General features: G+C 44.4%; 59 protein-coding genes and 2 pseudogenes (2 of these 61 cut by a window edge). 23 read left to right on the plus strand and 38 right to left on the minus strand.

Annotation, left to right across the window (positions count from 1 at the left end; all coding sequences use genetic code 11):
* Together ACM67B_RS06010 and ACM67B_RS06015 are read right to left on the minus strand one after the other, a co-directional pair.
* Positions 1 to 1,020 carry the 5' portion of an adenine-specific methyltransferase EcoRI family protein gene (locus ACM67B_RS06010; protein ID WP_416188887.1) on the minus strand. Its footprint begins 72 nt before the window's first position, so only the first 1,020 of its 1,092 coding nucleotides appear in the window; the start codon lies at positions 1,018 to 1,020; its stop codon lies beyond the left edge, outside the window.
* A 330-nt stretch (positions 1,021 to 1,350) separates the two neighbouring features.
* Positions 1,351 to 1,722: an Mth938-like domain-containing protein gene (locus ACM67B_RS06015; RefSeq protein ID WP_416188888.1), complete on the minus strand. Its 372-nt coding sequence runs from the start codon at positions 1,720 to 1,722 to the stop codon at positions 1,351 to 1,353.
* A 283-nt stretch (positions 1,723 to 2,005) separates the two neighbouring features.
* Here ACM67B_RS06015 and ACM67B_RS06020 point away from each other — a divergent pair, with 283 nt between their 5' ends.
* Positions 2,006 to 3,313 (plus strand): homoserine dehydrogenase, encoded by a 1,308-nt coding sequence (locus tag ACM67B_RS06020; RefSeq protein ID WP_416188889.1) that lies wholly within the window; start codon positions 2,006 to 2,008, stop codon positions 3,311 to 3,313.
* The gene (locus ACM67B_RS06025; RefSeq protein WP_416188890.1) at positions 3,306 to 3,734 is read left to right on the plus strand and encodes a hypothetical protein; all 429 of its coding nucleotides are present in this window, start codon (positions 3,306 to 3,308) and stop codon (positions 3,732 to 3,734) included. The genes ACM67B_RS06020 and ACM67B_RS06025 overlap by 8 nt, the downstream gene beginning before the upstream one ends.
* A gap of 224 nt (positions 3,735 to 3,958) precedes the next feature.
* Here ACM67B_RS06025 and ACM67B_RS06030 read toward each other — a convergent pair whose 3' ends face one another.
* The 3 genes from ACM67B_RS06030 to ACM67B_RS06040 all read right to left on the minus strand — a co-directional run bounded on the left by ACM67B_RS06030 (position 3,959) and on the right by ACM67B_RS06040 (position 6,381).
* A complete protein-coding gene (locus tag ACM67B_RS06030; protein WP_416188878.1) occupies positions 3,959 to 4,732 on the minus strand; it encodes an IS3 family transposase in 774 nt (257 codons plus the stop codon).
* Positions 4,733 to 4,755: 23 nt separating this feature from the next.
* Complete coding sequence (locus ACM67B_RS06035; protein ID WP_416188879.1) at positions 4,756 to 5,112, minus strand: helix-turn-helix domain-containing protein; 357 nt, start codon at positions 5,110 to 5,112, stop codon at positions 4,756 to 4,758.
* Positions 5,113 to 5,202: 90 nt separating this feature from the next.
* Positions 5,203 to 6,381, minus strand: coding sequence for a sugar transporter (locus ACM67B_RS06040; RefSeq protein WP_416188891.1), 1,179 nt, complete (start codon positions 6,379 to 6,381; stop codon positions 5,203 to 5,205).
* 418 nt (positions 6,382 to 6,799) lie between these two features.
* Here ACM67B_RS06040 and ACM67B_RS06045 point away from each other — a divergent pair, with 418 nt between their 5' ends.
* From ACM67B_RS06045 to ACM67B_RS06060, 4 genes are all read left to right on the plus strand, one after another.
* Positions 6,800 to 7,009 (plus strand): heavy-metal-associated domain-containing protein, encoded by a 210-nt coding sequence (locus ACM67B_RS06045; protein ID WP_416188892.1) that lies wholly within the window; start codon positions 6,800 to 6,802, stop codon positions 7,007 to 7,009.
* Between the two features lie 272 nt (positions 7,010 to 7,281).
* Positions 7,282 to 9,450, plus strand: a complete 2,169-nt coding sequence (locus ACM67B_RS06050; protein WP_416188893.1) for a heavy metal translocating P-type ATPase — start codon at positions 7,282 to 7,284, stop codon at positions 9,448 to 9,450.
* A 187-nt stretch (positions 9,451 to 9,637) separates the two neighbouring features.
* Positions 9,638 to 9,883 carry a hypothetical protein gene (locus ACM67B_RS06055; RefSeq protein ID WP_369832022.1) on the plus strand — a complete coding sequence of 82 codons (246 nt, stop codon included), beginning with the start codon at positions 9,638 to 9,640 and terminating at the stop codon, positions 9,881 to 9,883.
* A gap of 105 nt (positions 9,884 to 9,988) precedes the next feature.
* A complete protein-coding gene (locus ACM67B_RS06060; RefSeq protein ID WP_416188894.1) occupies positions 9,989 to 10,555 on the plus strand; it encodes an SGNH/GDSL hydrolase family protein in 567 nt (188 codons plus the stop codon).
* A gap of 48 nt (positions 10,556 to 10,603) precedes the next feature.
* Here ACM67B_RS06060 and pepP read toward each other — a convergent pair whose 3' ends face one another.
* The 8 genes from pepP to ACM67B_RS06100 form a co-directional block, all read right to left on the minus strand.
* Positions 10,604 to 11,917 (minus strand): Xaa-Pro aminopeptidase, encoded by a 1,314-nt coding sequence (gene pepP / locus ACM67B_RS06065; RefSeq protein WP_416188895.1) that lies wholly within the window; start codon positions 11,915 to 11,917, stop codon positions 10,604 to 10,606.
* Positions 11,918 to 11,993: 76 nt separating this feature from the next.
* Positions 11,994 to 12,374 carry a VanZ family protein gene (locus ACM67B_RS06070; protein WP_416188896.1) on the minus strand — a complete coding sequence of 127 codons (381 nt, stop codon included), beginning with the start codon at positions 12,372 to 12,374 and terminating at the stop codon, positions 11,994 to 11,996.
* Positions 12,355 to 12,579: a dioxygenase gene (locus ACM67B_RS06075; protein ID WP_416188897.1), complete on the minus strand. Its 225-nt coding sequence runs from the start codon at positions 12,577 to 12,579 to the stop codon at positions 12,355 to 12,357. The genes ACM67B_RS06070 and ACM67B_RS06075 overlap by 20 nt, the downstream gene beginning before the upstream one ends.
* Before the next feature lie 26 nt (positions 12,580 to 12,605).
* Positions 12,606 to 13,184, minus strand: coding sequence for an aminoacyl-tRNA hydrolase (pth, locus tag ACM67B_RS06080; protein ID WP_416188898.1), 579 nt, complete (start codon positions 13,182 to 13,184; stop codon positions 12,606 to 12,608).
* Between the two features lie 69 nt (positions 13,185 to 13,253).
* The gene (locus tag ACM67B_RS06085) at positions 13,254 to 13,532 is read right to left on the minus strand and encodes an RnfH family protein (protein ID WP_416188899.1); all 279 of its coding nucleotides are present in this window, start codon (positions 13,530 to 13,532) and stop codon (positions 13,254 to 13,256) included.
* Positions 13,525 to 13,956 carry a type II toxin-antitoxin system RatA family toxin gene (locus tag ACM67B_RS06090; RefSeq protein ID WP_095503604.1) on the minus strand — a complete coding sequence of 144 codons (432 nt, stop codon included), beginning with the start codon at positions 13,954 to 13,956 and terminating at the stop codon, positions 13,525 to 13,527. Before ACM67B_RS06090 ends, ACM67B_RS06085 begins: the two co-directional genes overlap by 8 nt.
* A gap of 162 nt (positions 13,957 to 14,118) precedes the next feature.
* The gene (gene ftsH, locus ACM67B_RS06095) at positions 14,119 to 16,098 is read right to left on the minus strand and encodes an ATP-dependent zinc metalloprotease FtsH (RefSeq protein ID WP_229439417.1); all 1,980 of its coding nucleotides are present in this window, start codon (positions 16,096 to 16,098) and stop codon (positions 14,119 to 14,121) included.
* A 64-nt stretch (positions 16,099 to 16,162) separates the two neighbouring features.
* Positions 16,163 to 16,783, minus strand: a complete 621-nt coding sequence (locus ACM67B_RS06100) for an RlmE family RNA methyltransferase (protein ID WP_416188900.1) — start codon at positions 16,781 to 16,783, stop codon at positions 16,163 to 16,165.
* Between the two features lie 110 nt (positions 16,784 to 16,893).
* Between ACM67B_RS06100 and yhbY the strand changes: the two genes are divergently transcribed.
* Positions 16,894 to 17,178, plus strand: a complete 285-nt coding sequence (gene yhbY / locus ACM67B_RS06105) for a ribosome assembly RNA-binding protein YhbY (protein ID WP_100563177.1) — start codon at positions 16,894 to 16,896, stop codon at positions 17,176 to 17,178.
* 220 nt (positions 17,179 to 17,398) lie between these two features.
* Here yhbY and ACM67B_RS06110 read toward each other — a convergent pair whose 3' ends face one another.
* From ACM67B_RS06110 to ACM67B_RS06140, 7 genes are all read right to left on the minus strand, one after another.
* Positions 17,399 to 17,842, minus strand: a complete 444-nt coding sequence (locus tag ACM67B_RS06110) for a DUF4149 domain-containing protein (RefSeq protein ID WP_416190528.1) — start codon at positions 17,840 to 17,842, stop codon at positions 17,399 to 17,401.
* Between the two features lie 96 nt (positions 17,843 to 17,938).
* On the minus strand, positions 17,939 to 18,415 hold the full coding sequence (gene greA, locus ACM67B_RS06115) for a transcription elongation factor GreA (protein WP_095503589.1): 477 nt from the start codon (positions 18,413 to 18,415) through the stop codon (positions 17,939 to 17,941).
* Positions 18,416 to 19,059: 644 nt separating this feature from the next.
* The gene (locus ACM67B_RS06120) at positions 19,060 to 19,272 is read right to left on the minus strand and encodes a Gfo/Idh/MocA family oxidoreductase (RefSeq protein ID WP_416188901.1); all 213 of its coding nucleotides are present in this window, start codon (positions 19,270 to 19,272) and stop codon (positions 19,060 to 19,062) included.
* Between the two features lie 95 nt (positions 19,273 to 19,367).
* The gene (locus ACM67B_RS06125; protein ID WP_416188902.1) at positions 19,368 to 20,054 is read right to left on the minus strand and encodes a DUF4405 domain-containing protein; all 687 of its coding nucleotides are present in this window, start codon (positions 20,052 to 20,054) and stop codon (positions 19,368 to 19,370) included.
* 81 nt (positions 20,055 to 20,135) lie between these two features.
* Positions 20,136 to 20,759, minus strand: a complete 624-nt coding sequence (locus ACM67B_RS06130) for a flavodoxin (RefSeq protein ID WP_416188903.1) — start codon at positions 20,757 to 20,759, stop codon at positions 20,136 to 20,138.
* 177 nt (positions 20,760 to 20,936) lie between these two features.
* Positions 20,937 to 22,319, minus strand: coding sequence for a heavy metal sensor histidine kinase (locus ACM67B_RS06135; protein ID WP_416188904.1), 1,383 nt, complete (start codon positions 22,317 to 22,319; stop codon positions 20,937 to 20,939).
* The gene (locus tag ACM67B_RS06140; RefSeq protein WP_162857406.1) at positions 22,309 to 23,007 is read right to left on the minus strand and encodes a heavy metal response regulator transcription factor; all 699 of its coding nucleotides are present in this window, start codon (positions 23,005 to 23,007) and stop codon (positions 22,309 to 22,311) included. The genes ACM67B_RS06135 and ACM67B_RS06140 overlap by 11 nt, the downstream gene beginning before the upstream one ends.
* A 190-nt stretch (positions 23,008 to 23,197) precedes the next feature.
* Here ACM67B_RS06140 and ACM67B_RS06145 point away from each other — a divergent pair, with 190 nt between their 5' ends.
* The 3 genes from ACM67B_RS06145 (at position 23,198) to ACM67B_RS06155 (ending at position 26,031) form a co-directional block, all read left to right on the plus strand.
* Entirely contained in the window at positions 23,198 to 23,836 is a 639-nt protein-coding gene (locus ACM67B_RS06145; protein ID WP_238398854.1) for a DUF6803 family protein, read from the plus strand.
* Positions 23,837 to 24,015: 179 nt separating this feature from the next.
* On the plus strand, positions 24,016 to 24,471 hold the full coding sequence (locus ACM67B_RS06150) for a DUF411 domain-containing protein (protein WP_416188905.1): 456 nt from the start codon (positions 24,016 to 24,018) through the stop codon (positions 24,469 to 24,471).
* Between the two features lie 12 nt (positions 24,472 to 24,483).
* Complete coding sequence (locus ACM67B_RS06155; protein WP_047977617.1) at positions 24,484 to 26,031, plus strand: multicopper oxidase family protein; 1,548 nt, start codon at positions 24,484 to 24,486, stop codon at positions 26,029 to 26,031.
* Positions 26,032 to 26,350: 319 nt separating this feature from the next.
* Here the strand turns inward: ACM67B_RS06155 and ACM67B_RS06160 are convergent, their stop codons facing one another.
* Together ACM67B_RS06160 and ACM67B_RS06165 are read right to left on the minus strand one after the other, a co-directional pair.
* The gene (locus ACM67B_RS06160; protein WP_416188906.1) at positions 26,351 to 27,682 is read right to left on the minus strand and encodes an IS3 family transposase; all 1,332 of its coding nucleotides are present in this window, start codon (positions 27,680 to 27,682) and stop codon (positions 26,351 to 26,353) included.
* Between the two features lie 53 nt (positions 27,683 to 27,735).
* Positions 27,736 to 28,002 (minus strand): alcohol dehydrogenase catalytic domain-containing protein, encoded by a 267-nt coding sequence (locus tag ACM67B_RS06165; protein ID WP_228064781.1) that lies wholly within the window; start codon positions 28,000 to 28,002, stop codon positions 27,736 to 27,738.
* Positions 28,003 to 28,174: 172 nt separating this feature from the next.
* On the opposite strand from ACM67B_RS06165, the gene ACM67B_RS06170 reads away from it, so the two are divergent.
* From ACM67B_RS06170 to arsB, 3 genes are all read left to right on the plus strand, one after another.
* Positions 28,175 to 28,477: an ArsR/SmtB family transcription factor gene (locus ACM67B_RS06170; RefSeq protein WP_014550505.1), complete on the plus strand. Its 303-nt coding sequence runs from the start codon at positions 28,175 to 28,177 to the stop codon at positions 28,475 to 28,477.
* A 64-nt stretch (positions 28,478 to 28,541) separates the two neighbouring features.
* Positions 28,542 to 28,946 (plus strand): arsenate reductase (glutaredoxin), encoded by a 405-nt coding sequence (arsC, locus tag ACM67B_RS06175; protein ID WP_416188907.1) that lies wholly within the window; start codon positions 28,542 to 28,544, stop codon positions 28,944 to 28,946.
* Positions 28,947 to 28,949: 3 nt separating this feature from the next.
* Complete coding sequence (arsB, locus tag ACM67B_RS06180; protein ID WP_416188908.1) at positions 28,950 to 29,966, plus strand: ACR3 family arsenite efflux transporter; 1,017 nt, start codon at positions 28,950 to 28,952, stop codon at positions 29,964 to 29,966.
* An 83-nt stretch (positions 29,967 to 30,049) separates the two neighbouring features.
* On the opposite strand, the gene ACM67B_RS06185 is transcribed toward arsB, so the two are convergent.
* Positions 30,050 to 30,664 carry a cation diffusion facilitator family transporter gene (locus tag ACM67B_RS06185; RefSeq protein ID WP_010907412.1) on the minus strand — a complete coding sequence of 205 codons (615 nt, stop codon included), beginning with the start codon at positions 30,662 to 30,664 and terminating at the stop codon, positions 30,050 to 30,052.
* Positions 30,665 to 30,736: 72 nt separating this feature from the next.
* Here ACM67B_RS06185 and ACM67B_RS06190 point away from each other — a divergent pair, with 72 nt between their 5' ends.
* On the plus strand, positions 30,737 to 31,135 hold the full coding sequence (locus tag ACM67B_RS06190; protein ID WP_416188909.1) for a Cd(II)/Pb(II)-responsive transcriptional regulator: 399 nt from the start codon (positions 30,737 to 30,739) through the stop codon (positions 31,133 to 31,135).
* 26 nt (positions 31,136 to 31,161) lie between these two features.
* Positions 31,162 to 31,515, plus strand: a pseudogene (locus tag ACM67B_RS06195) (arsenical-resistance protein); the annotation flags it as partial.
* Between the two features lie 52 nt (positions 31,516 to 31,567).
* Here ACM67B_RS06195 and ACM67B_RS06200 read toward each other — a convergent pair.
* Positions 31,568 to 32,242, minus strand: a complete 675-nt coding sequence (locus tag ACM67B_RS06200; RefSeq protein WP_238327098.1) for a zinc-dependent alcohol dehydrogenase family protein — start codon at positions 32,240 to 32,242, stop codon at positions 31,568 to 31,570.
* 85 nt (positions 32,243 to 32,327) lie between these two features.
* On the opposite strand from ACM67B_RS06200, the gene ACM67B_RS06205 reads away from it, so the two are divergent.
* Positions 32,328 to 33,026, plus strand: a complete 699-nt coding sequence (locus tag ACM67B_RS06205; RefSeq protein WP_233437163.1) for an efflux RND transporter permease subunit — start codon at positions 32,328 to 32,330, stop codon at positions 33,024 to 33,026.
* Positions 33,027 to 33,075: 49 nt separating this feature from the next.
* Here ACM67B_RS06205 and ACM67B_RS06210 read toward each other — a convergent pair whose 3' ends face one another.
* From ACM67B_RS06210 to ACM67B_RS06235, 6 genes are all read right to left on the minus strand, one after another.
* On the minus strand, positions 33,076 to 33,486 hold the full coding sequence (locus tag ACM67B_RS06210; RefSeq protein WP_005631033.1) for a hypothetical protein: 411 nt from the start codon (positions 33,484 to 33,486) through the stop codon (positions 33,076 to 33,078).
* A gap of 1 nt (position 33,487) precedes the next feature.
* On the minus strand, positions 33,488 to 35,527 hold the full coding sequence (locus tag ACM67B_RS06215) for an integrase (RefSeq protein WP_416188910.1): 2,040 nt from the start codon (positions 35,525 to 35,527) through the stop codon (positions 33,488 to 33,490).
* Positions 35,528 to 35,529: 2 nt separating this feature from the next.
* Positions 35,530 to 37,050 (minus strand): site-specific integrase, encoded by a 1,521-nt coding sequence (locus tag ACM67B_RS06220; RefSeq protein ID WP_416188911.1) that lies wholly within the window; start codon positions 37,048 to 37,050, stop codon positions 35,530 to 35,532.
* Complete coding sequence (locus ACM67B_RS06225; protein ID WP_416188912.1) at positions 37,037 to 38,317, minus strand: site-specific integrase; 1,281 nt, start codon at positions 38,315 to 38,317, stop codon at positions 37,037 to 37,039. The genes ACM67B_RS06220 and ACM67B_RS06225 overlap by 14 nt, the downstream gene beginning before the upstream one ends.
* Before the next feature lie 150 nt (positions 38,318 to 38,467).
* Entirely contained in the window at positions 38,468 to 39,019 is a 552-nt protein-coding gene (locus ACM67B_RS06230) for a single-stranded DNA-binding protein (RefSeq protein WP_416188913.1), read from the minus strand.
* A 1-nt stretch (position 39,020) separates the two neighbouring features.
* Entirely contained in the window at positions 39,021 to 40,403 is a 1,383-nt protein-coding gene (locus tag ACM67B_RS06235) for an MFS transporter (RefSeq protein ID WP_416188914.1), read from the minus strand.
* 509 nt (positions 40,404 to 40,912) lie between these two features.
* On the opposite strand from ACM67B_RS06235, the gene ppx reads away from it, so the two are divergent.
* Entirely contained in the window at positions 40,913 to 42,421 is a 1,509-nt protein-coding gene (gene ppx, locus ACM67B_RS06240; protein ID WP_416188915.1) for an exopolyphosphatase, read from the plus strand.
* Between the two features lie 54 nt (positions 42,422 to 42,475).
* On the opposite strand, the gene ACM67B_RS06245 is transcribed toward ppx, so the two are convergent.
* The 3 genes from ACM67B_RS06245 to ACM67B_RS06255 all read right to left on the minus strand — a co-directional run bounded on the left by ACM67B_RS06245 (position 42,476) and on the right by ACM67B_RS06255 (position 44,858).
* Positions 42,476 to 42,910, minus strand: coding sequence for a MarR family winged helix-turn-helix transcriptional regulator (locus ACM67B_RS06245; RefSeq protein WP_416188916.1), 435 nt, complete (start codon positions 42,908 to 42,910; stop codon positions 42,476 to 42,478).
* Positions 42,911 to 43,209: 299 nt separating this feature from the next.
* A complete protein-coding gene (locus tag ACM67B_RS06250; protein WP_416188917.1) occupies positions 43,210 to 44,262 on the minus strand; it encodes an NADP(H)-dependent aldo-keto reductase in 1,053 nt (350 codons plus the stop codon).
* Between the two features lie 59 nt (positions 44,263 to 44,321).
* Entirely contained in the window at positions 44,322 to 44,858 is a 537-nt protein-coding gene (locus tag ACM67B_RS06255) for a hypothetical protein (RefSeq protein WP_416190529.1), read from the minus strand.
* A 90-nt stretch (positions 44,859 to 44,948) separates the two neighbouring features.
* Between ACM67B_RS06255 and ACM67B_RS06260 the strand changes: the two genes are divergently transcribed.
* From ACM67B_RS06260 to ACM67B_RS06270, 3 genes are all read left to right on the plus strand, one after another.
* Entirely contained in the window at positions 44,949 to 45,572 is a 624-nt protein-coding gene (locus ACM67B_RS06260) for a LysE family transporter (protein ID WP_416188918.1), read from the plus strand.
* A gap of 146 nt (positions 45,573 to 45,718) precedes the next feature.
* The gene (locus ACM67B_RS06265; protein WP_416188919.1) at positions 45,719 to 46,132 is read left to right on the plus strand and encodes an NfeD family protein; all 414 of its coding nucleotides are present in this window, start codon (positions 45,719 to 45,721) and stop codon (positions 46,130 to 46,132) included.
* Between the two features lie 23 nt (positions 46,133 to 46,155).
* The gene (locus tag ACM67B_RS06270; protein ID WP_095503582.1) at positions 46,156 to 47,127 is read left to right on the plus strand and encodes an SPFH domain-containing protein; all 972 of its coding nucleotides are present in this window, start codon (positions 46,156 to 46,158) and stop codon (positions 47,125 to 47,127) included.
* Positions 47,128 to 47,190: 63 nt separating this feature from the next.
* Here the strand turns inward: ACM67B_RS06270 and ACM67B_RS06275 are convergent, their stop codons facing one another.
* The 3 genes from ACM67B_RS06275 to clpB all read right to left on the minus strand — a co-directional run bounded on the left by ACM67B_RS06275 (position 47,191) and on the right by clpB (position 51,392).
* Positions 47,191 to 47,964 (minus strand): transporter substrate-binding domain-containing protein, encoded by a 774-nt coding sequence (locus ACM67B_RS06275; protein WP_416188920.1) that lies wholly within the window; start codon positions 47,962 to 47,964, stop codon positions 47,191 to 47,193.
* 206 nt (positions 47,965 to 48,170) lie between these two features.
* Complete coding sequence (locus ACM67B_RS06280; protein ID WP_416188921.1) at positions 48,171 to 48,665, minus strand: hypothetical protein; 495 nt, start codon at positions 48,663 to 48,665, stop codon at positions 48,171 to 48,173.
* A gap of 153 nt (positions 48,666 to 48,818) precedes the next feature.
* Complete coding sequence (gene clpB, locus ACM67B_RS06285; RefSeq protein WP_416188922.1) at positions 48,819 to 51,392, minus strand: ATP-dependent chaperone ClpB; 2,574 nt, start codon at positions 51,390 to 51,392, stop codon at positions 48,819 to 48,821.
* Positions 51,393 to 51,650: 258 nt separating this feature from the next.
* Here clpB and trpS point away from each other — a divergent pair, with 258 nt between their 5' ends.
* On the plus strand, positions 51,651 to 52,661 hold the full coding sequence (gene trpS / locus ACM67B_RS06290) for a tryptophan--tRNA ligase (protein WP_416188923.1): 1,011 nt from the start codon (positions 51,651 to 51,653) through the stop codon (positions 52,659 to 52,661).
* Positions 52,662 to 52,719: 58 nt separating this feature from the next.
* Here trpS and ACM67B_RS06295 read toward each other — a convergent pair whose 3' ends face one another.
* Entirely contained in the window at positions 52,720 to 52,989 is a 270-nt protein-coding gene (locus tag ACM67B_RS06295; RefSeq protein WP_416188924.1) for a YihD family protein, read from the minus strand.
* 143 nt (positions 52,990 to 53,132) lie between these two features.
* Between ACM67B_RS06295 and ung the strand changes: the two genes are divergently transcribed.
* On the plus strand, positions 53,133 to 53,792 hold the full coding sequence (gene ung, locus ACM67B_RS06300; RefSeq protein WP_416188925.1) for a uracil-DNA glycosylase: 660 nt from the start codon (positions 53,133 to 53,135) through the stop codon (positions 53,790 to 53,792).
* 90 nt (positions 53,793 to 53,882) lie between these two features.
* Here the strand turns inward: ung and ilvA are convergent, their stop codons facing one another.
* Positions 53,883 to 55,409, minus strand: coding sequence for a threonine ammonia-lyase, biosynthetic (gene ilvA / locus ACM67B_RS06305; protein WP_416188926.1), 1,527 nt, complete (start codon positions 55,407 to 55,409; stop codon positions 53,883 to 53,885).
* A gap of 320 nt (positions 55,410 to 55,729) precedes the next feature.
* Between ilvA and ACM67B_RS06310 the strand changes: the two are divergent.
* Positions 55,730 to 56,496 (plus strand): annotated as a pseudogene (locus ACM67B_RS06310) (D-alanyl-D-alanine carboxypeptidase family protein) (its annotated part continues 460 nt past the right edge of the window); the annotation flags it as partial.

Genomic DNA, 56,496 nt, shown 5'->3' on the forward strand with positions numbered 1-56,496 from the left:
TTTTCCTGTCCAACCATCTTTGACCAACGATGACAACCGTCCTTCTTTAACATCCGTATCAATACCTAAAATCTCAAACTGTTCGGGGTTATACTTATCTAAGAAACTGATTGGCACCCCCATTACACCGGTAAAATCACTTGGAATGGCTTGGGTAAAAGGTACTTCGATGGCTTTGTAATTATCATATTCTTGATATGCGTGTTTCCCGACAATACGTGAATTGAATTGTTTGTTATCTTCCATGGTCATGAGTTGCAAAGGTTCATGACGTCTGCCATGTTCCATATTGGTTACCCAAATAGACGGCACATTTTTCATGTTTATGCCATTTACTACTTTATCAACATCATCATATTTGGTTTCAAACCACATGCCACCAGCCCATTCCGTTCGGCCAGACCAAAGTTTATTAGCCTTGATCAGCGGGAATACTTCCTTATAGGTAACACAATTTTTATTGCCGACAACTGCAAACCTCTTTCCGCCCTCCATAATCCAGGCAATAAACTCTCGAAACAAAGAAAAAGGAGGATTGGTAATCACAATATCTGCTTGATCGCGTAATGCTTTAATCTCTTCACTCCGAAAATCACCATCTCCTTTGAGGTAACGCCACTTTAAGTCTTTAATGGTCACTACGCCATCTTTACCGGCTTCTCTTTCCAGTTCAAAGAATTTACCGCATTTGGGAGGTTTATCCGCCTCCGATTGCAGGATACTTTCCTCAAACAAAGATGGTTGATATGCCTCATTTGGCTGTCTAGCAGCATAAGCATAACTTGTGCTAATGAGTTTTTTTAAACCTAAACGATTGAAATTTTGAGAAAAATATAAAGTAAAATTGCTCCACTCCGGATCATCACAAGGCAGTAAGATAATTTTATTTTTGAAAACATCGGGATCATAAGCCAAATAGGCATTCATTTCTTTTTCAATATCGGCGTATTGAGTATAAAACTCATCGTTTTTCGCAAATTTTGCTTTTGTCAGGTTACTGTTTTTGATTGCATTACTCATTGATAAACCAAATTATTAATTAGATACTTAGCCGCTGCTTCTCCAAACCAGTAAACCGTTATTTATAATGTAGCGGTAATGGACTGAATTTTAAACATGCCTATAGCATATTTAATCAGATTAAACAGCACAAAAGGCATGATTGCTCGACTGCAGTTTTATTATCCTGCCTTTATGCCCACAAAATAGGCACATCTACACATTCAGGATAATAGAATATTTGATTATTCTACACATCGTCTAAGGAAAAAGAAACCGACCAGAGATATAGAAACATATAGCTTTTTAGTCGATTGAAAATGAGGTGCTTCAGAAAAATAGATTCATATATTATGGCCATAACCACGCCCACACACTGCGGCCTTCGCCTTGCAACAGCACCAGCGTGCGACAAGCCGAAGCGGTATTCATACACTCTAGCCCGACACCACGCGATGCTGCTTCGGCAATGATTTTCGGATGGATAAACTCTTGTTTTGCACCAGTGCCGACAATAATCACTTCCGGTAAGTCTTCTTCTGATGCCGTCTGAAAGAAATCGCTGATGTCTAATTCAGACGGCCTTTTGTCTGCCATTAAGGTAATGGTATCTGATTTTAAAACAATCGGTTGCGTCCACATCTGGCCACCTGCTTCAATCACGCCGTGGCGGTATGCAGTGATGGCAGTGGGGGCTTTTGCGGTGTTTTCTTCAATCAGCATGATGGTGTTGTCCTTAGATTTTTAGCCATTTTTGATGGGCTTTTAACCTGAATTTCATCTAATCGGTTTAAATTGGCTTTCAGACGGCATGATTCATTCTACAAAATCAATCATGACATTATTTTATTCTGCGGCGGAACTTCTTTAAAAAAGGTGCAAAAACAGGCAATTTCGGGTAGGATTAGCAAATTTGACGTCCGCACCGCGCCTGCTTGATTTCAAGGCTGCATTCTGTGTGCGACAGTTTACGCTATTGAAAATTTCGGCTCAACAAGGAGACACAATGAAGCCAGTGAATATCGGTCTTTTAGGTTTAGGTACGGTAGGCGGCGGCACCGCAACCGTTTTGCAAGAAAACGCTGCAGAAATCAGCCGCCGTTTGGGTCGTGACGTGAACATTTCAGCCGTGTGCGACAGAAGCGCCGAAAAAGCAGCCAAAATTGCGCCGAATGCGGCTTTTGTGCAAGATCCTTTTGAGTTGGTACAACGCGATGATGTGGATGTGGTCGTTGAATTGTTCGGGGGCACCGGCATTGCTAAAGATGCCGTATTGAAAGCCCTTGAAAACGGCAAACACGTTGTTACCGCCAATAAAAAATTGCTGGCCGAATACGGCAACGAAATTTTCCCATTAGCCGAATCGAAAAACGTGATGGTGCAATTTGAAGCAGCCGTAGCCGGCGGCATCCCGATTATCAAAGCCTTGCGCGAAGGCTTGGCTGCCAACAACATCAAATCCATCGCCGGCATCATCAACGGCACCAGCAACTTTATTTTGAGCGAAATGCGCGAAAAAGGCAGCGCGTTTGCCGATGTATTGAAAGAAGCGCAAGCCTTGGGTTACGCTGAAGCTGACCCGACTTTTGACATTGAAGGCCACGATGCCGGCCACAAAATCACCATCATGAGCGCATTGGCATTCGGCACACCGGTTGATTTCAGCGGCTGCTATTTGGAAGGCATCAGCAAACTCGACAGCCGCGACATCAAATACGCGGAAGAATTGGGCTACCGCATCAAATTATTGGGCATTACCCGCAAAACCGATAAAGGCATCGAATTGCGCGTGCACCCTACTCTGATCCCTGAAAGCCGTCTGCTCGCCAACGTGAATGGCGTGATGAATGCCGTGCGTGTGAATGCCGATATGGTGGGTGAAACCTTATACTATGGCGCGGGTGCCGGCGCCTTGCCGACTGCCAGCGCTGTGGTTGCCGACATTATCGACATCTGCCGCATGATTGGTGCCGATGCGGCGAATCGCGTGCCGCATTTGGCCTTCCAACCTGAAGGCGTAAAAGCACAAACCATTCTGCCGATGGACGAAATCACCAGCAGCTACTACCTGCGCGTGCAAGCCAAAGACGAACCGGGCACATTGGGCAAAATTGCCAACCTGTTGGCCGAACAAGGCGTGTCCATCGAAGCTTTGATTCAAAAAGGCGTGATTAACAAAACCACTGCTGAAATCGTGATTCTCACCCACAGCACGGTTGAGAAAAACATCAAATCAGCCATTGTCGCCATCGAGCAATTGGATTGCGTGGAAACACCGATTACCATGATCCGTATGGAAAGTCTGCATGGCTGAGCAACCGTTAACCCCTGAAGAGCAAGCGGCGAAAACCAAAAAAGCCAAGGCCAAAATCCGCACCATCCGCATTTGGGCGTGGATTATCATGGCCTTGCTGGTGAGCTTTTTCTTTTTGTCGCAATGTGCCTTGTCGAAGCCGAAAGCCAAACAAGCCATTATCGAATCGTGCATCAAAAACATTCCGTTTGCCGACAAATGGCAGGCTGATTTGAAAGCACGCGGCTTGGAAGGTAAAGGCGAGCAAGTCATCGGCGATTATTGCGTGTGCATGTGGGACGAGCCTTTGGAAAAATTGACTGAAAAGCAAATCCAATCGTTCAGCAAAATCAGCGCACAAGAGCAGCTGGAGTTGCTCGGTGGCGCCACTGCTTTTGAAGCCCGCGATCAGCAATGTATTGCCGGTTTGAAAGCTGAATAAACAAGCAGAGACCTTTGCAAAACCCCAGATTTGAGTGCAGTTCGAAGTTAGAGCAGCGCAGAAAGCGCAGACATATCACAAAGATAGACAAGCTTTCGAGCAGCGCATAACGAAGAAATGTGCCAACGATGGGGATTTTACAAAGGTCTCGAGCAGATATAAACAAAGGCCGTCTGAAATATTATGAACTGTCCCCCAATTCTTGGACAAATTAAAAATCTTTCTCAAACAGCCTGTTCAAGCTGGGTCCTGTAAGCCACAGGACTCAGCTTTTTTAAATTCAAACTAATACGTTCATAATTGTAGTAACGTATGTAATCATCTATCACTTTGGTCAACTCTGCCACCGATAACACACCTTCCTGATAGAAGCTTTCCACTTTTAATGTCCCGAAGAAACTCTCCATCGGTGCATTGTCCCAGCAATTCCCTTTGCGCGACATGCTCTGCACAATGCCTTTCTCCGCCAGCTTTTCCCGATAAGCCTGAGTTCGGTAAAGCACACCTTGGTCAGAATGCAGCAGCGGGGTCTGCCCTTTCAGACGGCCGAATGCCTTATCCAGCATCTGCATGACCATCTTGCTGTCCGGCTTTCTACTGAGCTCATAAGCCACAATCTCACGATTGAATACATCCAATATCGGCGATAAGTACAGTTTGCCGTCGGTGCATTTAAACTCGGTCACATCGGTCAACCATTTATCTCCCGCTTTATCAGCAGTGAATGCACGCTTAAGGATGTTTTTCGACGTCTCTCCTATAACTTGCGGACGATAGGATTTTTTGTTGCGCACTTTGGCTTTCAAACCCAATAATCCCATAATACGCTGCACTTTCTTTTTATTCCACGATAATACAGCTCCAATCCGCCGTTGGCCGTAGCGACCTTTGTGTTGGTGATAAACTTCACTCACCGCCGCTTTGGCTTCCATATCGGGATCGGATTTACCGATGTGGTAGTAGAAACTGCTTTTGGGTATGCCGGCACTGTGCAACAAGTATTTCAGCAGGTGCTTCGCCCTCAGCGTTTGAACGGTTTCGCAACTTTGGTGGCGTTCTTTTCGTTGAGGGCTTTCATGTGCTTTAGGTAGTCGATCTCCGCCCTCATGTAGCGTAACTCTTCAATCAGCTCTGCCTGAGTTTTTTCATGGTCGGGTTTGTCGACGATAAAGGGATTGTTGCGTTTGGTCTGCGTAGTCTTCATAAGCGTAGCCTGTGGGTGCTGAAGTGCGGCTATACCGCCTTGACGGTAGGCGGCAATCCAACGGCGCAGGTGTGTGCGTGAGACGTTGAAATGGTCTGCGGTACGCTGTTGGCTGTGCACTTGATGGTAATGGAGTACGGCTCGGTATTTGAAGTCTAGTGTATATTTGGACATAAGAAAACTGCACCTTTTTAAGTTGGGGGGAAGTGTCCAACTTTTGGGGTGCAGTTCAATTATATTTCAGACGGCCTTTTTATATGCTTCTTAAACCGATTTATTCATAAAATCATCGCGTTTAATCAATACATAAGCCAGCACCACCGCCAACAATGCCGTGCCCGCACCGACAAAACCGATGCTGCCCAAACCCAAGCCAACAGTTACATAATGCCCCAACAGCGCACCGCCGCCGATGCCCACGTTATACAGACCCGAATAAATCGAGGTGGCAACATCGGTGGCATCCGAAGCAAAGTTCAACACTTTGGCAATCATTGACAGGCTGACCACGCTGATGGCAATGCCCCACACAAAACACAGCGCATAAACCGCCCATGCCGAGCCGACCAACGGCCACAGCAGGGCTGTCATCAACACTACCAAGGCCGCTGCGCCGATAAAGAATTGGCGTGGGAACTTAGCAAACCATTTGCCGAACACAAACGAAGCGACAAAACCGGCCGCACCATACAAACCCAACACAATCGTTACCTGCTCCGGCCTGAAACCGCCAATTTGCAGCACAAACGGCTCAATGTAGCTATACGCAGTAAAATGCGCGGTAATAATCAGAATGGTAAAGCCGTAGAGCAACATCAGATTTTTGCGCTTCACCAACAACGGCAGGCTGCTCAATGAACCGGAATTCACACTCGGCAGCAAGGGCAAATTTTTCGCCAATACAATCATCACCACCGCCGCGCAAATACCAATTAATAAAAAGCTGATTTGCCAAGAATAAAACTGGCCAATTACGCGCCCCAGCGGAATGCCCATCACCATCGCCATCACCGTGCCGGTACTCAACAAACCCAGCGCCTGCGTGCTTTTGCCTGGTGGCGCAACCCGAACGGCCAAAGATGCCGTAATCGACCAAAACACTGCGTGCGTCAAAGCAATACAAATCCGGCTAGCCAACAACACGCCGAAATTCCATGCGAAAAACGACAAGACATGGCCAGCCACAAACACGGCAAATAAAATCAGCAAAAGCTTGCGGCGCTCGAAATTTTTCGTCGCCAACATCAACGGCAGCGACAACAACGCCACAATCCACGCATACACCGTCAGCATAATGCCGACTTCGGTCGAGGCCATGCCGAAGGTTTGGCCGATGTCGCTCAACAGCGCAATCGGAATAAATTCGGTGGTGTTGAAAATAAACGCACCCACCGCCAAGGCCAACACACTCAGCCATTGTTTTTTCTCTTTTGCCGCCGACATAATCTTACTCTTCCCGATTAAAACAGGGGCGTTATTCTACTCCGTTCACGCAATAATTAAAACGATAACAATCGACTACATTTCATTTGATTCCAAATGTTTCAGACGGCCTGAGACTTTTGCAAAACTGATGAATCATTAATAAAAACCAAAACTACCGTCATTCCCGCGCAGGCGGGAATCCATTTTTCGAGCATGACAAACTATTGAATAAAATAGGCTTCTTAAATTCTGAGATGGATTCCCGCCTGCGCGGGAATGACGTCGGTTTTTTATGTGCAAGCTTTTTAAAGGAGTTTTGCAAAGGTCTCGGCCTTTAAGGATCAATAGGCCGTCTGAAAAAATACTTGACCCTAACCTAGTGTTAAGGTTTATATTATATTCAAGTTATCCAACCCACGAATGAAAGGAAGAAATCATGGAAACCATCACCTTAAATGTAGAAGGCATGACCTGCGGCGGCTGCGTGAAAAGCGTCACCCGTATTTTGGAAAACACCGACGGTGTTGCCAAAGCCGAAGTAAGCTTGGAAAACAAAAATGCCGTAATTGAATTTGATGCTACCAAAACTAATGTTGATGCGTTAATCGAAGCGATTGAAGACGGCGGCTTTGATGCTTCACGTTGATCACAATATCAAGGCCGAAACCTTTGCAAAATCCCCATCTTTGGCACATTTCTTCGTTATGCGCTGCTCGAAAGCTTGCCTATCTTTGTGATATGTCTTCGCTTTCTGCGCTACTCTAACTTCGAACTGCACTCAAATCTGGGGTTTTGCAAAGGTCTCGGTGCCGTCTGAAAGCAAAATTTTCAGACGGCCTTGATTTTTAAGAACGCTTGACTTTAACCCGCCGTAAAGGTTTAAGTTTTCTTTATCTTATCATTACCTGGACAACGAAAATGAAACAAAAAGTCCGCTTCCAAATTGAAGGCATGACCTGCCAAGCTTGCGCCTCACGCATTGAAAAAGTATTAAACAAAAAAGACTTTATCGAAAGCGCGGGTGTAAATTTTGCCAGCGAAGAAGCGCAGGTCGTGTTTGACGACAGCCGTAGCTCAATAGCCGACATCACCCGAATCATCGAAAAAACCGGTTTCGGCGCACAAGAAAAAACTGATGCGCTGCCTAAAGCCGACAGCGACGAACCGGTGCATATCGGCTGGCGTTTGTGGCTGCTGCTGGCGATTAATGTGCCTTTTCTCATCGGTATGGCAGGCATGATGATTGGCCGCCACGATTGGATGATGCCCGCCCTATGGCAATTTGCTTTGGCCAGCATTGTGCAGCTTTGGTTGGCGATTCCGTTTTACAAAAGCGCATGGGCTTCGATCAAAGGCGGCTTGGCCAATATGGACGTGCTGGTCACCATCGGCACAGTGTCGATTTATCTTTATTCGGTGTATATGATGTTCCACCACCGCGGCATGGGGCACGACGGCATGGCGCATGTGTATTTTGAAGCCAGCGTGATGGTGATTGGCTTTGTGTCGCTGGGCAAATTTTTGGAACACCGCACCAAAAAATCCAGCTTAAACAGCTTATCGCTGATGCTGAAACTCACACCGAGCAAAGTGAATGTGCAGCGCGACGGCACATGGCAATCGCTGCCGTTAGACCAAGTGCAAACCGGCGATATGCTGCGCACCAATCACGGTGAACGCATTGCCGCTGACGGTGTAGTCGAAAGCGGCAGCGGCTGGACAGACGAAAGCCACTTGACCGGCGAATCCAATCCCGAAATGAAACAGCAAGGCAGCAAAGTGTTGGCCGGTGCGCTGGTGACCGACGGCAGCTTGGTTTACCGCGCCACGCAATTGGGCAGCCACACTTTACTGGGCGACATGATGAACGCGCTTTCCGAAGCGCAAGGCAGTAAAGCGCCGATTTCACGCATGGCCGATAAAGCGGCGGCGGTGTTTGTGCCGGTGGTGGTCGGCATTTCATTGCTCACGTTCGCGCTCACTTGGGGCATCAAAGGCGATTGGCAGGCCGGCTTAATGCATGCAGTGGCGGTGTTGGTGATTGCCTGCCCGTGTGCACTGGGTTTGGCCACACCGGCGGCGATTATGGTCGGCATGGGCAAAGCAGTGAAACATGGTATTTGGTTTAAAGACGCGGCTTCGATGGAAGAATCGGCGCATGTCAACGCCGTGGTGCTCGACAAAACCGGCACGCTCACCGAAGGCCGTCCGCAAGTGGCAGCGGTTTATTTGGTGCCGGATAGCGGTTTTGGTGAAGACGATTTGTTCCGCATTGCCGCAGCCGTCGAGCAAAACGCCACTCATCCCCTTGCTAACGCGATTGTGTCGGCCGCCTTAACACGCAATTTGGATTTACCGCCAAGCAGTCAGGCGCAAACGGCAGTCGGCGCGGGCATTTCCGCCGAAATCAGCGGTTTGGGTTTGGTGAAAGTCGGCAAAAACGATTACGCCAATTTGACCTTGCCGACCGATCTAGACGGCGTATGGCCAATCGCCAGCTTGGTGGCCGTATCGGTTGATGACCGACCCATCGGTGCATTTGCCTTGGCCGACGCACTCAAAAGCGACACCGCCGAAGCAATACGCCGTCTGAAAGCGCATGATATCGATGTGTATGTGATGAGTGGCGACAATCAAAATACCGTCGAATACATCGCCACGCAATTGGGCATTGAACACGCGTTTGGCAACATGAGCCCGCGCGATAAAGCAGCGGCGGTGCAAAAACTCAAAGACGACGGCAAAGTTGTCGCCATGGTTGGCGACGGCATCAACGATGCCCCTGCTCTGGCTGCGGCCAATGTCAGCTTCGCCATGAAAGGTGGCGCCGATGTGGCCGAACACACCGCTTCGGCAACATTGATGCAGCATTCGGTCAACCAACTCGTCGATGCCCTGCTTGTGTCACGCGCTACGTTGAAGAACATCAAGCAAAACCTGTTTTTTGCCTTTTTCTACAATATCCTCGGCATCCCGCTGGCTGCTTTGGGTTTTCTCAGCCCGGTGATTGCTGGCGTGGCAATGGCGCTGAGTTCGGTATCGGTATTAACCAATGCGTTGCGCTTGAAACGTGTGAAAATTGAATGATGCCATTATTCGAAAGGATAAAGGCCGAGACCTTTGCAAAACTTCAGAAACGAAGAAATGCGCCCAAGATGGAGAGCTTGAAAAGCTCTCAGGCCGTCTGAACGCGATATGCATTCAGACGGCCTTTTTTCGTTTATAATCGCCTTTATTTTTTGATGAAAGCCCAACCATGGAAATGATGGCTGCAATGAATATCTTTTTGATTGCGTTGTTGATTTTTACCGTATTACTGGTATGGTCGCGCAATTGGAAACGCAAACAGGCTTATCTGGAACACATCAAAAGCAAGCCGGATACATTTGAATGGATTAGCCAAAACCTCACCGGCGTAGAAATCAAAGATTTAAAAGCTGTGGCCGACCGTTTCGGCCTACCGATGCTGCAAGCCAAACAATTGATTGATTTTTATCGACAAAATTATCAAGCCAAATAAGCTTTACAGAATCCAACCTGATGATTTGACCCATGTTAAGGCCGTCTGAAATAATTAATATTATAATATTAATTATTTCAGACGGCCTTAACAGTAGGGGGAAACATGACGGTTTATCTTATTGGCGATTCAATCCGATTGGGCTACCAAGCTACGGTGCAAGCTGCCCTACCCGATGTCGCCATACTCTCACCGGTCAACAATTGTCGCTCATCACATGATGTGTTGCAACATATCGAACAATGGACACAAGGTGCGCAGGCCGGAGATATTATTCACCTAAACTGCGGCCTGCACGACATCCGCTACAATGCAGGCAGCACCCAACCCTTAACCGACATTCAAGCCTACCAAGCCAATCTGAGACAAATTTTTAACCGCTTGCAGCAAACCGGAGCACACCTTATCTGGGCAAGCAGCACGCCTTTTTTGCAAAGCGTACACAATGTGACCAAATCATCGCGCCGCTATTTGAAAGACATTCAAACCTATAACCAAATAGCCCAAGATTTAGCACATGAATTCGGTTTTGCCATTAATGATTTATATGCGTTGATGTTTGTGCAAGACTTAACCGCGCTGACCATCTGCGACGGGCTGCATTTCAATGAGTTCGGTAATGAAATATTGGGGGAGGCCGTGGCTGAATCGATTCGGAAAGTTAGTTTGTGAATAAATTAATCAAAATGAGGCCGTCTGAAACTTAATGCTTCAGACGGCCTAGCCACGCATCACTTCTTCAATATCCGCTACGCTTTTCGGCGCTAAGGCGGTGTAATTATCACAACCGTTTTCAGTTACCAACACATTGTCTTCAATACGAATACCGATGTTGTGGAAGGCTTCCGGAATATCATCGGCCGCGGCAATATACAAGCCCGGCTCGATGGTGCTGCACATACCCGGTTGCAGCAATAAAGGTTTGCCGTTGTGCCAGCGTTTGCCGACATCGTGCACATCTAAGCCGACCCAATGACCTAAGCCGTGCATGTAGAAACGCTGGTAGGCTTGCGATTCGATGTTGCCGTCAACAGTGCCGCGCAATAATTTTTGATCAATCAAGCCTTGTACCAATATTCTCAGCGCAATTAAGTGAATTTCACCCCAATCGGCATTCGGTTTCACTGCAGCGATGGCCGCTTCGTTGGCCGCCAATACGATTTCGTAAATGTCTTTTTGCACCGCGGTAAATTTACCGTTTACCGGAAAAGTACGTGTGATGTCGCCAGCGTAAAAATTATATTCTGCACCGGCATCAATCAACAGCAAATCGCCGTCTTGCAGCATATCTTTGTTGTCAACATAGTGTAGACAGCAGGCATTTTTACCGCCTGCCACAATGCTGTTGTAAGACGGAAAGCGCGCGCCGTGGCGCATGAATTCGTGCAAAATCTCTGCTTCGATTTGCAGCTCATTCACACCCGGATGCGTTTTCTGCATGGCTCGGATATGCGCCAATGCGCTGATTTCACCGGCTCTTCTCAAGAGTGCAATTTCGTGCTCGTCTTTAATCAAGCGCATACTATCCAACACCGCCGCCAAATCAGCCAACTTTTCCGGCGCGTAAGTGTTGGTTTGAATACGGCGGCCGGCGCTTTGCTGCACGCCGTGCCATTTAGCCATCACTTCTTTATCGTGTTCGGGATACAAGCCCCACAAGGCATACAGGCTTTTTTTATTCAACAGCGCTTGCGCTAATTTCGCCGGCCATTCGCTGTTGGCATAGGCTTCATCAAAACCGTACACTTCCAACGCCGCTTCTGGCCCATAGCGAAAGCCGTTCCAAATTTCGCTTAAAGCATCTTTTTCGCGACAGAACAAAATGCTTTTTTGCGTGGCACCATCCAGCAGCAACACCGCTTGCGGCTCGTCAAAGCCGGTCAGGTAATGAAAATAACTGTCTTGGCGGAATGGAAATTCGGTATCGTTGCTACGGCGCTGTTCCGGCGCGGCAAACAAAACCGCCACGCCTTCGCTGCCGATTTGTTGCAGCACGCGTTGGCGGCGTTGGATAAACGGAGTATTGTTCATCATGTTTCCTTAAGGCCGTCTGAAACTTTTCAAAGCTTTCAGACGGCCTCTATTATTAATCACTGTTTATAGTTAAAGATTAATCAGGTAATTTCAACCCTTTAGCTTGCTCAATTTTTCGGGCAAACCACAAAGCTGCTGCCGCACCGCAGACATCGGCCACCGCATCCCAAAACGAACCTTCGCGCGTTTGGGTAAACATCGCCTGCGCACACTCGCTGGCAATGGCAAACACCACGGCGGCAATCATCAGGCCACGATACGGAATCGGGTGTTTATCGGCCATATATGCTTTAGCAAGCAGCCAAAATTGTGCGAAAAACAAAGCAAAATGCGCCACTTTATCGAAATTTGGAAACGGCGGCGCACCGCCTGTTGATTCTCGCAACAGCAGCGAATAAATGGCCGCGGCAAACCACAGCATGGCCAATGCGGTAAATTTATTGCGCAGCAAGGTCATGTTCACCTTCTTCGTCCAGCCATGTTTGGCAGATTTTCGCCAAGCGCACAAATTTGCCGCCGCGCCCGTTTAGCAAGTCACGCCATTGTGCTACTTCTTCACGGCTCGGCGCATCGTCTAAGCTGCATTCGTATAACAAAAAATCAAGGGTTTCTTCGACTGTGCCGACGCTTTCGGTTTCAATCAAATCAATCAATTCACTCATGGTTTAGGCCGTATGAAAATATAAAGTTATCGACTGTGTAAAAAACGCTGCACCTCTTCAAACTCACCCGCCGTCAATAGCGGTATGCCTTTGATGGATTTATTGACTGAATCTTCAATCAATTGGCGGTGTTCCGCGCTCGGTTTGTTCAACACATAAGCCGACACTAGAGCCTTATCACCCGGATGATCGATGCCCAAACGCAGGCGGTAGAAATTCGGCGTGCCTAATCGGGCTTGAATGTCTTTCAAGCCATTGTGGCCGCCATTGCCGCCACCGAGCTTGAATTTAATGCGGCCGCACTCGATATCAAGCTCATCGTGTACCACCAGAATTTCTTCAGGCTTAATCTTGTAAAACTGCGCCAAAGCGGCCACCGCCTGACCGGAACGGTTCATAAACGTCATCGGTTTAATCAGCCAAACATCCCCTTCAGGGCGGCTGACACGCGCCACTTCGCCGAAGAATTTTTTCTCATCTTTAAACGTCGCTTTCCATTGCCACGCCAATTCATCCAGCAGCCAAAAGCCGACATTATGGCGGGTTGCTTCATATTCTTTGCCGGGGTTACCTAGGCCGACGATCATTTTAATTGGGTTAGACATGATTTTCTCGTTGGTATGTGGTTCTTACAGAAGGCCGTCTGAAATGGAATGGTTCAGACGGCCTCAAATTCAATCTTCCTGATTTTGCACACGCTGTCTGCGCGCTTCTTTCGGGTCGATCAGCAAAGGGCGATACACTTCAATGCGGTCTTTATCGCGCAATACGGTATCGTCTTTGGCAATTTTACCGAAAATACCAAGCTTGGCCGAATGCAAATCCAAAGCGGGAAACTCTTTTTCCAAACCGCTTTGCAAGGCAGCTTGGCGAATGGTTGTGCCTTCTGCCACTTGCATGGTTTTCAACACTTGCTTTTCCGGCAGGCCGTATACGATTTCAATGTTAAGCATAGCGGCGGTCGGCCTCTTTAACAAATGCGTCCACCAAAGTGCCAGACAAATGATTAAACACCGGCGAAATCATCGCCGATAAAATCGAACTGCTGAATTCATATTCCAATTTAAATTCGATTTGGCACATATCGTCACCCAAATCAACAAATCGCCAAGTGCCGCGCAGGGTTTTAAACGGCCCTTCGAGCAAATCCATTTTGATTTCTTGACCGGGGATATTGTGGTTATGCGTGGCAAACGATTGGCGCACGCCCATGTAGTCCATAAACAGGCGCGCTTTCAATTCGGTATCGGTGCGCTCGATGATTTCGGTTTTGCTGTACCACGGCAGGAATGTCGGATAATCCTCCACGCGGTCAACCAACTCAAACATCTGCTTGGCGCTGTGTAACACCAACACGCTTTTTTCTACTGTTTTCATGGCGGAATCAAACTTAAGCAAAAGTGTCATTATAAACGAATTTTCCGGCCTTTTCAGACGGCCTGAAGCAATAATCTTCAATATTGATGCTCTTTTTACTTTATTTTGATGGTTTCAGATATGAAAAAACGGCAGCGTTAACGCTGCCGTTTGATATGCCGATTATGGTTTGTTCACACCCGAATCATGATCAGAAGAATGTTCAGGTTTCACATTTTGCACTTCGGTTTGCGGACCTTCAGGCGTAATCACCATCACTTGCTCAGGCTCGCCTTTTTCTTCTTCAGGCTCGTCTTTGCGCAGATTGTGGCTGTAATCTTTTGGCGGACTAGGTTGCTCGCCTGCCATGATTTCCAATACCTGATCACGATCGATGGTTTCCCAATCCATCAGTGCTTTACACATGGTTTCCATTTTATCTCGGTTTTCATCCAAGATTTTGTAAGCCACGGCGTATTGCTCATCCAAAATGCGGCGGATTTCGGCATCCACATCTTGCTGGGTTTTCTCGGAAATATTTTGTGAACGGGTCACGCTGCGACCCAAGAACACCTCACCTTCATTTTCCGCGTAAACCATCACGCCCATTTTGTCGCTCATGCCGTAGCGGGTCACCATTTCACGGGCAATTTGCGTTGCGCGTTCAAAGTCGTTGGAAGCACCGGTAGAAATACGGCCGACAAAAATATCTTCGGCAATACGTCCGCCAAACAAAATCGCGATTTGGCTCAGCATTTGGTCTTTATACATGCTGATGCGGTCGCGTTCCGGCAGCTGCCAAGTCAAGCCCAAGGCTCGGCCGCGCGGCATAATAGTGACTTTATGCACCGGATCGGTGAAATCCAAGCTCTCCGCCACAATGGCATGACCCGATTCATGGTAAGCCGTCGCACGTTTTTCATCTTCGTGCATCACCATTGAGCGACGTTCAGGACCCATATAGATTTTGTCTTTGGCATCTTCAAAATCGCTTTGATCAACTTTGATTTTATTGCGGCGACCGGCAAACAAAGCAGCTTCGTTTACCAAGTTAGCCAAATCGGCACCGGAGAAACCCGGTGTACCGCGCGCCAATGAAGTCAAATCAACCGACTCATCCAAAGGCACTTTTTTAGCATGCACTTTCAAAATCTGCTCACGGCCACGAATATCCGGCAGCGGCACCACCACTTGACGGTCGAAACGACCCGGGCGCTGCAAAGCAGGGTCCAATACGTCCGGACGGTTGGTTGCGGCAATCACAATCACGGTTTGATTGCTTTCAAAACCATCCATCTCCACCAGCAATTGGTTCAAGGTTTGTTCGCGTTCATCATTACCGCCACCCAAACCGGCACCACGCTGGCGACCTACGGCATCAATCTCATCGATAAAGATGATGCAAGGCGAATTTTTCTTGGCTTGCTCAAACATATCGCGCACACGGCTGGCACCGACACCGACAAACATTTCCACGAAATCCGAACCGGAAATGCTGAAAAACGGCACACCTGCTTCACCGGCAATCGCTTTGGCCAGCAAGGTTTTACCTGTACCCGGGCTACCGGCCAGCAAAATACCGCGCGGCACACGGCCACCCAAGCTTTGATAGCGAGTCGGCGCTTTCAGGTAATCGACGATTTCCTGAACTTCTTCTTTGGCCTCATCGCAACCGGCCACATCGGCAAAGGTTACTTTGTTGGCATCTTTATCCAACAATTTAGCGCGGCTCTTACCGAATGAAAACGCGCCACCTTTACCGCCGCCACCGCTTTGCATGCGCATGAAGTAGAACCATGCACCAATCAGCAGCAATACTGGCAACAGGCTGAAGAACAAGCTGCCAAGCATGCTCGGTTTTTCTTCAGGTGTCACTTTGACGCGGACATCTTTATCCAATAAAGTCTGAATCAGCTTATCGTCAAGCGGCGCATTGGTGAAAAACGAAGTTTTATCGGCGCGTTCACCTTTAATCAGATAACCGCTCACGACAGAGCCTTCGATATTCACGCTGGCTACTTCACCATTGTTTACCTGTTGGATAAACTGCGAATATTCGATTTGTTGTTTATTTTCCTGCTTGTCATTAATGGCATTAAATGCCGCCATCAGGCAGACACCCAGCACCAACCAGACCAATACATGTTTAATGGTATTCCCCACTGAATCAGGCTCCATATATAAAGGTAAACGAAAGAAACGATTTTAATGCACGCTGCCCATATTGTCAGCGTTTATTTTTGCCCAATAAATAAATCTCACTGGAACGATTGCGAGAAGCCTCAGGCTTGCGCGTTTGCACCACGGCAAAAATCTCCCGCATGGCCGCCAGATATTCCTGATAGCCTGCGCCCTGAAATACTTTAACCAAAAAATTACCGCCTGTTTTCAAATGGTTGGCAGTAAAATCCAAAGCCAGTTCGCATAAATAAAAACTCTTGGCCTGATCGGTCACGGCATTACCCGACATATTGGGTGCCATATCGCAAATTACAAGGTCTAAGGGGCGATTATCCAACAGCGACTCAAATTGCGCCAACACATCATCTTCGCGAAAATCGCCTTGAATAAATGAAACGCCTTCGATTTCATCCATCGGCAAAATATCCAAAGCGAATACTTGGCCGTTTTTGCCAACTAATTTTGCCGCTACCTGCGACCAACTGCCCGGTGCGCTGCCTAAATCGGCCAAAATCGTGCCCGGCTTGATGAGCTTGTCTTTTTCATTGATTTCCAAAAGCTTATAAGCTGCACGCGCACGATAGCCGTCTTTTTGTGCCATGTGGACATAATGGTCGTTCACATGCTCATTAAGCCATGCTTTGGAAGATTTGGAACGTACTGCCATAGTGTGTGAATGTGAAAATTGAATGGCGCTATTGTACGTTATTTTCTCGCAGCCCGCCGTTAAATCGCGTACAATATCAGATTATTATTTTTAATTTAAGCAATATAAACATGACTGACGATAAATTAAGCACCAAAGAAATTTTGGAACTCAAAGCCCGCGCACATCACTTGAATCCGGTGGTGATGATCGGCCAACACGGTTTGACAGAATCTGTAATCAAAGAAACCGATGCCGCGCTCACCGCCCACGAATTGATTAAAGTGCGCGTATTGGGTGACGATCGCCAAGAGCGCGTAGAAATCTGCAATGCATTGTGCGAAGCGGTGGATGCGCAATTGGTGCAACACATTGGTAAATTATTGGTTTTATGGCGTAAAAATTTAGAAATGTAAGCCGATTAAACGATTCCATTATAAAGGCCGTCTGAAAGAATGATTTTCAGACGGCCTGAGACCTTTGCAAAACCCTAGATTTGAGTACAGTTAAAAGTTGTAGCAGCGCAGAAAGCGTAGACATATCATCAAGATAGGCAAACTTTCGAACAGCGCACAACGAAGAAATGTGCCAAAGATAGGGATTTTGCGAAGATCTCGGCCTTTTGATTTTTTAAATTTACTTCCATTCCAAAGCAGAAATCCGCCACACCAGCACCAGCGCCAAAATCGCGCAAATCATATAAATCAAGCTGGAAATGCCGTGCCACATACCGAATGAACCGCCGGTTAAACTCAGCAGCCAATTGGTGGTTTGGGTTTTATGCGCTTCAATCACCGGCGTTACCAAAAATTGATTGGCAGCCAAACCCAGCCACAATACCGCAATCAATTTACCGTTGATTGATTGCCCGTTACGCACCGCCGCAGTACGTTTGCCGACAAAATACACCAACGCCCAGACCACCAAACCGGTGTAAGACACCACGTTAAACAGCTCGCCTGCAATTGCACCGGCCTGCAATTTAGGCAAACTTTTAAACAACACCGGCGCGGCAACATAGCCTGCCATTACTTGCATACCCAGCCATATAGCGGCTAAAGCAACAGCTAATTTATTCATCATTTCTCCCTTGTTAATCAGGCCGTCTGAAAGTATATGCTTTCAGACGGCCTGATTCAAATCCCATAACGGATTCATGTGCTAATAATAGATAAATTAAATATATTGCACCGAAATAATATCATATTCGCGCACGCCACCCGGCGCTTGCACTTCTGCCACATCGCCTTCTTCTTTGCCGATCAAAGCACGGGCAATCGGTGAGCCGACATAAATTTTACGCTCTTTAATATCGGCTTCATCTTCACCGACGATTTGGTAGGTAACTTGCTCTTCGGTTTCCAAGTCTTCCAAGGTCACAGTGCTGCCAAACACGATTTTGCCTTCAGCATGGATTTCAGCGGGGTTGATAATGTGTGCCAAAGACAATTTGTTTTCCAATTCGGAAATGCGGCCTTCGATGAAACCTTGGCGCTCTTTGGCGGCTTCGTATTCGGCATTTTCCGATAAATCGCCGTGCGAACGCGCTTCGGCAATCGCTTCAATCACTTCCGGACGGGCAACGCTTTTCAAGTGTTGTAACTCTTGTTTCAACAATTCTGCGCCGCGCACGGTCAATGGAATTTTTTGCATGGTATGTTCTCCGCAAAGCGTTTATACGCTTCTTCATTGATGGTGTCGCGCCCACGGTCAGTCAGACCGTGGGCGCAAAATAAAAATACAAGCCGCCTGTATTCAGCGGCTTGTTCGTAAAAAATTGAATAGCGTTATTGTACCATCAAACCTGAAAACCGCAATCCCCAAAAAGGATTTCATGACAATTCGTGGTTTATTGGGTACACAAGCAATAGGCCATCTGAAACAAATTGAATCGATTTTTCAGACGGCCCGAGACCTTTGCAAAACCCCAGATTTGAGTGCAGTTCGAAGTCAGAGTAGCACAGAAAGCGCAGACATATCACGAAGATAGGCAAGCTTTCGAGCAGCACATAACGAAGAAATGTACCAAAGATAGAGATTTTGCAAAGGTCTCAACCTGCTTATACCTAATGATTAGAAAGGTTGTTTCTATATCATTTATAAAATGTAAATTATAAAATGCTTTAAAATCAATCAATTAAATATTAACTTGTCAAAATTGAAGTGTGAATACGTAAAAATAAAGAATGAAAAGACTAGATTTCAGATTTTATTTTTACACAATGTACTTACTATAAAATACCAAACAGATAATATTTGTCCATAAATTCATTGAGTTGATTATGCCATTTTTACACTTATTGACTAATCACGATTAAATCCACCTCATCAGTCAGTAACTTTTCAAAATTTGACACAATATCAATGTTGGGGAACCATGCTAATGCCCGAGTGGTTGAACGCTCAAAAAATTTTATCACGTTAAACCGATGATCATTTTTAAAAAAGGGAACGTGGAAAATATGGGTAGAATACCCACTCCCCACAATGGCAACATTAATTTTCTTCATATTTGGCTATCCTTAATTAATAAAATTGTGGCGAGTATAAGATCGTTTCTATCTATCCGCCATTTAGGTTATTTATACAGAATATCTAAATAGATTTAACTTTTGACATCTTTTTTCCTAAATAAAAAGAACCAAACCAAAAATCTTGTGCTGTAAGCCAGCGCAATTAAAATCGCAAGAAAGTCAAAATAAAAGACCGCTTGCGGTTCATCATAATTGAAATAGGCAAAATCTACTTGTAGCAATAAATAGGGTAACAACTCTCGTTGCACAAAAACGAAAATACCATAAGCGGCAATAATCAGCCAACAAGCTGGAATAAGCCTGCGTGCAAGCCAATGTTCAAGATCTAAACGGTAGCCATTTGCGAATAAATTAGCAATAGGTTTCCAATGTAACCCCAAATGTACACCCACTAAAATTTGCAACCAATGGGTGCTGATCATATGAATTTTTCGCATTAAATCTGTGGTAGAGTGGAATAGCATTTCCACCAATAGATGTTTAGAAAGCATAATGCCACTGATACAAGCGGTTAAAAATAACAAAAAAGTTGCAAAATTGACCGCACTTTGCAAAATGCGATAGCTGTTATAACTGCCTGAAAAGGTCTTTTTGAGCCACCAGATATTCAGCGAAAGATGTGAGATAATCAAAGCAAAAAAGACCAAGCCGAGCCATTCGTGCGTGATTTCTTCATAAAGATGATAACCAAAAAGCGAAAGCAAAATTGCCGTGAGAACCAAATCTTGAGCGAGTTGGAAGAGATATTTTTTCTTCATAATAATCAATGTAGGGACACACGGCGTGTGTCCGTAAAAGGCAATATAACAAGATGGACACACTCAGTGTGCCCCTACAAATTATTTGTTATAACCATTTTCAGTTAAGAACTTCGCCAATCGTTTTTCTACTTCAGGCTCTGCTCTCACCGTTTTATGCAAATACGCTTCAAAACCTTTCTTCACTTTGGCTTGGGGTTGAAGCTGCTGAATATCTTTATCCGTTCCACCCAAACGACTACCGCCGTGTCCGACCACAGGCACGATATTTTTTCCGCTAAAATCTACCTGTTCAAGCAAAGAATAAAGCGACATCGGCATTTGATACCACCAAATCGGATAGACCAAAAATACCGTGTCCACGTCCGCTAAATTAGGCAGCGATTTCAACGCTGGCTTGATATTTTGACGCTGTTCATTTTGCGCAAAATCTAGCAACGGCTGATGAGTGATCGGATAGCTTTGCACCGTTTCCAAACGGAATAATTCCGCGCCTGTGTTTTTCTGAATTTCTTTCGCCAAATATTCATTTGCGCCCAGCATTTCGCCGTTTTTAATCAGCTTACTCGCCCCTGAAACACCGTCCACTAATTGCTCAGCGGTATAGCTTTCAGGTTGCGAAAAATAAATAATCAAACTTTTTGCTTGTACCATACTGGTCGTCAAAAGTGCGGCGGAAAATAAAGCGATTTTTAAGGGGTTCATTTTTTACTTCTGTTTAATAAGAATGTAGCTATTGTAAAAGCAAAAGATTATTTTGATTAGCTAGGAAATATTGAATAGGGTGTTGAGTTATTTTCAATAATAAGCGTGATATGACATGCTATATTTGGGCAAAATGAGAGCTTTAGTCTGTGCAAGAATTTGCCCAAATATTACCGCTTACGCCTTATAAAAAGACATTGTTATTTTTGTCCCTGTTTGATCTGACATAATGCTGACTTCGCCATTGTGGGCATTAACAATAGATTTGGTAATCGCAAGTCCTAAACCTGTGCCATTGTCTTTGGCAGATTGTCGGGTTCGGGACTTTTCAACACGATAAAAACGATTAAATAAATGTGGTAAATCTTCAGCTGGAATGGGTTCGCCTTGATTGTAAACAGATAGAATGAGTTGTTGTTTTTGCTCTTGAATTTCTACCACAATTTCACTTTGGCGATTGGCATATTGTAATGCATTTGAGAGTAGATTACTGATTGCACGGCGTAGCATTAAGGCATTGCCGTATAATTCGCCTGAACCTTTTAAAAGCAATTTAACCTGTTTTTCTTCTGCAACAAATTCAAAAAAAGCAAAAAGAGCGGTAATTTCTTGAGAAAGATTAACTAATTGTTTTTCTTTAATATATTGTCCATTTTCATTTTTTGCGAGAAATAGCATATCGGAAATAGTACGAGCAAGTCGTTCTAGTTCTTCGGCATTAGAAGAAAGAATATCAATATATTGTTTGTTTTCTCGTTTTTGACTTAACGTAACTTGCGTTTGGGTCAACATATTATTAATGGGTGTACGGAATTCGTGGGCTAAATCAGATGAAAATGTGGATAAACGTTGAAATTCATCATTTAACTTTGCCAACATTTGATTAATACCTTCTACAACGGATTGTAATTCTATGGGAATATCTGTGAGTTCTAATCGAAGATTTAATTTTTTGCCCGTGATTTTATTGGCTAATGCTTGTACTTTTTGGAGTGGTTTAAGTGTACTCCTGACGCTTAAATATCCTAAAATTGAGCCTATTCCACTTAAAATGAGTACAAAAATAACAAAACTGATTTTGATATTTTGCATAAAAAGAAGATGATGTCCTGTCGATGAAAATAAGATACCTTGTAAGACAATTTTATCTAATGTAGTTGCTGAAAATGCGACACCACGCAAAGTATGTGCGTCCTTCTCCCATTCTAATAGCATTGAAATGTCTTGAGTTTGCTGAATATCTTTTTGAATATTGGCGGGAATTGATGAGACATTTTTTGAGTGAGCAAATTCCGCTTGATTATAGTAAATGACTAAATCTGATGTTGAAGTATAGCGAGCGATCTGTTTATTTAAAACGGTCATTAGTTCATCAACGGCTGTATGACTAATTTCTTGTTGAATTAACCGCACTTTATTATTTAACTCGTTTTGATCGAGTTGTTGAAAATGTTGTTCAAGTGCAGAGAAACCGAAAAAACCGAGTAGGCTCAATAGGCTTACCATCACGATAGCAAATAAGGCTGAAAGGCGAAAAGTGAGAGATCGTTTATACATCATCTTCTTCCCTTAGATCTAAAACATATCCCACGCCACGTACTGTGTGAATAAGCTTGGGGATATAACCATCATCAATTTTATTGCGTAAACGACGAATCGCGACATCAATCACATTAGTATCGCTATCAAAATTCATATCCCAAACATGAGAGGCAATGAGCATACGAGGTAATACTTCTCCCTGCCGTTGAATGAGTAGCTCCAGTAAAGCAAATTCTTTGGTAGTTAAATCAATGCGATGACCTGCTCGACTTACTTTCCGTTTCAGTAAATCTAATTCTAAGTCTGCTATTTTTAATGATGTTGTCTGAATCTTTTTTTCTTCATTTGGAATACGGCGAAGTAATGTACGAACGCGCGCCAACAGTTCTGCAAAGGCAAAAGGTTTCACTAAATAATCATCTGCACCTAACTCTAATCCTTTCACTTTATCTTCTACTTGATCTTTTGCAGTCAGTAACAAAATAGGGAATTTTTTCTCAGCTTGACGTAACATTTGTAACACTTGCCAGCCATCTAATTTTGGCAACATTACATCTAAAATGATCAATTGATAATCTTCAGTTAAAGCAAAATGTAAACCATCTACGCCATTGCGTGCGATATCAACCATAAAACCGGCTTCACTTAAACCTTGTTTTAAGTAATCTCCGGCTTTGATTTCATCTTCTACAACTAAAATTTTCACAATGTCTCCTTATGTGTTTCAGAATTATAACAAGTTATTAAATCAAAAAGCGAAGATGACAAAATTGTAATGTTGCCGTCATCTTTATGTTGAGAAAGAAACGATATAGTGTACTTATAAAAATGAATATGCATTTCATCACAAATTCATTTTTTATGTTAGACAATTAATCAAACTTAGGAGTAAAAAAATGATTATGACACATTATATGGAGCTATTAGCTGCTTCGCCTTGGAACCTTATTTTATTTATGGTCATTCCAATGATTATTGGAGAATTGCTTGTTGCAACGGAATTTTTTGCCTTATTCTATAAAGACAACACTAATAATCATTGGAAACATTGGAATAAAATTTTAAGTGTTGTGCTCGGTGTTTATTACACGATTGTAGCCGCTTATGTTGGTTTTATTATCGTACCGACTATTACTGAATGGCGTGGTTGGGTAGATATCGCATCAATTGCATCACTATTATTAGCTACCTTTCCTATTTTTATTATTTTACTCATGGAATTAAAAGTTATTCATAAAAATCTCGTGGATAGTGCAAAAATTAAATTACATGCGGTTTATCTTGTGATTTTCTTATTTGTGAGTCACTTTGCTATGATCTTTGGCATGGCAGATCCTATTTCAGCAGGCTATCAACCCACTACACCAGCAATGACTCATTCAATGCAAATGGATGCTAAACAAATGACAGAAATGCACAACCAAATGATGACGGGCGAAATAACGCCTGAAGAAATGATGAAGATGCATCAAGAAATGAACCCTAATATGAATATGCCGAATACTCAAGGTGGTCATTCAGAACATCATAAATAATCATTCTGATCACATTTTAAAAAATAATAGTGGATGGTACGTTGGCATATCTCTACTACAAGCAGTAGGATTTTGAGAAAAATTTTCAAATGATAGAATTTTTTCAGATTACTTGACCTTAACCCTAGGTCAAGCTTTAACATTGCGCCATTCCATCTCAATAAAAATAAGGACATCTTATGAAATTACATAAATTCACCCGCTTATTGTTGCTTTTAAGTTTAGGGATAACCGCTTGTGTTCAAGCACAAACACTTTCTATGGAAGTGTGGAAAAGCCCGACTTGTGGCTGTTGTAATGAATGGATCAGCTATATGCAGAAAAACGGTTTTGAGATTAAAGTCAACGAAACAGGCAATTATGATGCTCATAAGCGCTTTAACATTAAAAATGAACACGCCTCTTGCCACACGGCAGTGATTGATGGCTATGTGATTGAAGGACATGTACCTGCTGAGGATATCAAACGTTTACTCGCAGAAAAACCCGATGCAGTTGGCTTGTCCGCACCTGGCATGCCGATTGGTTCACCAGGTATGGACGGTGAAGCATACGGCGGACGCAAAGATCCTTATGATGTTGTTTTAATTAAAAAAAACGGTGAAAGTGAAGTATTCAAATCCTATAACCAATAGGGGGGTGAAAGAATGAAACGTCGAGATTTTTTACGTTATGGAATTGGAATTAGCTTAGCCAGTAGCTCGCTTTATAGCCTTGCGAATATGATGAACCACGCACAACATGGCAATATGGCGATGATGCATTCAGTACCTACTGGCCTAATGCCAACTGAGGCGATGCCTTCAGGTTTATCGCTTAATGGGATATTGCCAAAACTTGCTAATCAATCGACTCAAGCAGGGCTATTCAAAGCCACTTTAAAAGCAGAGCCAATTAAAATTCGCCTCGCAGACAATAAAGAAACGGAATTTTGGGCTTATAACGGACAACTACCAGGGCCACAAATTGAAGTATTTGAAGGCGACACCGTAGAAATTGAATTTATCAATCACCTACCACAACCCTCAACAGTACATTGGCACGGCTTAGATGTACCAAATGAGGCGGATGGTAACCCGATGGATATGGTTGAACCGCAAGGGAAAAAAGTCTATCGCTTTACGCTACCTCAAGGCAGTGCTGGGACATATTGGTACCACCCTCATCCACATGACCATGTTTCCGAACAAGTCTATAAAGGCTTAGCAGGCACTTTCGTTGTTAAAGCGAAAAATGATCCGCTTGCACACCTTCCTGAACAACATTGGGTGATTTCCGATCTGCGTTTAAATGCCGATGGCACCATTCCAGCAAACACGATGTTAGATTGGATGAACGGCCGTGAGGGTGAATTTGTGTTAATCAACGGTCAATATCAGCCCCAGATTCAAGTGAAAACGAATGAACGAATCCGTCTTTGGAATGCCACTAGCGCTCGTTATTTTCGTTTAAACATTCCAGGGGTGAAATGGATTGTGGTGGGTACCGAAGGTGGTTTACTTGAAAAACCTCGCTCGCCTGTTGATGAACTGCTACTTACACCAGCCGAACGCGTTGAAGTGATTATGGTGGGTGAAACGCAAGGAACAGTCAATTTACAAAGCGGTTATTATGATCGCCGTAAGATGATGGTGCAAGAACAGCCTAAAGATCTCACTTTAGCCACAATTCAGGTGAAATCAGAACCTGTTCAGTTACCTGAAAGCTTAAGGTCCTTGCCTAACTGGGATGAGCCAAAGCAGGTTCGCCAAATTCGCTTTAGTGAAAAAATGATGAACCATACGAATATGCCAATGATGAATCACGGTACACATCACGCTACTACAACACCAACGGACAACCCTATTCCACCAATGATGAATGGTATGTTCTTAATCAACGGTCAAACCTTTGATATGAACCGTATTGATTTTGTTACCAAATTGAATGAAGTGGAACAGTGGGAAATCTTCAATGAAAGCCATATGGATCATCCATTCCATTTACACGGCACTCAATTTGAAGTAATTCAACATACGTTAAACGGTAAAACCTTTAAGCCAGAAGGCAGAGCGTTAAAAGATGTGGTTAATTTACGCCCTTATGAAAAAGTGATTATTCGCTTTAAGCAAGGACATACTGGGTTGAAAATGTACCATTGCCATATTTTAGAACATGAAAATCTCGGTATGATGGGGATGTTTAAAGTGGAATAGTGGTATCTAACTATAAAAATAGAGGGATTTTCGTGAAAATTTGTAAATTGCGAAAATCCCTCTGCTTGTCATTATTTATTCCAACGGTTTAACAACGCAACAAGTGAGAGCATCACAGGCACTTCAACCAATACACCGATAACAGTGGCTACATATGAACTTATTTAATAACCTATCTGGTAATTCACTTTCCGGTTATATAGATAATATTTTATGGTCTTGATGCTTTAATAAAAGTGAGTATTTTCTTCTCTTGGTTTTTTATGATTTATTTTTACAAAATTTAATTATTGATCTGCCCCCAAAAAGTTAGACTACGTTAATTCAAGGACTCAGTTCTGTATGCTACAGGGCTTAGTCCTTTTAGTCTCACTTGAATACGCTCGTGATTGTAATAATGAATATATTTGTGAATAGTTTGTTCGAGTTGCTCAAATGTTTCAAATCGTTTACCAAAATAACATTCCGTCTTCAATCGCCCGAAAAAGCTTTCCATCGCACTGTTATCCAAGCAATTTCCTTTTCTTGACATACTTTGCACGATGCCGTTTTGTTTCAATATCGCCTGATAACCTGCCATCTGATATTGCCATCCTTGGTCGGAATGTAAAATCAGGCTTGCTCCTTGCGGGAGCTTTGCGACAGCTTGTTTCATCATTCGCATTATTTGCTCAAAGTTTGGGCTTCGGGCAAGGTCATAGGCGATAATTTCGCCATTAAATAAGTCCTTAATCGGCGAAAGATAAAGTTTGCCTTCCGCACATTTAAACTCGGTAATATCCGTGACGAGCTTTTCATTTGGAGCGTTTGTGTGAAAATCCTGTCGCAATAAATTCTCGGCAATTTTACCCACTTCGCCTTTGTAAGAACGATATTTTCTCTGCTTACATTTTCCTTTTAAATCAAGCTGTTGCATTATCGCTTGCACACGCTTATGGTTAATTGCACCGAACATTTTTCGCAATGCTAACGTAATACGACGATAGCCATAATTGCCGTCATTTTTGCGATAAATCTCAACAATTTCCTGCCTAATTGCCACATTTTTATCAATTTTAAGCTGTAAATGATAAAAGAATGAACAGCGTTTTAAACCTGTCAAATGGAGTAATATTTCCAAGGAAAAATTTACCCTCAACATTTTCATGATGGCTACTTTTTCCGCATTTTTGCTTGGTTGAGTTCCCGCAACTTTTTTAGGTAAGCATTCTCCGCTTCCAGTTCCAAAATCCGATAACGCAAGCGTTCTTCTTCGGTTTTGGGGGGGAGGCATTTTCGGGTATTTCGGTTTCATTGCTGGTCGTTCTTTCGGCTTTGGAAATAAGCCGTTTATACCTTGTTTTTCAAAGGCTTGCAACCACTGGCTAATCACCCCTGAATTAGCAATACCAAAATGCAGACAAGCACTTTCTGCAGAAAATTGCCCCTTTTTGACCGCTTGTATGACGGTTAATTTAAATTCTGGGGAATATTTTTGCTTCTTACCCAGTACGGCTAAACTATTGATTCCATTATAGTTATATTGCGAAATCCAACGACGTAGCGTGGAGGCTTTAAGCTGAAATTGCTGGCGAGTGAGTGAGCAATTTTTCCCGTTTTGGAGAAAAAATGCGATCACTTCTTGTTTGAAAGATTGGTTGTATTTCGTCATAAAAAATCTGCACCTTAATCAGTTGGTTTTTAATCCAACTTTTGGGGTGCAGATCAGACGCTCACTTTGTCGCCGATTTGAAATTCGCCAGCGTCATCGCCCACCGCCACGACCACGCCTGCCCCTGCATAACCCAAAGTCGCAGGGAACACAGAGTCAATCACATACGCCCCTTCCCGATACATCATCTCGGCACGGTTTAGTCCCAAAGCGTGCATTTGGATTTGCACTTCGCCCGATTTTGGGGCGGGGATTTGTACATCAACGATTTGCAGGACATCAGGCGAACCTGTTTTTGTAAATTGAATTTGTTTGGTCATTTTTTTACCTTATTTATGAAATGGAATGAGCGTATTTTAATGTATTGAAATTAGGATAAGAATAGCGAAAAATGGGAAGTTGGTTTTTTGATTTGGAAAGATGGTTTCGGGCAATTAAAAAAACATTTCAATCATACTTGAAATATTGAAATTTCTTGTTATAATTACGCCTATGAATACGATACAAGCAAGCAAACTCTTTGAGAGCCTGTCTTCTCCGATAAGACTGGCGATTTTTCAACAACTTACCGCCGCAGGCAGTACTGGCATGATTGCTGGCGACTTGGCAAAACAGCTTAACCTTGCCCCGAATAATGTGTCTTTTCATCTAAAAAGCCTGTTGCATTCGGGGCTTGTGCGTGTGGTGCAGGAAGGACGGCACATGCGTTATTTTGCCGAGCTGGATTTGATGATGGCATTGACCCATTTTCTGACCCAAAACTGCTGTTCTCAAACAGGCGAATCTTGCCAGTGATTTTCAGGCAGCCTGAAAAATTATTGCCAAATATTTCTATATTTCTTGAAAGATTGGAGTAACTATGAACATCACCATTTATCACAACCCAAACTGCGGTACTTCACGCAATGTGCTGGCACTCATCCGCCACGCTGGTATTGAGCCACACATGATTGAATATTTGAAAAATCCGCCTGATGAAGCGACTTTGCGTAATTTAATCAAACGCATGGGCATCACGCCCCGCCAGTTACTTAGGACGAATGTAGTGCCGTATGAAACGCTTGGTTTGCAAAACGAAAAGTTAAGCGATGACGAACTCATCACCGCCATGCTTCGTGAACCGATTTTAATCAATCGTCCGATTGTGGTGAGCGAAAAAGGCGTGAAATTATGCCGTCCGTCCGAAACAGTTTTGGCATTTTTACCGCCTTTTGCGACCCCGTTTGTCAAAGAAGACGGCGAAATTATTAATCATAAGGAGTAAATCATGGGGTTGTTTGAACGTTTTTTAAGCCTTTGGGTGGCGTTGGCGATTGTGCTGGGCGTGATTTTGGGTGTTTGGTTTCCCAATGTATTTCAATGGGTTGCATCTTTGGAAGTGGCTCATGTGAATTTGCCTGTGGCGATACTGATTTGGCTGATGATTTATCCGATGATGATTCAGATTGATTGGTCGGCAATCAAAGACGTGGGCAAAAAACCAAAGGGCTTATTTTTAACCTTATTTATCAACTGGTTGGTCAAGCCGTTTACGATGGCGGTGTTCGGCTGGTTATTTTTTCGGGTGTTTTTTGCAGGTTGGGTGGACGCACAGTCGGCACAAGAATACATTGCCGGCATGATTTTGCTGGGTGTGGCACCGTGTACGGCAATGGTGTTTGTGTGGTCGCAACTGGTCAAAGGCGACCCCAATTACACTTTGGTGCAGGTTTCGGTCAATGATTTGATTATGATTGTGGCGTATGCTCCGATTGCAGGCGTATTGCTCGGCGTAAGCGACATAGAAATTCCGTGGAACACCTTGATTTTAAGCACGGTTTTGTATGTGCTGCTGCCCTTGCTGGCAGGCTGGCTTACCCGCTCTTATTTACAAAAATCGGGTAAATCGGTGGCACAATTTTCAGGCAACCTAAAACCCTTTTCCGTGATGGGCTTGATTTTGACGGTGGTGTTGCTGTTCGCCTTTCAAGCCCAAACCATTATTGCCAACCCTTTGATTATTTTGCTGATTGCCATTCCCCTGCTGGCACAGACTTACGGCATTTTTGCCTTGGCTCACGTTTTGGCAAAATGGCTCAAATTACCACACGAAATTTCCGCCCCTGCGTGCTTGATTGGCACGAGTAATTTTTTTGAATTGGCGGTGGCGGTGGCAATTTCTTTGTTCGGTTTGCATTCTGGGGCGGCATTGGCAACGGTGGTCGGTGTGTTGGTGGAAGTACCTGTGATGCTCTCGCTGGTGTGGTGGATAAACCGAAAATCGCTGGGGAATAAAGGGGTGTAGGTTTTTCAGGCAGCCTGAAAGTTATTTTGCAAAATTTAAAAATAAAAACACCGCTTGAACATCAATCCAAACGGTGTTTTAAATTAACTGACTTTTAATTCCGCCCAAGCCCTTTTGATGATTTCTTGACTGGCTTGTAATGCCAAAAATGCCAAAACAAACGCCACAATTAAATCAGGATATTTTGATTGAAAAAAATAAACTGCCATACCCGCCAAAATTACCGCCACATTACCAATCGCATCGTTTCGGGAACACACCCACACACTGCGGACATTGCTGTCGCCATCACGAAATTTTAATAATATCAACAATGCCGACACATTGATCAATAACGCCAAAAATCCCACAATGCTCATTTCAGAATAACTGGGCATTTCCCCATAAAACACACGATAAATGGTTGTCATTAAAATAAATAAACCAAAACCGCCCATCGTTAGCCCCTTAACCATAGATGCTTTGGCTCGGTAACTTAACGCCATTGGCAAAACAATCAAACTTATCAAATAATTGGCACTGTCGCCCAAGAAATCCAAACTGTCCGACAACAGCGAAGTTGAACCTGATTTAACCCCCATCACAATTTCCACAAAAAACATTGATAAATTTAATATCAAGACAATCCACAAGGCTTTTTTGTACTTGGGCGATTGATGAATGGGCTGATTTGAACCACAACAATTTTGGCACGCCATTTTTTTTGCTCCTGTTTTAAGATGAAATTTCCTATACTATAAACTCCGTAGTCATTACAGGGTCAAGCCAAAATGTCAAAATTTTTTAAAATAAAACAAGCCAGTGAACAAACAGGCGTACATTTGGAAACCATTCGTTATTATGAAAAACAAGGCTTAATCGCCCCTACACATCAACAAAACGGCTATCGTGTGTTTGATGAAAATCAGTTAGAACAATTACACTTTATTAAAACTTGCCGTAATATCGGTCTTTCTTTAAGTAACATCAAAACGCTGTTGCAATTACAACAAACGCCTAACAAACAATGCAATGAAATCAATGCACTTGCCGAGCAACATTTGGCATATTTGGACGAACAAATCACAGAACTACAACAAGTTAAAACTTTTCTAATGCAATTTGTGGGTTGTGAAAATAAAACGGTTGATAAGTGTCAGATTATTCAAGGTATTAAAGAAAAAGAATAGTGGAATATTTTTCAGGCAGCCTGAAACCTTTTTCCATTATGGGTTTGATTTTGACGGTGGTGTTGCTGTTTGCCTTTCAAACCCAAACCATTATTGCCAATCCCTTGATTATTTTGCTGATTGCCATTCCCTTGCTGGCACAGACTTACGGCATTTTTGCCTTGGCTCACGTTTTGGCAAAATAGCTCAAATTACCACACGAAATTTCCGCCCCTGCGTGCTTGATTGGCACGAGTAATTTTTTTGAATTGGCGGTGGCGGTGGCAATTTCTTTGTTCGGTTTGCACTCGGGGGCGGCATTGGCAACGGTGGTCGGTGTGCTGGTGGAAGTGCCTGTGATGCTCTCGCTAGTGTGGTGGCTTAATCGGCAGGTAAAATAACGATGTGCCGTCTGAAACTTATTTTTCAGACGGCATATTTACCTTAAAACAATCAAACCTTTACCAAAATCTTCCCAATCTGTGCATTGCTTTCCATATAACGGTGAGCTTCCGCCATTTCATCAAAAGCAAAAACTTTGTCAATTTCTGGTTTTAATTGACCGCTTGCTAAGCCGTCAAACACGAATTTTTTCGCTTGAGCGAGTTTTTCTGGTACGGTAGTGATTTCAAACAATTCATAGCCTCGCACGGTTAAGTGTTTGCCTAAAATTGGGAACACAGGCACGGCGATATCATCGTGGCTTAATGCACCGTAGATGATGTATTTGCCGTCTTGTGTCATTGCGTTGATAATTTTTGCTGCTTCTTTGCCACCCACAGGGTCGAACACCAAATTCACGCCTTTGCCGTTTGTAATTTCTAGTAATTTAGCCGTAACGTCATCTTCTTTGGTGGCAATCACAAAATCCGCCCCTTTCTGTAAAAGCACATCGCCTTTGGCGTGCGTGCGAGACAGAGCAATCACGTTTGCCCCTTGCATTTTGGCGATTTGAATGGCGGCAATGCCTACCGAGCTGGTCGCTCCGCCCAATACAACAAAATCGCCTTTTTGCACCTTGCCAAATTCAATCAAACCGCCGTATGCGGTTACAAACATCATCCAACTGGCAGCCGCTTGCTCCATCGTCAGATTTTCAGGGTGTTTTACCACTGCGTGAACAGGCATATTCACGAGCTCGCCATAAGTGCCGTATCGTTGCCGATATTCATCGGCAAGTTTAGAGCGTTTCGACCGTGAACGCTGCATTGCAGTGGAAGCAGATTTAGCCTTAGGGCAAACCATCGGCACCGCATTATCTCAAATCAACGAGCTACAGATAATGCAAAACCTGCCTGACGGCGTGCGTGTGCCATCATCGGGCGATGCGGAAATGATGGACGAAATGTTCAGCCAATTCGGCTTTGCTATGGCGTCTGGCGTAGCGATGGTGTTGTTAGTGCTGGTATTGTTGTTCAAGGATTTCTTGCAACTGCTTACCATTTTGACCGCACTTCCGCTCTCTATTGGCGGCGCAGCAGTTGGCTTGCTCGCCTACGGTGCAGCGTTGGATATGTCTTCTGTGATCGGCATTTTGATGTTAATGGGCATCGTAACTAAAAACTCCATTTTGCTGGTGGACTTCGTGATAGAAAAACGTCAACAAGGAATGATACGCCATCAAGCCTTAATTCAATCGGGTTCGGAACGTGTCCGCCCGATTTTAATGACCACCATTGCAATGGTAGCGGGAATGATCCCGGCTGTGTTTGCCAGCGGTGCAGGCGCGGCATTTAGAGCACCTATGGCAATCGCTGTCATTTGTGGTTTAATCGCCTCAACCTTGTTGAGCCTAGTATTTGTGCCTGTAGTTTATTCCTTAATGGATGACCTCAGAGAATGGCTAGCCCCGAAATTAGCCAAATTAACATCAGTAACACCGGAGGATAGAATCCCAAGAAGAGAAGGATAATCTTTTTGAAAAAATACTGTTTGAAATTTAAATTTCAAACGGTATCTCTTTATCGATGCTGGCGATTAACTGCAATAAGTGGCTTATTTAGCTTATCTTCTGTCATTCCATGCATATATGCATTATACTGCCATACAATGAATTTTTGCTTGTATTGCTCATTGATTTCTTCCAATCGTTGTACTTGAGCCTTTAAATTATTTACTTGTTTTTGCAAATAATCTATCGTTACATTTGGTTGAGGATTAGCTTTAGAGTTTTCTTTTATTCTTTGTTTCCGTGTACTAAAAGCCTTTTGTATATCACTATAATTAGCTAGTGATTGTCTTTCAATGCTTTTAATATTCAATAGTTGTGAAACTTCAGAACAAAGTAAATCCCATGTTAATTTACCCTCCCAAGTATTAATCAACATGATTATATCTTCTAAATTTTCCTCTGTGATAAGAATTTTAGGCATACTATAACTCCATTAGTCTATATAAATCATCGTCTAATCTAGCTGTTTCAGGCTTTTGAAGATCTATATCCATTCCCTTTTCCTGTAAAGCTAATTTAACTGGAGAAGGGTCGTACTCATCAGGCATTCTTAATAATGATCCATTTGGGATTTCACTATTTTCTAAGAACTTAATTTTAGTTTTTATATGTGTTAATCTCCATCCTAGGTTACTTATCCAACGATCTGCACCAAAAACACCTATTTTATGGTGTTCTTTGGCTTTATTAAATTGCTCGGTTAATTGAGTCTCACGTTGCTTTAATATTTCTAAAGAAGACTCTAATCCTTTAATACAAATAAGCTCTTTACATGTTTCACAATCACCATGACGAGAACATGGAGACATTGCATAATCATGTTCACAGATCCCTATTTCTGTTACCGTTGCGATTCCAATTCTATCTTTCCCTAAGTCTTCATAGGTAATAGGAAGATTCAAATGAATTTTATCTAAGATAGAAATATCTTCGGGAATGAGTAAATTCCTAACTGATTCACTTTTTTCTTCTTCTGTTCTGTGATCATAAGCCTTGTTATCTGCAACTCTTGCTCGTCCTGCCCAATTAGCTAAAGTTAACTCATCCATTCCTCCTCGTTCAGCTTTTGTACTTAACCAATGTCTTGCATTGTGTGATGGTAATCTTATGAATTCTCCTTTGGATGTGCCTATACAATGTTTTTCCCATAATGATGTTTTAGGACGAGTTTTAGAATAGCAAAACCTATTATTAATTTGATTCACCGTTGGTAACACAAAAGAAAAACTTTTAGGGGAAAAGTCATCATGAAATTCATTTTCTCTAAATAATAATAAAGCTTCAGAAACCTTAACATTTTTATGTTTATCAACATAAGGCCAATTATGAAATTTTGATGTATATTTTTTATATAAAAATTTTCCTAACACCTCATAAGTTATAATTCCATCATTTTCACTTATTAAATTTTTAAACCATTTGGTGTTACAGATATTTTGGGAATCAATATCTAACACTTCAGCTATTTCACTATTAGTCAAAGGTTTTTGATATAAAAAATGGGATGGAGCAGCCTCTTTATTCGATAACATCAATATATTAGGATTTTCTTCCGCAAATTTAGCAACCCCTCTTGCTAAGGAGCCTATACTTGTTAAACGTTTAACGGCTTCAACAACAATATCTTGCATACAGCTAGGAACCCATTTTAATCCCACTTTACCATTTTTTGCAGGTATCCATCGAATACCTAATTGCTTATTTCCTAAGCTATCATTCTCCCATTCTAAGCAATTAACAGATAAAGACATCAACTCAGAACAACGAGATGGAGCGACCATAAGTAGAGCCATAACAGCTGTATAATATTCAGTTTCTTTGTCTAAATTAGGGGCATCATGAAAGAGTTTAGCAACCAGCATCATTTCTTCATCAGTTGGCATTTTACTTGAACGGTATTCTTTTCCTTTATCATCCAGTAGTATAGTCAAATCTCTAGGGCGTTTATAAGGATTTTCCCATAAAGGTAGTTGAGGTGTAATTTGATTTTCTCTACAAAAATCAAATAACTTTTGAAGTTGATAACCTAATTTATTGACTGATTCCGTACCTTTTTTATATTTCTTTGATACGATATTTTCTACTTCATGAATAACTAAATAATCAAGCTGAAGTATGTCAGCTTTTCCTTTAATATTGTAGAGAGCCATTTCAACTATACGTAAAGATTCAGTATGTCGGGCTAAATTCCGAATAGGACTTAGAGAATAAGTATAACGAATATAGGCTTTGGCAAATTCAATGAATGGTGCAGCTAATGGCTCATATTTATAAGCTGTAGATTTAATTCTTTCTGTGGAAAAACGAACCTGAACTGGATAAATGCTGAATGTTGTTTTCCATTGGTTGTTTTCCCAGCAATCATTTCCAAAGGTAGTAAGCTGATTTTTACTGAAATTAATAAATTGCTCTAAATTAGATTTAGGATTATTATCTTTCGGAGTAAAAATTAGATTGTTCATAATCAGTGGCTCCCCATAGTTCTTTTCATATCATTGCAAGCTTGAACAACATACTCAACAGCTAGAATAATACGATCTTTGGATGATGCATAATCTATGCTTTTAGTCTGTTTTAAACGTTCTTCCTTTTCCTCATACAACTTATTTAAGATTTGTTGATGAGGACCATCAACGAGCGGTCTAAACTTAGGACATAAATAACAAGTTTCATAGCCAGTTATACAAAAATCATTTGTACCACAAGCACCTATTGTATCTATTCCGTTATTGGTTATTAAAGATGTTGGATCGTGCCCCCTCTCGCTTTCATTTAAGTTAGAAATAATTCTACCTGTAAATGCTTGAGCTAGTTTTCCCATTTCAGCACCCATAACACGATCAATGTATTGCACTGTATCAGCTGTATTTTCAGTATAAACTTTAACGTTTTGTGTATCTGTATGATCTAGGAGCTCTGCTATAATCGTTGCCCCAACCCCTTTTCTTCCTAGATTTGTTCCTCTAGTATGGCGAAAACGTCTTGCTGTTACATGAATAATTTCACCTGTTCGTTCTGAAATTGCTTTTTGGTGAATACAGAATTTTCGTAATGCGTATAGCTCCAACGAAGAAGCAGAATAATGAAAAATATCTTTGCTTAATAATGAAAGATCAAAATTCCTATTTTTGATATTCTTCTTTAAACAATTCCAATCAATAAACATTGGTAATTTCATTTTATAACTAGAAATAAAGGTTTCATCAACCAGACTAAGCAATTTCTTATATTGATGTTCCATAAAGTTTAGGAGAATTAAATATAAGTCCTCTGTGATAGCAAGCTTTTTAAACGTTTCTCTAAATAACCCTCCTCTTTTTTTTGCACTAGGGATATTTAGAAAATAATTCCATGTTCCTTGAGAGATTTCCTTTCTTAGGTCTTCAAATTTTAAATGGCGTATTTGAATGGGTCTTCTAGCTGTAGATTGAAGTAAGTGAATATATGCATATGTTTCAAATGAAATAAGATCTTCTCTCCAAAGTCTAGCAAGTTCAGCCATTAAAGCCAAAATTTCATTTTCGGTAAATGCTCCTGTATAAGGGCATCTCATTAATACCGATTTACCTTTATCATTTCCACTCAACGTAAAGCTTTCTAGCAATGACACAACAGATTTATCAACTCCATAATAGCCATACTCATGCCATGACAGTAAAAAACCCTTTAATGCTCCTAAATGCCACTCACGCTCTTTACCTAAAGTAGCTTTCCAATTTATTATCACAGATGTATCAATAATATTTGAGTTAGTACTTATTACAAATTCTTGGAATCGACGATGCATATTAAAAGTATGGTAGCTAGAATATTTTTCAGCATAAATAGCAAGTGTTTTTTTAAATCCTGCTAGTGTTTTATGATCTATATCTAATACAGCTTGAGAGAAATTAATTGTAATATCTTTACTTATATGCCAAGAGTTTTCATTTTCATCAAATACATACCCATCTCTTGACTGTCTAAGACGTTTATTCTGATTCATAATTATCAACCTTTTTTTGAAACTCAATCTGAAGATCTAATAATATCTTGTTAGCTTTTTCTCTTATATAACGTTGATTATAAATATTTCCTGATTTCTCGGATGTATGTCCCATAAGATGTTGTCTCATCTTTGCTTCTTTTTCAGGAGAAATAAAATCTTTATGAGAAGAATCATGATTTACATTTTGATTATTTTTATCCACCTTTCGTGAAAAATCTAAGTTCCATTCATGACGAAAAATATGTGGATGAATAATTGAAAATTTAGAATCTATCTTTTTCATCGTTGGTACAATAACATTATCAAAAGAACTGGTACTAATTGGGTTTCCTTGCGTTTTTCCTTTTCGATGGGTTACAAATAAATATGGATGTTTATTAGCGTTAGGAATCTTAGAGCGATAGTTCATAATATAGTCATTGATAAGTTGAGCTATATTTTGTGAAATAGGAAGTCGCCTTTCTTTCGTTTTACTTACAGCTTGCTTCTTCCTTGTGTCAAATTTATCATCATGCGTTCGTCTAATTGTAATTGAGGATTTAGCTGTTCCTATATCAATAAATGGGATTTGAATTGATAATAGCTCTCCTCTTCTAATCCCTAATTCCTTTAATAAGATAAACATCAAATGGTTTCTTTTTCTAATTCCAATATCTTGAAATGGATTATTAGGATTAGAAAAGTTCGCAATAGACATAAACTCATCTAACAATCCATCAGGTAGCACACTTTCTGGTTTGATAGATAATGTTTTATGATTTTTAGGTCTTGACTCTTTAATTAACGTAATTAGTTTCGTCAATTTTTCAATATATTCATTAGATACATTAATTACTTTAGATAGAAATAATATGTATTCTGAAAGCGTTGTTAGTCTATTATATTGATGACTAAGAGATACGGCAGAATAAATATCAATAAATTGAGTCCTACCTTTCATTAACACACTTTTTTTTGTATTGATTACATTCTTTTGCTTTTTTACATTTATTCTCATATGCCGAATAAGAGATTCTAATTGGTTTTCTGTTAAGAGTACTTTGTTATGAATTAGATCACTAATAACAAGATTATTCTGTTTTTCCCAATTCATTATCCACTGTATAGTTCCCAGCTTATTTCTAATTGTGTTTACTGCGGATTGATTACGTAGTTCCACAGTTACCCATAAGGTTGAATAAAAATCAGGAATACCAGTTTTAACATTAACCAATATAGGAAAACGTTCTCCATTTGAAAAAAGGACTGTTTCTAATCTATACATATTCATTTAATTTACAAAAATATCATATATAAATACTATCAAATTAAAGATGTTGTGTCAAAATTAATGTAAAAAAAGAGAACCCTTTTAAAATAAAGGGTTCTCTATATTTATATGGGTTTTATTTTACAGTTTTAAATTATATGTAACTCAAAACGGAATATCATCGTCAATATCATCAACCGGAGCAGCCGGAGCGGTTGGTGCGCGACGAGCCGGGGCAGCCGGTGGTGCGCTTGGCGCTTCTTGCTGGTGAGCCGGAGCGGATTGGTAAGATTGCTGCGGTGCCGATTGTTGGTAGCCGCCTTGCGAACCTTGATAACCGCTTTGGTCATAGCCGCCATCATTATAAGGTGCGCCGCCTGAATTATCGTTGCGGCCGCCGAGCATTTTCATTTCGCTAGCGATGATATCGTAAGCAGTACGCTCGATGCCGTCTTTGCCTTGGTATTTGCGGCTTTGGATGCGGCCTTCCAAATATACTTGGCCGCCTTTGCGCAGGTATTGCCCCGCAATTTCAGCCAAGCGGCGGTACATAGTGATGTTGTGCCACTCGGTGCGCTCTTGGCGCTGGCCGTTGCGGTCGTTCCATGTTTCGCTGGTGGCGATGCTGAAGTTGCACACGGCTTCACCGTTGGGCATGTAACGGACTTCCGGGTCGCGACCCAAGCGGCCGATAAGGATGACTTTATTCAATGACATATTAATCTCCTAAAATGATTTTTTCCGCCGCCGACGGGTCGAAACCTTTTTGCAACGCTTTAATATAAACGGTTTGTTTGTCTTGGCTGAACGTTACCGCTTCCACACCGGATAATCCGATCAGCGCATGGTAAAGCGCGTCAGTTCGCCCCTGCCATTGCGGTTGAACCGCATAAGCTATGTTTTTCACCGGCTTCGGCGCTGGTGATACCCAAGCAATTAGCAGCCACACCAACATTAACGCGCTGCAAAACGCAAACACGCCGTTGAAACCGTAATGCTGGAACAACACCCCGCCAATCGTGCCGCCGACAAACAGGCCGATGGATTGCATGGTATTGTACACACCCATTGCCGTACCCTTCAAATCCGACGGCGCGATTTTCGACACCATCGACGGCAGGCTGGCTTCCAACACATTGAAACCGATAAAATAAATAATCATAAACGCTGTGATGAGCCAAATCGAGTTCAGGCCAAACATCAAAGCGATTTGCGCTGAAGCAATGCACACAATGCCGAAAATAAACACTTGTTTCAGCTTATTGCGTGTTTCACCAACAATAATCAGCGGCACCATCAACACCAAGCCGATAATGGTTGCCGGCAGATACACTTTCCAATGCTGGGTTTTTAGCAAGCCCAATGCTTCCATGGCAAACGGCAAGGTGGTAAACAGCGCCATTTGCGCCGCATGCAGCGCGAAAATACCGAAATCCAAGCTTAATAACTGGCGGTTTTTCAATACTTCCGCCACCCGACCCGGCTGGGCTTGCGCATCATCGTGCACACGCGATTGCTCGGGATTGGGCGTTAACCATGCCACCACGCCGATGCTGATCAGTGTCAGCACGCCGGTCAGGGCAAATAAGCCCTGCACACCAATCCAAGCCGCCATCATCGGCGCCAGCACCAAGCTCACGGAAAAAGTCAGGCCAATGCTCAAACCAATCATCGCCATGGCACGGGTGCGCACTTCATCGCGCGTCAAATCCGCCAATAAAGCCGTTACCGCCGCGCTCACTGCGCCTGCACCCTGTAAAGCGCGCGCCACCACCAGCATGATTAGAGAATCAGCTACCGCCGCCATAAAGCTGCCGGCAGCAAAAATAATCAGGCCAATGTAAATTACTTTTTTACGGCCAAACTTATCCGAAGCCATGCCCATCGGCAATTGCAGCAATGCCTGCGTCAAGCCGTAAATACCCATGGCCAAACCGATTAAGGCTTTGTCGTTTTCCGCGCCGGGCAAGGTTGCCGCATATAAAGCCAACACCGGCAATACCAAAAACATGCCTAACATTCTCAGCGCATAGACACCTGAAAGTGTCGTACTGGCGCGCCATTCATGCGGAAACATTTGTATGCGGTTATCTCTAGCCATCATTATTCCCCAGACGGCCTGATGCAGCATCAGGCCGTCTGAAACCTGAAAAGTCGTTAACGGGAGGATTATACAGGATTCAAAACTCTTTGCATTTGCTTTATTGCAGCCGCCTAATTTGGTATGCAAAATCAATCGATCACGCTGTTACCAACAATTATGGAATATATCCGATAAAGAATTTTCATCCGGCCTATTGCCTTCACGTTGCGTTCCGACAACGCCCTGAACAAAGTAAAAAAACAATCAGCCGCATACTAATCGACAAGCAATGGCCTATCAGCAATCAGGTAGGCTTTTTCCATAAGCTAAGATATTGTGTTTACACATATTATTTCTGCCGACTTAATAGCCTTCAACCACTCCCCTGAAAAACCTGGGCTATTTTTTGGCAATCCACTCTACGCCCATCTTTGTATTGAATCAAAAGATACCCACATTAGGGGATGACAGTATTTTTGGCGCCATGTAACATAACGTCTTCATTTTATCCCATCCGATTCATTCCTATGACAGCCCCCAGCTCAAACCTTCTTGCTTCTGTGGACTTAGGTTCCAACAGCTTCCGCCTGCAAATCTGTGAAAATAATAACGGCCAACTTAAAATTATTGACTCCTTCAAACAAATGGTGCGCTTGGCTGCCGGTTTGGACGAACAAAAATTCCTTAGCGAAGAGTCACAACAACGCGCTTTGGAGTGTTTGGCTAAATTTGGTGAACGGCTGCAAGGCTTTCAGTCTGAGCAAGTACGCGTAGTAGCTACCAATACCTTCCGTGTCGCTAAAAATATTGCCCAATTTATTCCCAAAGCAGAAGCTGCGTTAGGCTTTCCGATTGAAGTTATTGCCGGCCGCGAAGAAGCACGTTTGATTTACACCGGCGTGGTGCACACCCTACCACCCAACGGCGACCGCATGTTGGTCATCGACATTGGCGGCGGCTCGACTGAATTTGTTATCGGCTCAGACTTGAAACCGACCAATACCGAAAGCTTGGCATTAGGCTGCGTAACCTACAGCATGCGTTTTTTCCAAAACAAAATCACTGCTAAAGATTTCCAAGCTGCCATTTCTGCTGCACGCAACGAAATCCAACGCATCAGCAAAATCATGAAGCGCACCGGCTGGGACTTCTCGGTAGGCACTTCCGGTTCGGCCAAAGCCATCCGTGACGTGTTGGCTGCCGAATATCCGCAAGAATCCGACATCACTTACGAAGGCATGAGAAAACTGGCCGAACGCATCATAGAGGCCGGCTCCGTGAAAAAAGCCAAATTAAGCGACTTAAAACCAGAGCGCGTGGAAGTATTCGCCGGCGGTTTGGCCGTGATGATGGCGGCTTTTGAAGAGCTGGAAATCAAAAAAATGATGGTCACCGAAGCAGCATTGCGCGACGGTGTATTCTACGATTTCATCGGCCGTAAATTAAATGCCGATATGCGCGACCAAACCACAGCCGAATTCCAAAAACGCTATCATGTCAGCCAAAACCAGGCCAAGCGTGTATCGGAAACGGCGCAAGCTTTCATGGAAAACATATGCTTGGCGCTGAATGTGCCGGTACAAGACTTGACCAATTGGAAACAATTCTTGCGCTGGGCTGGCTTATTACATGAAATCGGTTTGGACATTGCCCACACCGGCTACCACAAACATTCGGCCTATATTTTGGAATATGCCGATATGCCCGGCTTTTCACGCAAAGAACAAACCATCTTGTCGCAATTGGTGCTTGGCCATCGCGGCGATTTGAAAAAAATGGTTGATATCGTCGGTAACGATCAAATGCTGTGGTATGCCATTTTGTCGCTGCGCTTGGCTGCACTCTTCTGCCGCGCACGTTTGCCGCTGGAATTACCAAACCAACTGCAATTCCGCACCGATGAAGACAAGCAAAGCGTGTTGCTGCGCATCAGCGAAGCTTGGCTCGACAAGCATCCATTGATTGCTTCAGCGTTGGAATACGAAAGCCAGCAATGGAACAAAATCAATCAACCTTTTGATGTGCAAACCTTGTAAATCAAAAATTAAACAGGCCGTCTGAATTTCAGACGGCCTGTTTATATTTTTCAATCAAGAATGGCTTTTCTGCCATTTATTAAACGATTCCAAAGCGCGCTCAAGCAAGTTTTGCAATTGCGCCCATTCTTCATCAGATAAATCGGCAAACATCTCTTTTTCCAAATTGTGGCCGATGGTCTCAGCCACCAACCAAGCTTCTTCACCTCGTTTGCTCAAGTGCAGGCATTGGCGGCGGTTATCGCGTTCATCTACTGTGCGGGTAATCAAACCACGCTGTTCCAAAGCGGCCAGATTTTTCGACAATAGCGTTTTATCCAATTCCAAATTTTCCAGCAGCTCCGTCGGCGTGCTGCCGGGCATATCGTGCAGTAAACGCAATACACGCAACTCACGGATTTTCAAACCAACGGCATCGTGGTAATAAACATCGGCCGCTTTAATCGCCGCCGAACTGATTTGCACCAAACGGTAAGTCAGGTATGCCATGTTCTCTTCCTTTGTGATGATTGTATTTATTTTCAGACGACCCGAGACCTTTGCAAAACCCTAGATTTGAGTATAGTTCAAAGTAAGCAAACACAGAAAGCGCAGACATATCATAAAAAGGCTAAGCTTTCGAGCAGCGCATAATGAAGAAATGTGCCAAAGATGGGGAGTTTGCAAAGGTCTCAGCCTGCCATTTCATTTGAAACCTAGCCATAAGCTGTATCAGGTAATATTAACGTAATCAAGGCCGTCTGAAAACCTGATTTGTTTTCAGACGGCCTTGTTCTACCGCTTAATGATTAAGGGCAAGGATTGCTGATTTCGGCATGCACATCGTTAATCGCATTCAGCACATCTTCACTTAACACCACGTCAGCCGTGGCGATGTTTTCACGCAATTGATCCATCGTGGTCGCGCCGATGATGTTGCTGCCGACAAACGCTTGCTGGGTCACAAACGCCAAAGACAATTGCGTGAGCGTCAAACCTGCTTCTTCGGCAATTTTGGCATAACGCTCAACCGCTTCTTCTGCTTTCGGCTTGGTGTAACGTTGGAAACGTTCAAACAAAGCCAAGCGGCTGCCTTCGGGTTTTGCACCGTGGCGGTATTTACCGGTCAACACGCCAAAAGCCAGCGGCGAATAAGCCAGCAGCGGGATGTCTTCGCGCAAAGAAATTTCGCTCAAGCCCACTTCATAGCTGCGGTTGAGCAGGTTATACGGATTTTGTACCGAAGCCACGCGCGGCAGATCGGCGTTTTGCTCGTGTTGGTTGAGATAGCGCATCGTGCCCCACGGCGTTTCGTTCGACAAACCGAAGGCGCGAATTTTACCCTGTTTCACCAATTCGCCCAAAGCATCGACAATTTCTTCAATCGGCGTAAATGCTTCGTCATCCGACAAATCAGCCACACCCAATTTGCCGAAGAAATTGACTTTGCGCTCCGGCCAATGTAGTTGGTACAAATCCAAATAATCGGTATTCAAACGCTGCAAACTGGCATCGCAGGCTTCCAAAATTTGCGCGCGCGAAAAGTCGTTGCCATTACGGATATAGCTTTCCAAGCGGTTGGCGCCAGTCGGGCCGGCAATTTTACTGGCCAACACGAAATCATCACGCTTTCCGCGTGCTTTAATCCATGAGCCGATATAGCGCTCGGTGGTGGCATAGGTTTCCTTGCCCGGCGGCACGGGGTACATTTCCGCCGTGTCGATAAAATTCACACCGTTGGCCAAAGCGTAATCCAGCTGCTCATGGGCTTCTTGTTCGGTGTTTTGCTCGCCCCAAGTCATGGTACCCAAGCAGATTTTGCTCACCTCAATGCCGGTGCGGCCGAGTTTGCGCTGTTCCATAAGATTCCTTTCAGAATGTTTTCAGACGGCCTGATGCTTCAATGCCGTCTGAAAATCAATTAATAATTGCGGCGGCGGAAGAAAAATGCGCCATCGCTGTCGGCTTCTAAAATATAGCGGCCGGTTTGTACAGCGGCATAGCCCGATTTGTTTTCGGAATACGATTTCAAACCGGCATGGCTAATCAGATAATCGGTAAGCTTAGTGCCGTCTTCCGCCACATTGTCCACCAGTTTGGCAAATAAGGTATGGCACGTGCCATCTTTGCGCCAGCCGATGTTTTTACCACCATCGGTTTCCATACAGGTGCCGCGAATCATTTCTAAATCGTTGCTGCGCTCGCCGATAAGCTCGACTTGGTTGCCATCACCCATACCCTCAATCGGATAAACTGCGCTCGGTTTGCCGTCAACCGTTTGGCCTGATTGCGCTGCACCCAATGCCAAACCGTTAATCGCGCTCTCATCAATATATTTCACTTTAAACAAAGGCTTCGGTGGCACACCGGCTTGCGTTTCATCGGCCGGTTTATCAGACTGGCCACCGCAGGCCGCCAGCATTATTGGCAATAACAACAAGAAAAATTTGCGCATGATTTCTATCCTAACGATTCGGAATGATTCAGAAAATGTTATTATAGCCACCCTGTAATGGTTTTAACACCCACCAAGCCCACGAAAAACCCCATGATTTGGAACATTATTATTATTCACCTGCTCGGCATGATGAGCCCCGGCCCCGATTTTTTCTACATTGCCCGCACCGCCGCGTTACACGGCCGCAAAAATGCCGTGTTTGCCGTATTGGGCATCGTTACTGGCGTGATGTTTTGGGCCAGCGCCACCATGCTCGGCTTGTCGCTGCTGTTGAAAACTTTTCCGATGTTCAATACCGTATTGATGTGTTTGGGCGGCAGCTATTTGATGTATTTGGGCTGGAAAATGGTCAATGTGCGGCAAAACGCTGATTTCCGCCATGCCGAAGCCGCTGCGGCTGCGACACCAACCACACCATTAAACGAAGCGAAAAAAGGCTTACTGGTCAATCTTTCCAACCCAAAAATTGTGGTGTATTTCAGCAGCGTGATGTCGGCAGTGTTGGCAGACATCACCGAAACGTGGCAAATCGCCGGTGTCTTGCTGTTGCTCTGGATGGAAACCATCGTTTTCTTCACTGGATTGGCGGTTTTGTTTTCCGGCCAAGCCGTGAAACGGTTTTACAGCCGCTATAGCCGCTATTTAGATAATTTTTCCGGCTTGTTTTTCTTGTGCTTTGGTGGCTACTTGATTTATAAGGCTTTATTTTCCTAACTGATTCAAACGAGGCCGTCTGAAACATTCAGACGGCCTTTTTTATTGCAAATGAATATGTAAAAATATGCTATAAAACTTTGAATTTCCAAAGCTATTTGATACATTTAATTAATTTGATCACAACAATAATAAGGAGATGCGCAATGATTTGGTTTATCTTGGCTGCTACCCTGCTGATACTCGAGCTGTTCATCGGCACGATTTACCTGATGGTGGTGAGTGCGGCTTTGTTTGGCGCAGGTCTAGTGGCTTGGTTTAATGCCAACACCATAGCTGCGATTCTAACCGCTGCCATCCTCTCCGCTCTCGGTATTTGGGGGGCGCGGGGATGGATACAAAAGCACCGCAAACCGGATGAAATTGAAAACCTTGCCAATGATCTCGATATCGGCCAAACGGTACAGATTTCACGCCATATGCATACCGATTATTACGAAGTGATTTACCGTGGGACACATTGGCAGGCACAGGCATTGAACGCCCCAGCCGCCACCAGCGCGCAAACCGGCGTGATTACCGGCAAAAACGGCAATATTTTATTGATTCACTTACATTAATTCATCCACATTAAGGAAAAAACATGGAAATTTTATACAGCTTTCCGATTCTGATTTTAGCGGCGGTAATCGTCTTCGGCTTTAAAGCCTTTGTGGTCGTGCCGCAGCAAGAAGCCTATGTAGTCGAACGTTTGGGGCGTTTTCACAAAGTGCTCAACCCCGGCCTGAGCATTCTGATTCCCTTTATCGATCGCGTGGCCTACAAACACACGCTTAAAGAAATTCCGCTGGATGTGCCCAGCCAAGTCTGCATCACGCGCGACAACACCCAGCTCACCGTTGACGGCATTATTTATTTCCAAGTAACCGATCCAAAGCTCGCTTCATACGGCACCAGCAACTATATTATGGCCATTACCCAATTGGCGCAAACCACCCTGCGCTCGGTTATCGGCCGCATGGAATTGGATAAAACCTTTGAAGAACGCGACGAAATCAACAGCATCGTCGTGGCGGCGCTGGACGAAGCAGCCACTTCTTGGGGCGTAAAAGTGTTGCGTTACGAAATCAAAGATTTGGTTCCGCCACAAGAAATTCTGCGCTCAATGCAGGCACAAATCACCGCCGAGCGTGAAAAACGCGCCCGCATCGCCGAATCGGAAGGCCGCAAAATCGAGCAAATCAACTTGGCCAGTGGTCAGCGCGAAGCCGAGATTCAACAATCCGAAGGCGAAATGCAGGCAGCGATTAACGAATCACGCGGCCAAAAAGAAGCACAAATCAACCGCGCCCAAGGTGAAGCCGAAGCCCTGCGCTTGGTGGCCGAAGCCAACGCCGATGCCATCCGCGCCGTGGCTGCTGCCTTGCAACACCCAGGTGGTAATGAAGCGGTGAATCTGAAGGTGGCCGAACAATACGTCGAAGCCTTCAGCAAACTGGCTAAAGAAAACAATACCTTGATTATGCCGGCCAACGTTGCCGACATCGGCAGCTTGGTTTCCGCAGGCTTGAAGATTGTGGAAGGAAATAAAAATTCTTCATCGATTTTGAAATAAGCATTTAGTGAAAAGGCCGTCTGAAAAAATCATTTTCAGACGGCCTTTTTATGTATTGAAGACTTAGCGTGGTAACCAACGTTGAATGGTTTGATCCAATCCGCCGGATAATTTTTCCAAGCGCAGGAATTGATCAACATAAGCTTTGAAGCGGAAATCATTGTCACGAATCAACCAAGCATTTTGCGCCGGACGCAGCGGCTTATCCGGATTCACGCCGCACAACACGCCTTTGTGTTCATGGGTTTTCACAATTGCTTCGGCTGCTTCTGTCACAAACACATCCGCGCGCCCTTCTGCCACTTCATTAAAAATGGTCAGGTTTTCAGGATGCATGGTCAGCTTGGCGTTGGTCAATACCGTGCGGGCGTAATTTTCGTTGCTGCCGCCCGGATTGGCCACAATACGCACATGCGGCTGGTTGATTTGTTCAGCCGTTTGATATTTAGATACATCTTCGCAGCGCACCAGAGGCGTTTTGCCATTGGTAAAATACGGCTCACTCATCAACGCTTGCTGCTGACGCGGCAAAGTAATTGAAATGCCGCCCACGCCCAAATCACATTTCGATTTGAAATCGGCAATCAAGGTCGGCCAACTGCTTTTCACAATCTTGACTTTCGCGCCCATGCTTTGTGCCAAACGCTCGACCAAATCGTTGTCGATGCCTTCAAATTTGCCGTTATTGTCAAAGCTGAAAGGCTTGTAATCACCCGGTGAGCACACCAACAATTCTTTGCTTTTCATCACTTTTGCCAAGGTATCTGGCGCTGCGGCAGCGTGCGCTTGAACAGCCAATGCCGACAACACGCCAGCCATCAATAATTTTCTCATCATTTCTTCCTTAAGGTTTATTCGTGCGTTATTTTAACCTTAGCATGGGAAGATGAAAAACTTGCTTTACGCAATTTCATTTCGTTTTTAAAAAATAATTAAAATATCATCTTTCTTATTTAGTAGATTATTTCAATTAATTTTAAAAAATAGTCAACCCGATAACGCCTTATACCTTTTATTCATCATTCAATATCATTTAAATGTGTTCAGACGGCCTCCATCAGCCATTGGGGTAATGCCGCTTTGCGTTTACACACCGTATTCAAACGCTGCTGCCCGTCTTTTTCAAATACCAAATCCACACCACTTTGCAGGCGCAAAATCACGTTGGCCGCATCTTCAATTTTGAAAAAATCGATGTGATGGCGGATTAATTGGTTGAGCACAAAATTCAAATTCAGCTTTTCCGGCTGGCCAAATAGCCACGGGTGCAGCAAAATCGAACGCCCACCATCTAGGCTGCTAAAAGGCAGATGCTCCAAGCGGATTTGGTTCAATATGCCGTCTGAAAAATGAAATTCGATGTTGCCGTAAAGCCAAATATTCAAGCCCTGCTTGACGATTAAGCCTTGCGATGTGCAATCGGGGTCAGGAAACATCTGCAAAATCTGCTCGTCGCTTTGGCCGATTTCTATATAATCAAAACGGCCGGTTTTCAAAAATTCGTGCATATTGACGGCAATGGGGAAATTGAATTTCATGCGCGCTACTCCATCGATAAAACGCTATGGTGTTTATCTTAAATTAAAATACGAATGAAATCTATTCTTATTTAAGATAAAAACAAAAGGCCGTCTGAAAGATGATGTTCTTTCAGACGGCCTGCTAAACCAACTAATACTAATCAGCTAAGCTTATTCAAATGCCAAGCGGTCGCCGTCGGCAGTTACGTTAATCACGCTCTCTGGTGCATAACGGCCGGACAACAAGGCTTTGGCCAGCGGATTCTCAATCTCGGCTTGAATCGCGCGTTTCAAAGGTCGCGCGCCATATACCGGATCGAAACCGGCTTCGGCGATGATGTCCAAAGCGGCATCAGACACACGCAAATGCAGGTCTTGCGCTGCCAAGCGTTTTTCCAAACCGCGCAACTGGATTTTGGCAATGCTGCGGATATGTTCCTGCGCCAAACCGTGGAACACGACCACTTCGTCAATGCGGTTAATCAGCTCAGGGCGGAAATGCTCTTTCACGTCTTCCATCACCACTTCTTTGAGCGCGTCGTAATCGGCGGTACCCATTTGCTGAATATGCTGGCTGCCGATATTCGAGGTCATCACCACCACAGTGTTTTTGAAGTCCACCGTGCGGCCTTGTCCGTCGGTCAGGCGGCCATCATCTAGCACTTGCAGCAAGATATTGAACACATCAGGATGCGCTTTTTCCACTTCGTCCAGCAAAATCACGCTATACGGTTTGCGGCGCACTTGCTCGGTGAGGTAGCCGCCTTCTTCGTAGCCGACATAGCCCGGAGGCGCGCCGATTAAGCGGGCGATGCTGTGTTTTTCCATGTATTCCGACATATCGATGCGGATTAAATGGTCTTCGCTGTCGAACAAGAAGCCGGCCAGCGTTTTGCACAACTCGGTTTTACCCACGCCGGTCGGGCCTAAGAACAAGAAGCTGCCGTATGGTTTGTTCGGGTCAGCCAAACCGCTGCGGCTGCGGCGGATGGCATCGGCTACAGCACGCACGGCTTCGTCTTGGCCGACCACGCGCTGATGCAATACTTCTTCCATCTTCAGCAATTTCTCGCGCTCACCCTCCATCATTTTCGTCACCGGAATACCGGTCATGCGCGACACGATTTCGGCCACTTCGTCCGCGCCCACTTCGGTGCGGAAAAGCTTGTTGGCTTTTTTGGTTTCCGGATTGCTCTCGGCGGCGGCCAGTTGCTCACTCAATTTCGGCAGTTCGCCGTATTCCAACTCAGACGCTTTGGCATAATCGCCGCTGCGTTTGGCCTGCTCGATTTTCACCTTCAAATCATCGATTTGTTTTTTGATGTCGGCCGAGCTGGACGATGCGGCTTTTTCGGCTTTCCAGATTTCGTCCAAATCGGCGTATTCTTTTTGCAAAACGTCGATTTCTTCGTCAATCAATTCCAAGCGTTTTTTGCTGGCTTCGTCGCTTTCTTTCTCAACGTGCATTTTTTCCATTTTCAATTGGATAATGCGGCGGTCGAGTTTGTCCATCTGCTCCGGCTTGGAATCCAATTCCATCTTGATGCGGCTGGCGGCTTCGTCAATCAAATCAATGGCTTTATCGGGTAGGAAACGGTCGGTAATATAGCGGTCGCTCAATTCGGCTGCGGCCACAATCGCCGGGTCGGTAATGTCGATGCCGTGGTGGATTTCGTAACGCTCTTGCAAGCCGCGCAAAATCGCCACCGTGTCTTCCACGCTCGGTTCGCCCACCAATACTTTTTGGAAACGGCGTTCCAATGCGGCATCTTTTTCGATGTATTGGCGGTATTCGTCTAAGGTAGTCGCGCCGATACAGTGCAATTCGCCGCGCGCCAAAGCCGGTTTCAACATATTGCCGGCATCCATCGCGCCATCGGTTTTACCCGCGCCGACCAAAGTGTGGATTTCATCGATGAAAATTAATGTGTTGCCATCGTCTTTGGCCAAGTCGTTTAACACCGCTTTCAAGCGTTCTTCAAATTCGCCGCGGTATTTCGCACCGGCAATCAAGGCTGCCAAGTCTAACACCAGCAGACGTTTGCCGCGCAACGATTCCGGCACTTCGCCATTAACAATCCGCTGCGCCAAGCCCTCTACAATGGCGGTTTTACCCACGCCCGGTTCGCCAATCAATACCGGATTGTTTTTGGTACGGCGTTGCAACACCTGAATCGCACGGCGAATTTCGTCATCGCGGCCAATCACCGGGTCAAGCTTGCCTTCACGGGCGCGCTGGGTTAAATCGGTGGTGTATTTTTTCAAGGCTTCGCGTTGGTCTTCTGCATTGGCGTCATTCACGGTTTGTCCCCCACGCACGGCATCAATCGCCGCATTGATGTTTTGTTCGGTCGCACCGGCATTTTTCAACACTTTGCCGGTGGCATCGTTTTGCTGCACCAAAGCCAACAAAAACAATTCGCTGGCAATATAGGCATCACCGCGCTTCATCGCGGCTTTGTCCATTAGGTTCAACACCGCCTGCAATTCACGGCTCGGTAAAATCTCGCCACCATTGTCCGATACTTTCGGGAAACCGTTCAACAAGGTTTGCAATTCGGTTTTCACCTGCGCCACATTCACACCGGCATGCGCCAGCAAAGCCGCTGCGCCGCTGTTTTGATCGTCTAATAATGCTTTTAAAACATGACCCGCTTCCAAATAGCTGTTGTCTGCGGCTAAGGCCAAGCTTTGGCCTTCCTGCAGCGCTTGTTGGAATTTTGCGGTAAGTTTGTCGAATCTCATCTTTTGCTTCCTTCTCGTGGAAATATTCTGTTAACCCCTATATAAAGCCATCTGTGGATAACTCAATATGCGAATGCGTATTTTTTGATGATTTTATCTTATATTATTGTTTTATATATCATTAAAATTGTGCATAACTTTTCAGACGGCCTTTTCGCTTATCTTTTAGGTCGTCTGAAAAAATCCCTACAAATCAGGTATAATCAAGCCCTATTCTTTTTCAGACGGCCTTTTCAAGCCGAAACACAGGAATCCACCATGAGCAAAAAACGCGTTCTCACCGGTGTTACCACCACCGGTATTCCCCACTTGGGCAACTATGTCGGCGCCATCCGCCCGGCCATCCGCGCCGCGCAAGCCGATGATACCGAATCTTTTCTGTTTCTCGCCGATTACCACGGCATCATCAAATGCCACGATCCGGCAATGATTCACGAATCCACCCAAGCCGTGGCCGCTACTTGGCTTTCATGCGGCCTTGACCCCGAACGCACCACGTTTTACCGCCAAAGCGACATTCCTGAAATCATGGAACTCAATTGGATTCTGACCTGCATCACCGCCAAGGGTCTGATGAACCGCGCCCATGCCTACAAAGCCGCGGTGCAGGATAACCTTAACAACGGCCAAGAAGACCAAGACCACCAAATCGAAATGGGCTTATACAGCTACCCGATTTTGATGACCGCCGATATTTTGATGTTTAAAGCCAACGAAGTGCCGGTCGGCCGCGACCAAATCCAACACGTCGAAATGGCGCGCGACATTGCCGGCCGCTTCAACCACCGCTTTAAAGAAGTGTTCACCCTGCCCGAAGTGAAAATTGACGAGCAGGTTGAATTGCTGGTCGGCTTAGACGGCCGCAAAATGTCGAAATCCTACGGCAACACCATTCCGCTGTGGGAAAACGACAAGAAAACCCAAAAATCGGTCAACAAAATCATCACCAACTTAAAAGAACCGGGCGAACCAAAACAACCCGACGAAAGTCCGTTGTTTGAAATCTACAAAGCCTTTGCCACGCCGTCTGAAACCGCCGACTTCACCCAAATGCTGGCCGAAGGCTTGGCTTGGGGCGAAGCGAAGAAACTGCTGGCCGCCAAAATCAATACCGAATTGGCCGAACCACGCGAACGCTACGCCGCCCTAACCGCCAACCCAGCCCAAATCGAAGAGATTTTGCAGGCCGGAGCCGCCAAAGCCCGCAAAGAAGCGCGCGTGTTACTGGACGAAGTGCGCGATGCGGTGGGTATTCGTGCATTGAAATAAGGTTTGAATATGACAAAAGCCGTCTGAATAATCGATTTGATGTTCAGACAGCCTTTTTTCAATCCTTCAAAATCCCACGCGCGCGCAGCAATGCGGTTTTGAAATCTTCTTCGTAATCTTTGGCAATCCCCGGCACAGGCGCGGTTTTGTCTTTACCGTGCATTTTCAGATGGTAAATAATCACTTCGTCCGTCAACTCGGCAACCGGTTTGTCAAAGCCTGCTTCGTCGGCTATTTTCTGCAAAATTTGGGTTAAGTGCATTTCCGGCTCTTGTTTCCAATAAGGCTCGAGCAATTCTAAAAGTTCGCGCAATCGATGTGAACGCATGATGTTTCCTTTCGGGTAAATAAAAGCGGGTTTATGTTCATTTTAATGGATTTATTGGCGTGGTTCAAAAACGTATTCACCGACCCTTTAGGCCGTCTGAAAATGCTATAATCCGCGGCATTGATGTTTACAGGCAGACGATTATGCAAACTTGGCACCAAGCCATCGGCGCGGAAAAAGAGCAGCCCTATTTCCAACACATTATCGATACGGTCAAGCAAGAGCGGCAATCGGGGCGGGTGATTTATCCGCCGGCGGCAGATGTGTTTAATGCGTTTAAGGCGACCGAATTTCATCAGGTGAAAGTGGTGATTTTGGGGCAAGACCCGTATCACGGTGCAGGTCAGGCGCATGGTTTGTCGTTTTCGGTGCGGCCGGATATTCAGATTCCGCCTTCTTTGGTGAATATTTATAAGGAATTGGCCACTGACATTGAAGGCTTTCAGATTCCGCAGCACGGCTATTTGCAACATTGGGCAGAACAAGGTGTGTTGCTGCTCAATACGGTATTGACCGTGCGCGCCGGACAAGCACATTCGCACGCACCTTTGGGCTGGGAACGTTTCACCGACCGCGTGATCGCCCAGCTTAACGAACACCGCGAGCATATTGTGTTTATTCTATGGGGCAGCCACGCGCAGAAAAAAGGCGCGTTTATCGACCGCAGCCGTCATTTGGTGTTGACCGCGCCGCATCCCTCGCCGCTTTCTGCCTATCGCGGCTTTTTCGGTTGCCGCCATTTTTCGCAAGCCAATGCGTATTTAAAGGCGCAAGGTTTGGCGGAAATTGATTGGCAGGTTTAATCAAGTTTTACCTTAAATATAAATGCAGTATGATTTTTATTTGAAACGACTATTACAAAGGCCGTCTGAACATTCAGACGGCCTTTACATTTACGCCAAGAATAATTGATAGGCTTGGTTATCCGTTTCGTCTTGATAAACATAACCCAAGCTGTCTAAAAATTCATTAAACGCGGCTTCATCGGCAGGCGGCACGTCAATGCCGACCAAAATGCGTCCGTAATCCGCGCCATGATTGCGGTAGTGGAATAAGGTAATGTTCCAGCCGCCTTGCATGTGGTTCAGGAAACGTGCCAATGCACCCGGGCGCTCAGGGAACTCAAAGCTGACTAAGCGTTCGTTTTTCACTTTATCGGTACGGCCGCCGACCATGTAGCGGATGTGGATTTTAGAAATTTCATCGTTGGTCAAATCCACATTCGGCAAACCGGCATTGTTAAGCTGCGCGTGAATGGTTGCCAAATCGCGCGAACCGGCAGTTTGCAGACCGACAAACACATGGGCTTTGTTTTCATTACCGTAACGGTAGTTAAATTCGGTGATGTTGCGGTTGCCCAGCAAATCGATAAACTTGCGGAAGCTGCCCGGCTCTTCCGGAATCGTCACTCCGAAAATACCTTCGTTGCCCTCACCCAATTCGCTGCGCTCGGAAACGTGGCGCAAACGGTGGAAGTTCATGTTGGCGCCACTGGTCACGGCGATTAAGGTTTGGTTTTGCGCACCGTTGCGGGCGATATAGGCTTTCAAACCGGCCAAAGCAAGCGCACCGGCAGGCTCCATAATACTGCGCGTGTCATCAAAAATATCTTTAATCGCGCCGCAAATGGCATCGGTATCGACGGTAATCACGCCATCGAGCAATTCTTTGCACAAGCGGAAAGTTTCTTCGCCCACCACTTTCACTGCCGTGCCGTCTGAAAACAGGCCGACATCTTTCAGCGGCACGATTTTGCCTTCTTCAATCGACTGCTTCATGCAGCAAGAATCATCGGTTTGCACGCCAATCACTTTAATATCGGGGCGAACTTGTTTGATAAACGCCGCCACACCGGCCGCCAAACCGCCGCCGCCAATCGGCACAAACACGGCATCGATTTTATCCGCGCGCTGGCGCACGATTTCCATGCCCACCGTGCCTTGTCCGGCAATCACATCGGGATCGTCAAATGGCGCGATGTAGGTCAAGCCGTCTTTTTTTACCAACTCCATGGCGTAATCGTATGCATCGTTATACGACACACCTTTCAGCACCACTTCGCCGCCACGGTTTTTCACCGCATCGATTTTGATCTGGGGCGTGGTTTCCGGCATCACAATAATCGCACGACAGCCCAAACGGTGTGCCGACAAAGCCACACCTTGCGCATGGTTGCCCGCCGAAGCCGCAATCACGCCGCAGGCCAAGGCTTCTTTGGATAATTTGGCCATTTTGTTGTAAGCACCACGAATCTTGAATGAGAACACCGGCTGCAAGTCTTCACGCTTGAGCAAGATATTATTGTTCAGACGGCCTGACAAACCACGGGCAGGCTCCAACGGGGTTTCCACCGCAACATCGTACACAGAAGCGGTCAAAATACGAATCAGATAATCAGAATAAGAAGGGCGAGTGTTCATGGGTATCTATTAGAATCAATCGTTTACAAAATAATTAAGCCATCGCCGTTGAAATATTTGTCAAACTTTGTCAACAAAACAGCGAAAAGGTAAAACCATACCCTTCAGGCCGTCTGAAGGCAAGAAAAATCTTAGCAAATCAAGCACGAATCGGTATAATGTGCGGCTGCGTTTGGATTACCTCCCAGAGAAAATCATATCCCTAATATACTTAATATACTGATTTTTAAATTTTTAACCCACAAAACTGAACAATTCAGCTTTTCAGTCGACCTTTTTATACATTACGCCGACAAATAAAATACTGTTATCACCAAGTTATGAAAAAAACGCTATTCAGCCTGACCTTAGCCGCCTTATTAAGCAGCCACGCCTTGGCGGCGCCGCAACCTGCCGCCAATGCTGCATCCTCACCGGCCGACCAAGCCGCTTCTGCCGCGCAACCGGAAATCTTGATGCCGAGCATCAACAGCCCTGATACACCACCGGAAATTATGGCCACCGCCTTTATTGTGAAAGACTTATACAGCAACCAAATTTTGGCTTCCAGCAATCTTGATACCCAAATCGAACCGGCCTCATTAACCAAAATGATGATCGCCTACCTGACCTTCAAAGCCTTGGAAAACGGCACTTTAAAAGCCGACCAAATGCTGACCGTGTCCGATCAAGGCTGGAAAGTCGAAGGCTCGCGCATGTTCCTCAATCCGAATGTACCAGCCAGCGTCAGTGATTTGATTAAAGGCATGGTGATTCAATCTGGTAACGATGCCGCCATCACCTTGGCCGAAGCCATGGGTAACGGCTCGGTGGAAGAATTCGTCAAACAAATGAACGACGAAGCCAAACTCTTGGGCATGAACAACACCCATTTCAACAACCCGACTGGCCTGCCTTCAGACGGCCACGTTTCCACCGTCAACGATTTAGCTTTGTTGTCGGCTGCATTGATTAAAGACTTCCCAAAATACTATCCCGTATTCTCGATTAAATCTTTTGAATACAACAATATCGAACAACCGAACCGCAACCTGTTGCTCTACCGTGACCCAAATGTTGATGGCTTGAAAACCGGCCATACCGAAAG

The sequence above is a fragment of the Neisseria sp. CCUG17229 genome, assembly GCF_047839235.1.
Taxonomy (GTDB): Bacteria; Pseudomonadota; Gammaproteobacteria; order Burkholderiales; family Neisseriaceae; genus Neisseria; species Neisseria brasiliensis.

Bases quoted from the DNA above. Each gene is read 5' to 3' on its own strand.
- ACM67B_RS06280 (WP_416188921.1), bottom strand. From the start codon at position 48,665: ATGAAATTCAATTTCCCCATTGCCGTCAATATGCACGAATTTTTGAAA.
- ACM67B_RS06250 (WP_416188917.1), bottom strand. From the start codon at position 44,262: ATGGAACAGCGCAAACTCGGCCGCACCGGCATTGAGGTGAGCAAAATC.
- yhbY (WP_100563177.1), top strand. From the start codon at position 16,894: ATGACTGACGATAAATTAAGCACCAAAGAAATTTTGGAACTCAAAGCC.
- ACM67B_RS06225 (WP_416188912.1), bottom strand. From the start codon at position 38,317: ATGTATAGATTAGAAACAGTCCTTTTTTCAAATGGAGAACGTTTTCCT.
- ACM67B_RS06220 (WP_416188911.1), bottom strand. From the start codon at position 37,050: ATGAATCAGAATAAACGTCTTAGACAGTCAAGAGATGGGTATGTATTT.
- pepP (WP_416188895.1), bottom strand. From the start codon at position 11,917: ATGATGAACAATACTCCGTTTATCCAACGCCGCCAACGCGTGCTGCAA.
- ppx (WP_416188915.1), top strand. From the start codon at position 40,913: ATGACAGCCCCCAGCTCAAACCTTCTTGCTTCTGTGGACTTAGGTTCC.
- ACM67B_RS06070 (WP_416188896.1), bottom strand. From the start codon at position 12,374: ATGACCTTGCTGCGCAATAAATTTACCGCATTGGCCATGCTGTGGTTT.
- ACM67B_RS06210 (WP_005631033.1), bottom strand. From the start codon at position 33,486: ATGCCTAAAATTCTTATCACAGAGGAAAATTTAGAAGATATAATCATG.
- arsB (WP_416188908.1), top strand. From the start codon at position 28,950: ATGGGGTTGTTTGAACGTTTTTTAAGCCTTTGGGTGGCGTTGGCGATT.
- ACM67B_RS06270 (WP_095503582.1), top strand. From the start codon at position 46,156: ATGGAAATTTTATACAGCTTTCCGATTCTGATTTTAGCGGCGGTAATC.
- ACM67B_RS06060 (WP_416188894.1), top strand. From the start codon at position 9,989: ATGACGGTTTATCTTATTGGCGATTCAATCCGATTGGGCTACCAAGCT.
- ACM67B_RS06295 (WP_416188924.1), bottom strand. From the start codon at position 52,989: ATGCGTTCACATCGATTGCGCGAACTTTTAGAATTGCTCGAGCCTTAT.
- ACM67B_RS06230 (WP_416188913.1), bottom strand. From the start codon at position 39,019: ATGTCATTGAATAAAGTCATCCTTATCGGCCGCTTGGGTCGCGACCCG.
- ACM67B_RS06075 (WP_416188897.1), bottom strand. From the start codon at position 12,579: ATGAGTGAATTGATTGATTTGATTGAAACCGAAAGCGTCGGCACAGTC.
- ACM67B_RS06165 (WP_228064781.1), bottom strand. From the start codon at position 28,002: ATGACCAAACAAATTCAATTTACAAAAACAGGTTCGCCTGATGTCCTG.
- ACM67B_RS06020 (WP_416188889.1), top strand. From the start codon at position 2,006: ATGAAGCCAGTGAATATCGGTCTTTTAGGTTTAGGTACGGTAGGCGGC.
- ung (WP_416188925.1), top strand. From the start codon at position 53,133: ATGCAAACTTGGCACCAAGCCATCGGCGCGGAAAAAGAGCAGCCCTAT.
- ACM67B_RS06045 (WP_416188892.1), top strand. From the start codon at position 6,800: ATGGAAACCATCACCTTAAATGTAGAAGGCATGACCTGCGGCGGCTGC.
- ACM67B_RS06235 (WP_416188914.1), bottom strand. From the start codon at position 40,403: ATGGCTAGAGATAACCGCATACAAATGTTTCCGCATGAATGGCGCGCC.
- ACM67B_RS06215 (WP_416188910.1), bottom strand. From the start codon at position 35,527: ATGAACAATCTAATTTTTACTCCGAAAGATAATAATCCTAAATCTAAT.
- ACM67B_RS06160 (WP_416188906.1), bottom strand. From the start codon at position 27,682: ATGACGAAATACAACCAATCTTTCAAACAAGAAGTGATCGCATTTTTT.
- ACM67B_RS06025 (WP_416188890.1), top strand. From the start codon at position 3,306: ATGGCTGAGCAACCGTTAACCCCTGAAGAGCAAGCGGCGAAAACCAAA.
- ACM67B_RS06265 (WP_416188919.1), top strand. From the start codon at position 45,719: ATGATTTGGTTTATCTTGGCTGCTACCCTGCTGATACTCGAGCTGTTC.
- ACM67B_RS06120 (WP_416188901.1), bottom strand. From the start codon at position 19,272: ATGAAGAAAATTAATGTTGCCATTGTGGGGAGTGGGTATTCTACCCAT.
- ACM67B_RS06185 (WP_010907412.1), bottom strand. From the start codon at position 30,664: ATGGCGTGCCAAAATTGTTGTGGTTCAAATCAGCCCATTCATCAATCG.
- greA (WP_095503589.1), bottom strand. From the start codon at position 18,415: ATGCAAAAAATTCCATTGACCGTGCGCGGCGCAGAATTGTTGAAACAA.
- ACM67B_RS06085 (WP_416188899.1), bottom strand. From the start codon at position 13,532: ATGCTTAACATTGAAATCGTATACGGCCTGCCGGAAAAGCAAGTGTTG.
- pth (WP_416188898.1), bottom strand. From the start codon at position 13,184: ATGTCTAACCCAATTAAAATGATCGTCGGCCTAGGTAACCCCGGCAAA.
- ACM67B_RS06125 (WP_416188902.1), bottom strand. From the start codon at position 20,054: ATGAAGAAAAAATATCTCTTCCAACTCGCTCAAGATTTGGTTCTCACG.
- ACM67B_RS06040 (WP_416188891.1), bottom strand. From the start codon at position 6,381: ATGTCGGCGGCAAAAGAGAAAAAACAATGGCTGAGTGTGTTGGCCTTG.
- arsC (WP_416188907.1), top strand. From the start codon at position 28,542: ATGAACATCACCATTTATCACAACCCAAACTGCGGTACTTCACGCAAT.
- ACM67B_RS06245 (WP_416188916.1), bottom strand. From the start codon at position 42,910: ATGGCATACCTGACTTACCGTTTGGTGCAAATCAGTTCGGCGGCGATT.
- ACM67B_RS06200 (WP_238327098.1), bottom strand. From the start codon at position 32,242: ATGCCTGTTCACGCAGTGGTAAAACACCCTGAAAATCTGACGATGGAG.
- ACM67B_RS06110 (WP_416190528.1), bottom strand. From the start codon at position 17,842: ATGAATAAATTAGCTGTTGCTTTAGCCGCTATATGGCTGGGTATGCAA.
- clpB (WP_416188922.1), bottom strand. From the start codon at position 51,392: ATGAGATTCGACAAACTTACCGCAAAATTCCAACAAGCGCTGCAGGAA.
- ACM67B_RS06145 (WP_238398854.1), top strand. From the start codon at position 23,198: ATGATTATGACACATTATATGGAGCTATTAGCTGCTTCGCCTTGGAAC.
- ACM67B_RS06100 (WP_416188900.1), bottom strand. From the start codon at position 16,783: ATGGCAGTACGTTCCAAATCTTCCAAAGCATGGCTTAATGAGCATGTG.
- ACM67B_RS06260 (WP_416188918.1), top strand. From the start codon at position 44,949: ATGATTTGGAACATTATTATTATTCACCTGCTCGGCATGATGAGCCCC.
- ACM67B_RS06135 (WP_416188904.1), bottom strand. From the start codon at position 22,319: ATGATGTATAAACGATCTCTCACTTTTCGCCTTTCAGCCTTATTTGCT.
- trpS (WP_416188923.1), top strand. From the start codon at position 51,651: ATGAGCAAAAAACGCGTTCTCACCGGTGTTACCACCACCGGTATTCCC.
- ACM67B_RS06190 (WP_416188909.1), top strand. From the start codon at position 30,737: ATGTCAAAATTTTTTAAAATAAAACAAGCCAGTGAACAAACAGGCGTA.
- ACM67B_RS06015 (WP_416188888.1), bottom strand. From the start codon at position 1,722: ATGCTGATTGAAGAAAACACCGCAAAAGCCCCCACTGCCATCACTGCA.
- ACM67B_RS06050 (WP_416188893.1), top strand. From the start codon at position 7,282: ATGAAACAAAAAGTCCGCTTCCAAATTGAAGGCATGACCTGCCAAGCT.
- ACM67B_RS06090 (WP_095503604.1), bottom strand. From the start codon at position 13,956: ATGAAAACAGTAGAAAAAAGCGTGTTGGTGTTACACAGCGCCAAGCAG.
- ACM67B_RS06130 (WP_416188903.1), bottom strand. From the start codon at position 20,759: ATGAACCCCTTAAAAATCGCTTTATTTTCCGCCGCACTTTTGACGACC.
- ACM67B_RS06035 (WP_416188879.1), bottom strand. From the start codon at position 5,112: ATGTCCAAATATACACTAGACTTCAAATACCGAGCCGTACTCCATTAC.
- ACM67B_RS06155 (WP_047977617.1), top strand. From the start codon at position 24,484: ATGAAACGTCGAGATTTTTTACGTTATGGAATTGGAATTAGCTTAGCC.
- ACM67B_RS06055 (WP_369832022.1), top strand. From the start codon at position 9,638: ATGAATATCTTTTTGATTGCGTTGTTGATTTTTACCGTATTACTGGTA.
- ACM67B_RS06170 (WP_014550505.1), top strand. From the start codon at position 28,175: ATGAATACGATACAAGCAAGCAAACTCTTTGAGAGCCTGTCTTCTCCG.
- ACM67B_RS06150 (WP_416188905.1), top strand. From the start codon at position 24,016: ATGAAATTACATAAATTCACCCGCTTATTGTTGCTTTTAAGTTTAGGG.
- ilvA (WP_416188926.1), bottom strand. From the start codon at position 55,409: ATGAACACTCGCCCTTCTTATTCTGATTATCTGATTCGTATTTTGACC.
- ACM67B_RS06275 (WP_416188920.1), bottom strand. From the start codon at position 47,964: ATGATGAGAAAATTATTGATGGCTGGCGTGTTGTCGGCATTGGCTGTT.